At 59.4% G+C, this 55,714-nt stretch carries 56 protein-coding genes and 1 pseudogene (2 of these 57 only partly in view); 27 read left to right on the forward strand and 30 right to left on the reverse strand.

Annotated features, from left to right (window positions below; genetic code table 11):
• Window positions 1–1,527, reverse strand: partial view of a DEAD/DEAH box helicase gene (locus ASD70_RS10050; protein WP_056846339.1) — the start only. 2,721 nt of this gene lie to the left of the window's left edge; 1,527 of the gene's 4,248 nt are visible here — the first part of the coding sequence; its start codon is at window positions 1,525–1,527; the stop codon falls past the left edge of the window.
• Between the two features lie 167 nt (window positions 1,528–1,694).
• Here ASD70_RS10050 and ASD70_RS10055 point away from each other — a divergent pair, with 167 nt between their 5' ends.
• Complete coding sequence (locus tag ASD70_RS10055) at window positions 1,695–2,579, forward strand: sugar nucleotide-binding protein (protein ID WP_056846340.1); 885 nt, start codon at window positions 1,695–1,697, stop codon at window positions 2,577–2,579.
• Window positions 2,580–2,716: 137 nt separating this feature from the next.
• Here the strand turns inward: ASD70_RS10055 and ASD70_RS10060 are convergent, their stop codons facing one another.
• The 5 genes from ASD70_RS10060 to ASD70_RS10080 all read right to left on the reverse strand — a co-directional run bounded on the left by ASD70_RS10060 (window position 2,717) and on the right by ASD70_RS10080 (window position 6,625).
• The gene (locus ASD70_RS10060) at window positions 2,717–3,415 is read right to left on the reverse strand and encodes an OmpW/AlkL family protein (RefSeq protein ID WP_046069749.1); all 699 of its coding nucleotides are present in this window, start codon (window positions 3,413–3,415) and stop codon (window positions 2,717–2,719) included.
• A gap of 93 nt (window positions 3,416–3,508) precedes the next feature.
• Window positions 3,509–4,030, reverse strand: coding sequence for a DUF3299 domain-containing protein (locus ASD70_RS10065; RefSeq protein WP_043051134.1), 522 nt, complete (start codon window positions 4,028–4,030; stop codon window positions 3,509–3,511).
• An 11-nt stretch (window positions 4,031–4,041) separates the two neighbouring features.
• Window positions 4,042–5,307, reverse strand: a complete 1,266-nt coding sequence (locus ASD70_RS10070; protein ID WP_046069748.1) for an ABC transporter permease — start codon at window positions 5,305–5,307, stop codon at window positions 4,042–4,044.
• Window position 5,308: 1 nt separating this feature from the next.
• Window positions 5,309–6,019: an ABC transporter ATP-binding protein gene (locus tag ASD70_RS10075; protein WP_056846341.1), complete on the reverse strand. Its 711-nt coding sequence runs from the start codon at window positions 6,017–6,019 to the stop codon at window positions 5,309–5,311.
• Window positions 6,020–6,025: 6 nt separating this feature from the next.
• A complete protein-coding gene (locus tag ASD70_RS10080) occupies window positions 6,026–6,625 on the reverse strand; it encodes a DUF2796 domain-containing protein (protein ID WP_056846342.1) in 600 nt (199 codons plus the stop codon).
• Window positions 6,626–6,752: 127 nt separating this feature from the next.
• Between ASD70_RS10080 and ASD70_RS10085 the strand changes: the two genes are divergently transcribed.
• Entirely contained in the window at window positions 6,753–7,094 is a 342-nt protein-coding gene (locus tag ASD70_RS10085) for a hypothetical protein (RefSeq protein ID WP_046069745.1), read from the forward strand.
• On the opposite strand, the gene trxA is transcribed toward ASD70_RS10085, so the two are convergent.
• Genes trxA through ASD70_RS10100 form a run of 3 tightly spaced genes read right to left on the reverse strand, consistent with a single transcriptional unit; the run spans window position 7,091 to window position 9,111 of the window.
• Window positions 7,091–7,963: a thioredoxin gene (trxA, locus tag ASD70_RS10090; protein WP_056846343.1), complete on the reverse strand. Its 873-nt coding sequence runs from the start codon at window positions 7,961–7,963 to the stop codon at window positions 7,091–7,093. The genes ASD70_RS10085 and trxA overlap by 4 nt on opposite strands.
• 33 nt (window positions 7,964–7,996) lie before the next feature.
• Window positions 7,997–8,659 carry a class I SAM-dependent methyltransferase gene (locus tag ASD70_RS10095; RefSeq protein WP_056846344.1) on the reverse strand — a complete coding sequence of 221 codons (663 nt, stop codon included), beginning with the start codon at window positions 8,657–8,659 and terminating at the stop codon, window positions 7,997–7,999.
• Entirely contained in the window at window positions 8,656–9,111 is a 456-nt protein-coding gene (locus ASD70_RS10100; RefSeq protein ID WP_046069742.1) for a YbaY family lipoprotein, read from the reverse strand. Before ASD70_RS10100 ends, ASD70_RS10095 begins: the two co-directional genes overlap by 4 nt.
• A 139-nt stretch (window positions 9,112–9,250) precedes the next feature.
• Between ASD70_RS10100 and nrdR the strand changes: the two genes are divergently transcribed.
• The 11 genes from nrdR (at window position 9,251) to ASD70_RS10155 (ending at window position 17,534) form a co-directional block, all read left to right on the forward strand.
• Entirely contained in the window at window positions 9,251–9,715 is a 465-nt protein-coding gene (nrdR, locus tag ASD70_RS10105; protein WP_026082968.1) for a transcriptional regulator NrdR, read from the forward strand.
• Window positions 9,712–10,848 (forward strand): bifunctional diaminohydroxyphosphoribosylaminopyrimidine deaminase/5-amino-6-(5-phosphoribosylamino)uracil reductase RibD, encoded by a 1,137-nt coding sequence (ribD, locus tag ASD70_RS10110; RefSeq protein WP_046069741.1) that lies wholly within the window; start codon window positions 9,712–9,714, stop codon window positions 10,846–10,848. Before nrdR ends, ribD begins: the two co-directional genes overlap by 4 nt.
• A gap of 47 nt (window positions 10,849–10,895) precedes the next feature.
• Window positions 10,896–11,558, forward strand: coding sequence for a riboflavin synthase (locus tag ASD70_RS10115; protein ID WP_056846345.1), 663 nt, complete (start codon window positions 10,896–10,898; stop codon window positions 11,556–11,558).
• Between the two features lie 15 nt (window positions 11,559–11,573).
• Window positions 11,574–12,665 carry a bifunctional 3,4-dihydroxy-2-butanone-4-phosphate synthase/GTP cyclohydrolase II gene (gene ribBA / locus ASD70_RS10120; protein WP_046069739.1) on the forward strand — a complete coding sequence of 364 codons (1,092 nt, stop codon included), beginning with the start codon at window positions 11,574–11,576 and terminating at the stop codon, window positions 12,663–12,665.
• An 88-nt stretch (window positions 12,666–12,753) separates the two neighbouring features.
• On the forward strand, window positions 12,754–13,230 hold the full coding sequence (gene ribH / locus ASD70_RS10125; RefSeq protein WP_003194576.1) for a 6,7-dimethyl-8-ribityllumazine synthase: 477 nt from the start codon (window positions 12,754–12,756) through the stop codon (window positions 13,228–13,230).
• A complete protein-coding gene (gene nusB / locus ASD70_RS10130; RefSeq protein ID WP_046069738.1) occupies window positions 13,227–13,727 on the forward strand; it encodes a transcription antitermination factor NusB in 501 nt (166 codons plus the stop codon). Before ribH ends, nusB begins: the two co-directional genes overlap by 4 nt.
• A 19-nt stretch (window positions 13,728–13,746) precedes the next feature.
• The gene (gene thiL / locus ASD70_RS10135; RefSeq protein WP_056846346.1) at window positions 13,747–14,712 is read left to right on the forward strand and encodes a thiamine-phosphate kinase; all 966 of its coding nucleotides are present in this window, start codon (window positions 13,747–13,749) and stop codon (window positions 14,710–14,712) included.
• 50 nt (window positions 14,713–14,762) lie between these two features.
• Entirely contained in the window at window positions 14,763–15,488 is a 726-nt protein-coding gene (locus tag ASD70_RS10140; protein ID WP_046069736.1) for a substrate-binding periplasmic protein, read from the forward strand.
• Window positions 15,489–15,718: 230 nt separating this feature from the next.
• Window positions 15,719–16,336, forward strand: a complete 618-nt coding sequence (ribA, locus tag ASD70_RS10145; protein ID WP_046069735.1) for a GTP cyclohydrolase II — start codon at window positions 15,719–15,721, stop codon at window positions 16,334–16,336.
• Complete coding sequence (locus tag ASD70_RS10150; protein ID WP_043051120.1) at window positions 16,333–16,752, forward strand: nuclear FMR1 interacting 1 family protein; 420 nt, start codon at window positions 16,333–16,335, stop codon at window positions 16,750–16,752. Before ribA ends, ASD70_RS10150 begins: the two co-directional genes overlap by 4 nt.
• On the forward strand, window positions 16,749–17,534 hold the full coding sequence (locus ASD70_RS10155) for a cobalamin-binding protein (RefSeq protein ID WP_056846347.1): 786 nt from the start codon (window positions 16,749–16,751) through the stop codon (window positions 17,532–17,534). The genes ASD70_RS10150 and ASD70_RS10155 overlap by 4 nt, the downstream gene beginning before the upstream one ends.
• An 81-nt stretch (window positions 17,535–17,615) precedes the next feature.
• Here ASD70_RS10155 and ASD70_RS10160 read toward each other — a convergent pair whose 3' ends face one another.
• The 8 genes and pseudogenes from ASD70_RS10160 to ASD70_RS10195 all read right to left on the reverse strand — a co-directional run bounded on the left by ASD70_RS10160 (window position 17,616) and on the right by ASD70_RS10195 (window position 27,199).
• The gene (locus ASD70_RS10160) at window positions 17,616–19,502 is read right to left on the reverse strand and encodes a TonB-dependent receptor domain-containing protein (RefSeq protein ID WP_056846348.1); all 1,887 of its coding nucleotides are present in this window, start codon (window positions 19,500–19,502) and stop codon (window positions 17,616–17,618) included.
• A 141-nt stretch (window positions 19,503–19,643) separates the two neighbouring features.
• On the reverse strand, window positions 19,644–21,542 hold the full coding sequence (gene dxs / locus ASD70_RS10165) for a 1-deoxy-D-xylulose-5-phosphate synthase (protein WP_046069731.1): 1,899 nt from the start codon (window positions 21,540–21,542) through the stop codon (window positions 19,644–19,646).
• Between the two features lie 110 nt (window positions 21,543–21,652).
• The gene (gene ispA, locus ASD70_RS10170; protein WP_046069730.1) at window positions 21,653–22,540 is read right to left on the reverse strand and encodes a (2E,6E)-farnesyl diphosphate synthase; all 888 of its coding nucleotides are present in this window, start codon (window positions 22,538–22,540) and stop codon (window positions 21,653–21,655) included.
• Window positions 22,537–22,779 carry an exodeoxyribonuclease VII small subunit gene (locus tag ASD70_RS10175; protein ID WP_003176346.1) on the reverse strand — a complete coding sequence of 81 codons (243 nt, stop codon included), beginning with the start codon at window positions 22,777–22,779 and terminating at the stop codon, window positions 22,537–22,539. Before ASD70_RS10175 ends, ispA begins: the two co-directional genes overlap by 4 nt.
• Window positions 22,780–22,853: 74 nt before the next feature.
• Window positions 22,854–23,993: pseudogene (locus tag ASD70_RS10180) on the reverse strand (Fic family protein).
• Between the two features lie 580 nt (window positions 23,994–24,573).
• Window positions 24,574–26,100, reverse strand: coding sequence for an RHS repeat-associated core domain-containing protein (locus tag ASD70_RS10185; RefSeq protein WP_056846349.1), 1,527 nt, complete (start codon window positions 26,098–26,100; stop codon window positions 24,574–24,576).
• A gap of 135 nt (window positions 26,101–26,235) precedes the next feature.
• A complete protein-coding gene (locus ASD70_RS10190) occupies window positions 26,236–26,616 on the reverse strand; it encodes a MerR family transcriptional regulator (protein WP_082561422.1) in 381 nt (126 codons plus the stop codon).
• Window positions 26,555–27,199, reverse strand: a complete 645-nt coding sequence (locus tag ASD70_RS10195) for an NAD(P)H-dependent oxidoreductase (RefSeq protein WP_056846351.1) — start codon at window positions 27,197–27,199, stop codon at window positions 26,555–26,557. Before ASD70_RS10195 ends, ASD70_RS10190 begins: the two co-directional genes overlap by 62 nt.
• A gap of 182 nt (window positions 27,200–27,381) precedes the next feature.
• On the opposite strand from ASD70_RS10195, the gene ASD70_RS10200 reads away from it, so the two are divergent.
• On the forward strand, window positions 27,382–28,413 hold the full coding sequence (locus ASD70_RS10200; protein ID WP_046069723.1) for a PDDEXK nuclease domain-containing protein: 1,032 nt from the start codon (window positions 27,382–27,384) through the stop codon (window positions 28,411–28,413).
• Between the two features lie 61 nt (window positions 28,414–28,474).
• Here ASD70_RS10200 and ycaC (ASD70_RS10205) read toward each other — a convergent pair whose 3' ends face one another.
• Window positions 28,475–29,107: an isochorismate family cysteine hydrolase YcaC gene (ycaC, locus tag ASD70_RS10205; RefSeq protein WP_034117703.1), complete on the reverse strand. Its 633-nt coding sequence runs from the start codon at window positions 29,105–29,107 to the stop codon at window positions 28,475–28,477.
• Window positions 29,108–29,476: 369 nt separating this feature from the next.
• Between ycaC (ASD70_RS10205) and ASD70_RS10210 the strand changes: the two genes are divergently transcribed.
• The 10 genes from ASD70_RS10210 (at window position 29,477) to ASD70_RS10255 (ending at window position 37,372) form a co-directional block, all read left to right on the forward strand.
• A complete protein-coding gene (locus ASD70_RS10210; RefSeq protein ID WP_043048040.1) occupies window positions 29,477–30,058 on the forward strand; it encodes a YjfI family protein in 582 nt (193 codons plus the stop codon).
• A gap of 17 nt (window positions 30,059–30,075) precedes the next feature.
• On the forward strand, window positions 30,076–30,774 hold the full coding sequence (locus tag ASD70_RS10215) for a PspA/IM30 family protein (RefSeq protein WP_043048039.1): 699 nt from the start codon (window positions 30,076–30,078) through the stop codon (window positions 30,772–30,774).
• A 55-nt stretch (window positions 30,775–30,829) separates the two neighbouring features.
• On the forward strand, window positions 30,830–31,390 hold the full coding sequence (locus tag ASD70_RS10220; RefSeq protein WP_056846352.1) for a rhomboid family intramembrane serine protease: 561 nt from the start codon (window positions 30,830–30,832) through the stop codon (window positions 31,388–31,390).
• A 72-nt stretch (window positions 31,391–31,462) separates the two neighbouring features.
• On the forward strand, window positions 31,463–32,497 hold the full coding sequence (locus ASD70_RS10225) for an ion channel (RefSeq protein ID WP_046069721.1): 1,035 nt from the start codon (window positions 31,463–31,465) through the stop codon (window positions 32,495–32,497).
• Entirely contained in the window at window positions 32,484–33,158 is a 675-nt protein-coding gene (locus ASD70_RS10230) for a DUF2491 family protein (protein WP_056846353.1), read from the forward strand. Before ASD70_RS10225 ends, ASD70_RS10230 begins: the two co-directional genes overlap by 14 nt.
• A 15-nt stretch (window positions 33,159–33,173) precedes the next feature.
• Complete coding sequence (locus ASD70_RS10235; protein WP_046069719.1) at window positions 33,174–33,602, forward strand: DUF350 domain-containing protein; 429 nt, start codon at window positions 33,174–33,176, stop codon at window positions 33,600–33,602.
• 18 nt (window positions 33,603–33,620) lie between these two features.
• A complete protein-coding gene (locus tag ASD70_RS10240) occupies window positions 33,621–34,334 on the forward strand; it encodes a DUF1190 domain-containing protein (RefSeq protein WP_046069718.1) in 714 nt (237 codons plus the stop codon).
• A gap of 11 nt (window positions 34,335–34,345) precedes the next feature.
• Complete coding sequence (locus ASD70_RS10245; RefSeq protein WP_056846354.1) at window positions 34,346–35,503, forward strand: glutathionylspermidine synthase family protein; 1,158 nt, start codon at window positions 34,346–34,348, stop codon at window positions 35,501–35,503.
• Between the two features lie 191 nt (window positions 35,504–35,694).
• The gene (locus ASD70_RS10250) at window positions 35,695–36,459 is read left to right on the forward strand and encodes a type IV toxin-antitoxin system AbiEi family antitoxin (RefSeq protein WP_068965510.1); all 765 of its coding nucleotides are present in this window, start codon (window positions 35,695–35,697) and stop codon (window positions 36,457–36,459) included.
• Entirely contained in the window at window positions 36,449–37,372 is a 924-nt protein-coding gene (locus tag ASD70_RS10255) for a nucleotidyl transferase AbiEii/AbiGii toxin family protein (RefSeq protein ID WP_056846355.1), read from the forward strand. Before ASD70_RS10250 ends, ASD70_RS10255 begins: the two co-directional genes overlap by 11 nt.
• Before the next feature lie 57 nt (window positions 37,373–37,429).
• On the opposite strand, the gene ycaC (ASD70_RS10260) is transcribed toward ASD70_RS10255, so the two are convergent.
• Window positions 37,430–38,062, reverse strand: coding sequence for an isochorismate family cysteine hydrolase YcaC (gene ycaC / locus ASD70_RS10260; protein WP_046069715.1), 633 nt, complete (start codon window positions 38,060–38,062; stop codon window positions 37,430–37,432).
• Window positions 38,063–38,566: 504 nt separating this feature from the next.
• On the opposite strand from ycaC (ASD70_RS10260), the gene ASD70_RS10265 reads away from it, so the two are divergent.
• Entirely contained in the window at window positions 38,567–38,803 is a 237-nt protein-coding gene (locus tag ASD70_RS10265; RefSeq protein WP_056846356.1) for a hypothetical protein, read from the forward strand.
• A 45-nt stretch (window positions 38,804–38,848) separates the two neighbouring features.
• Here the strand turns inward: ASD70_RS10265 and ASD70_RS10270 are convergent, their stop codons facing one another.
• From ASD70_RS10270 to exaC, 11 genes are all read right to left on the reverse strand, one after another.
• The gene (locus tag ASD70_RS10270) at window positions 38,849–40,723 is read right to left on the reverse strand and encodes a DUF2075 domain-containing protein (protein ID WP_056846357.1); all 1,875 of its coding nucleotides are present in this window, start codon (window positions 40,721–40,723) and stop codon (window positions 38,849–38,851) included.
• Window positions 40,724–40,747: 24 nt separating this feature from the next.
• On the reverse strand, window positions 40,748–41,131 hold the full coding sequence (locus tag ASD70_RS10275; RefSeq protein ID WP_056846358.1) for a nucleotide pyrophosphohydrolase: 384 nt from the start codon (window positions 41,129–41,131) through the stop codon (window positions 40,748–40,750).
• A gap of 387 nt (window positions 41,132–41,518) precedes the next feature.
• Complete coding sequence (locus ASD70_RS10280; protein ID WP_082561423.1) at window positions 41,519–42,289, reverse strand: LexA family transcriptional regulator; 771 nt, start codon at window positions 42,287–42,289, stop codon at window positions 41,519–41,521.
• 213 nt (window positions 42,290–42,502) lie between these two features.
• Complete coding sequence (gene ppa / locus ASD70_RS10285) at window positions 42,503–43,030, reverse strand: inorganic diphosphatase (RefSeq protein ID WP_005791810.1); 528 nt, start codon at window positions 43,028–43,030, stop codon at window positions 42,503–42,505.
• Window positions 43,031–43,138: 108 nt separating this feature from the next.
• On the reverse strand, window positions 43,139–43,954 hold the full coding sequence (locus ASD70_RS10290; RefSeq protein WP_056846360.1) for a zinc-dependent peptidase: 816 nt from the start codon (window positions 43,952–43,954) through the stop codon (window positions 43,139–43,141).
• A 6-nt stretch (window positions 43,955–43,960) separates the two neighbouring features.
• Entirely contained in the window at window positions 43,961–44,617 is a 657-nt protein-coding gene (locus ASD70_RS10295) for a DedA family protein (protein WP_046069710.1), read from the reverse strand.
• 305 nt (window positions 44,618–44,922) lie between these two features.
• Window positions 44,923–45,381, reverse strand: coding sequence for a GNAT family N-acetyltransferase (locus tag ASD70_RS10300; RefSeq protein WP_056846361.1), 459 nt, complete (start codon window positions 45,379–45,381; stop codon window positions 44,923–44,925).
• A gap of 89 nt (window positions 45,382–45,470) precedes the next feature.
• Window positions 45,471–46,307 carry an ethanolamine ammonia-lyase subunit EutC gene (gene eutC / locus ASD70_RS10305; RefSeq protein WP_046069708.1) on the reverse strand — a complete coding sequence of 279 codons (837 nt, stop codon included), beginning with the start codon at window positions 46,305–46,307 and terminating at the stop codon, window positions 45,471–45,473.
• Entirely contained in the window at window positions 46,304–47,698 is a 1,395-nt protein-coding gene (locus ASD70_RS10310; protein ID WP_046069707.1) for an ethanolamine ammonia-lyase subunit EutB, read from the reverse strand. The genes eutC and ASD70_RS10310 overlap by 4 nt, the downstream gene beginning before the upstream one ends.
• A 64-nt stretch (window positions 47,699–47,762) precedes the next feature.
• A complete protein-coding gene (eat, locus tag ASD70_RS10315; RefSeq protein WP_046069706.1) occupies window positions 47,763–49,196 on the reverse strand; it encodes an ethanolamine permease in 1,434 nt (477 codons plus the stop codon).
• Window positions 49,197–49,404: 208 nt separating this feature from the next.
• Window positions 49,405–50,925, reverse strand: coding sequence for an acetaldehyde dehydrogenase ExaC (gene exaC, locus ASD70_RS10320; protein ID WP_046069705.1), 1,521 nt, complete (start codon window positions 50,923–50,925; stop codon window positions 49,405–49,407).
• A gap of 215 nt (window positions 50,926–51,140) precedes the next feature.
• Here exaC and ASD70_RS10325 point away from each other — a divergent pair, with 215 nt between their 5' ends.
• Both ASD70_RS10325 and ASD70_RS10330 read left to right on the forward strand, forming a co-directional pair.
• On the forward strand, window positions 51,141–53,093 hold the full coding sequence (locus tag ASD70_RS10325; protein WP_056846362.1) for a sigma-54-dependent Fis family transcriptional regulator: 1,953 nt from the start codon (window positions 51,141–51,143) through the stop codon (window positions 53,091–53,093).
• A 257-nt stretch (window positions 53,094–53,350) separates the two neighbouring features.
• Window positions 53,351–55,714 carry the 5' portion of a hypothetical protein gene (locus ASD70_RS10330; RefSeq protein WP_056846363.1) on the forward strand. The gene runs 867 nt beyond the window's last position, so 2,364 of the gene's 3,231 nt are visible here — the first part of the coding sequence; its start codon is at window positions 53,351–53,353; its stop codon lies beyond the right edge, outside the window.

A 55,714-nucleotide genomic window follows, 5' to 3' on the forward strand; every position in this document is an offset into this window, starting at 1 on the left:
GCTGTAGTCGGCGTTGTCGGGGATCGTGCCGCCGCTGGTTACTGCGGTGAGCCTGGCGCCACGGCGGCCGCGCAGGGTGTGGGTCACGGCGTCGCGGTGCAGGTAGGCGCTGCGCATGCCCTGGCGGCCGTTATAGCCCTCGCTGAGCATCTGCAAAAGGGCCTGGTAGTGGCGTACATCCAGTTCGGCGTAGGGTGCGGCGCGGTGGACAAGCGCCAGCAGCGCCTGTTCCGGCCATTCTTGGGCGCTGACCTCGGCGATGATCTGCTGGGCCAGTACATCGAGCGGCGCCACCGGAATATGCAAGGTATCCAGCTCGCCACGGCGCACGCAGTCGAGCAGCGCGGCGCATTCGATCAGGTCGTCGCGAGTGGTGGCAAACAGGCGCCCCTTGGGCGTGCCGCCGACCTGGTGCCCGGAACGGCCGACCCGTTGCAGAAAGCCGTTGATCGAACCCGGCGAGCCGATCTGGCAGACCAGGTCTACCTCGCCGATATCAATCCCCAGCTCCAGGGATGCCGTGGCGATCAACACTTGCAGTTCGCCGGCCTTGAGGCGCTGTTCGGCGTCCAGGCGCATCTCCTTGGCCAGGCTGCCATGGTGAGCGGCCACGGCGGTCTTGCCCAGGCGCTCGCTCAAGTGCCGGGCCAGGCGTTCGGCCAGGCGCCGGGTGTTGACGAATACCAGCGTGGTGCGGTGTTCGCGGGCCAATTGCGCGAGGCGGTCGTAGACTAACTCCCACACGTCGTTGGCCATTACCGCCGAGAGCGGCACCGGCGGTACTTCGATCGCCAGGTCGCGGGGACGGGCGTGGCCGATATCGACGATGGCGCAATCACGGTCGGTGCCGACTAAAAAGCGGGCGACGGCTTCGATGGGTTTTTGCGTGGCCGACAAGCCGATACGGGTCAATGGCTCGGCACACAGCCCTTGCAGGCGCTCCAGGCTCAAGGCCAAGTGGCTGCCACGCTTGCCGGCGGCGATCGCGTGGATCTCATCGACGATCACCGTGCGCGTGCTGGCGAGCATGTGTCGGCCGGAATCCGAGCCGAGCAACACGTAGAGCGATTCCGGAGTGGTGACCAGGATATGCGGTGCGCGTTTGCGCATCTGGGCGCGGTCTTTTTGCGGAGTGTCGCCGGTGCGCACAGCGGTGCGAATGACCAGGGGTGGCAGGCCTAGCTTTTCAAGGTGCTCGGTTATGCCTGCCAACGGGATTTGCAGGTTGATCTGGATGTCATTGGAAAGTGCCTTGAGCGGCGAGACGTAGACCACCAGTGTTTCATCCGGCAGTTGTCCACCGTTCGCCAAGCCTTGATGCACCAGATCGTCCAGCACTGCGAGAAAGGCGGTGAGGGTCTTGCCGGAACCGGTGGGCGCGGCGATCAACGTTGAGCGGCGCTGGCGAATTAATGGCCACGCCTGGGCCTGTGCGCCGGTCACCGAAGGGAACGTGTTACGGAACCAGGTGCTGACGGCGGGGTGGAATCCGTCCAGTGCGCTGTTCGTTGATTCGGGACTGTTCATGTAGTGATTGATGCCACCTGCTCCAACAAGTTGCAAACACGTACTTTATCCGTGACGGTTGCGCTACAAACCCGCAAAATGCAACGATTCTGGAATAAACCTACGGCAAGGCTCACGCGCCTGCCGACAACAACCATCGTTCCAAACAGACCGGGCCTGCTCAATCTATGCGAATGCGCCTTATGTTACTGGGCGGCGGGAATGCCCTCGGGCAGGCGCTGATTCGCCTCGGTGCAGAGGAAGACATCGGTTTCCTCGCACCCAAACCGCCCCAAGACGGCTGGGATGCCGCAAGCCTCACCCTATTGCTCGACGACACCCGTCCCGATGCGTTGATCAATCTCGCCTACTATTTCGACTGGTTCCAGGCCGAAGCCGTAAGCGAAACCCGCCTGGCCGGCCAGGAATTCGCCATCGAGCGCCTTGCCGAACTGTGTCAGCACCACAGCATCACGCTGCTGCAACCGTCCAGCTATCGTGTGTTCGATGGCTCCCGCGCCACCGCCTACAGCGAGAAAGACGAGCCGGTGCCCCTGGGCCTGCGCGGCCAGGCGCTGTGGCGTATCGAACAAAGCGTGCGCGCCACCTGCCCACAGCATGTGCTGCTGCGCTTTGGCTGGTTGCTGGATGACAGCGTTGACGGAACGCTCGGGCGTTTTCTGGCCCGTGCCGAGAAACCCGACGAGTTACTGATGGCGGACGACCGTCGCGGCAACCCGACGCCGGTAGACGATGCCGCACGGGTGATCATCTCGGTGCTCAAGCAACTCGATTGCGCGGCGCCGTTGTGGGGCACCTACCACTATGCCGGGCATGAAGCGACCACGCCGCTGGCGCTTGGCCAGGCGATCCTCACCGAGGCGCGCAATTTCCACGCGCTGGCCATTGAATCCCCCACCGCCCAGGCCCACGCGGCGCGGCCGGATGCGGCAGAAGAACCGCAGCACGCGGTGTTGGCGTGCAAGAAGATCCTCCACACCTTCGGCATCAAGCCCCGGGCGTGGCGGGCAGGGTTGCCGGCGTTGCTGGACCGCTTCTATCGCCATAGCTGACACCACACAAAACCAAAATGTGGGAGGGGGCTTGCTCCCGATAGCAGAGTGTCAGTCAACAGGTTCATGGACTGATCCACCGCTATCGGGAGCAAGCCCCCTCCCACATTGGTTGTGTGGTGTTCGTGAAATATCGCTTAGAACTTGTAGCCGATACCCACCATGTAAACCATTGGGTCCACGTCCACATTGACCTTGGCGCGAGTGCCTTGGCCCAGCGCGTTGTTATCCACAGTCGCCTTGGTGCTGATGTCGATGTAGCGCGCCTGGGCGTTGATCATCCATTTGTCGTTGATCATGTAGTCGGCGCCGATCTGTGCGGCCCAGCCCCAGGAGTTCTCGGCCTTGAAGTTGCTGAAACCGGCTTGTTCGGCACGGCCGCCAACGTGTTCGTCGTAGATCCAGGTGTAGTTGATACCGGCACCCACGTAGGGCTGGAACGCCGACTTGTTGTCCAGCGGGTAGTACACGACGCTCAGGGTCGGCGGCAGGTGTTTGAGCGAGCCGAGCTTGCCGTTGGCGGCGCCCAGGGCGGTGTTCTTGAGTTTCACGTCATGCTCGAACGGCGTGGCGGCCAGCAGTTCGATACCCACGTGGTCGGTGATCATGTAGGCGAAGTTCAAGCCCAACTGGGTGTCGCTGCTCATGGTCGCCTTGCCGCCCAAGTTGGTGCCGGCCAGTGGGCCCTGGTCAACCTTGACTTTGCCGCTGTCGGCGTCCGGGTTCACGGTGATTGCACCGGCACGCACCAGGATATCGCCCGCTTGGTGAGCGTGTGCGACCGGGGCGACGAGGGCGAGCGCGAAGAGGGACGCGCCGAGCAGAGACTTGTTCATGGGAGCTCCAGAGGACGTTAAAAGTTGTACGTCCAATGGTAAAGATCGTTCCGTTCAGTCTTTTGACTCAGCTCAATGAAAGGTTGATCAGCGCTACTCCTGCAGCTCGTACATGTAAATCTTCTCGGCATCCATCTGGTAACCGGCGTCGGCCAGTTCACTCGACGACGGCTTGACCTGCATCGCACCTTCGATCCAGTACGGCTGATACAGCTCATCGAGCTTCACGCCGACTTCGCTTTTGACATGCACGATCTGGTTCGACGGCGGTGGCGGCACATGAATGCACGCGCCGAAATACGGCACCAGCAGGAACTCGGTAGTACGACCTTCCTCACTGACTTCCAGCGGCACGATATACCCCGGCAGGCGAATGTGCTGGCCGTCGAGACCCTGCACCACCGGCGCGTTGGGCAGGTCCTGCTTGGCCGCGGGGGCAGCCTCGACGGACAAGGCATCGGCCATGTTCGACAGGTCGTGCAGCGGTTTCATATTGGGGATTTCCGGCGGTGCATCCGGTGGGATCATCTCCTGCCAGGACAAGTCCCTGGGCGGCTCATCCGCCCACACGGGCACGCTCACCAGCAGCAACAGGGCAAACAGGGCACGACGCATCGAAGCCTTCCTCATAAACGAATGGACAGGCCATCGGCCAAAGATTGTCGATAGGCACGCCACGCGGGCACGCTGCCCATCAACAGCGCTGCCGCGAGGATACCCGCCAGCAGGGTCCATTCATATTCGCTCGGCCAGGACATCGGCAGATCCAGGCCGTAGTTGGCCTGCAAGTAACCCCTTGACGCGGCGATGCACACATACAACAACCCTACGCCTGCCATCACGCCGGCCAAGGCCAGGGCGAAGGCTTCGAAGATCAACAGGGTTGCGATATGCCACGGGCGCGCGCCCACCGAACGCAGGATCGCCATCTCGCGGCGGCGTTCGTTGAGGCTGGTGAGAATAGCCGTGAGCATGCCGATCAAGCCGGTCAGCACCACGAACAGCGAGATCACGAACAAGGCTTTCTCGGCGGTGCCCATCATGCTCCACAGCTCTTGCAGGGCCACGCCCGGCAGGATCGCCAGCATCGGCTCGCCACGGAACTCATTGATCTCCCTTTGCAAGGCGAAGGTGGAAATCTTGTTGTTCAGGCCGAGCATGAACGCGGTGATGGCTTGTGGAGTCAGGTCCATATTGCGCGCCTGGTCGGCGCTGACGCGGCCTTTGCCCTGGGCCGGCACGCCGTTGTGCCAGTCGATATGGATCGCTTCCATGCCGCCCAGGCTGATATGCAGGGTGCGGTCCACCGGGGTGCCGGTGCGCTTGAGGATACCGACCACGGTGAAGGGTTTGTCATCATGCTTGACCAGGCTGACCACAGCCACGCCGTGGGCCAGCACCAGCTTGTCGCCGAGTTTGTAATGCAGGGCGTCGGCGACTTCGGCGCCGAGCACCACTTCGAACGGGTCGGTGGCGAAAGCGCGGCCGCTGGCCAGTTCGAGGTTTTGCTTGCGCCCGTACTGGTAGTGTTCGAAGTAGGATTCGTTGGTGCCCATCACCCGGTAACCGCGATGGGAGTCGCCGAGGGAAATCGGAATCGCCCATTTCACCTGGGGGTTGGCGGCGAAGTGTTCGTAGCTGTCCCAACGAATGTTGTTGGTGGCGTTGCCGATGCGAAACACCGAGTACAGCAGCAGGTTCACTGAGCCCGAACGTGCGCCGACGATCAGGTCGGTGCCGCTGATGGTGCTGGCGAAACTGTTGCGCGCTTCGACGCGCACCCGTTCCACCGCGAGCAACAAGCAAACGGAAAGCGCGATGGCGAAGGCGGTGAGGATCGCGGTAAAGCGGCGGTTAGCCAGGCTGGCCATGGCTAGACGGAACAGATACATCTCAAACCTCTGCGGGCGTTGCGGCGCGATTGAGTTCGGCCAGCGACAGGTTGCGGTCGAACAGCGACGCCAGGCTCTGGTCATGGCTGACAAACAACAGGCTGGCGCCAGCGTCGCGGCATTCAGCGAACAGCAACTGGATGAAGGCTTCGCGGGCGTCGTAGTCCAGGGCCGAGGTGGGTTCGTCGGCGATCACCAGCTCCGGTTGGCCGATCAACGCACGGGCCGCGGCGACCCGTTGTTGCTGGCCGATCGACAGCGAGTCGGAGCGCCGCTCAAGCAGATCCTTGTCCTTCAAACCCAGGTGCGCGAGCAAGGTCGCGGCCGCCTGGTCGACACTGCCGTGGCGCTGCCGGGCCCGCTGTGCGCGCAGCTTGGAAAAGTGGCAAGGCAGCTCGACGTTTTCACGCACCGACAGAAACGGCAGCAGGTTGAATTGCTGGAAGATGTAGCCGGTGTGGTTGACGCGGAAACGATCACGGGCGCCGGCCGAGAGTTCGGTCAATTCCTGGCCGAGCAGGCGGATGCTGCCCTGGCTGGGTTTCTGCACGCCACCCAAGAGCCCCAGCAGCGTGGTCTTGCCACTGCCGCTCGGGCCCTTGAGAAACAGGGTTTCCCCAGGCTCCAGGCGGAACGCGGGGATGTCCAGCAACTTTGGGTGACCGGGCCAGTTGAAGCTCAGGTTGGACAGTTCGATCAATGGGTGGGTCATGTGAACTCAGAACTTCAGGGTGGCTGCGGTGGCCGTCGCGTCAACACCTTGCTGACCGCTTGGGCCGATCAGTTGTACCTGAATTTTCGTGGTCGCAGGGAAGGTCTTGAACACTTGGTTCAGGTCGAGGTTGCCCAGGGCCGTCGGCGTGGCGCAGGTGAACTGATAGTGGGCGTGGATCTCGCTGTGGTCGTGATGATGCTCGTGGGCGGCAGCGCCTTTGCCGTCGGTGGCGTGGTCATCGTCGTCATGCTCGGCTTCGGGCTTGTCACCGAACAGCGGGCTGTTGAGTTCCTGGCTGCTGACCTTGCAGCCTGCGGCCTTGGGCAGGTTGAACAGTGCCTGTGGGTTCTCCAGCTGCTTGCGCGCGGCGGCGACCTTGGCTTTGTCGGCGGCGCTGGTCGCGGCATGCTCGAACCCCACCAAGTTCATGGCTGGGCTGTCCAGTTCAAGCTCCAGGGCCTGGCCGTCCAGAACCGCGTTGAGGCGAGCGACGCCGTGTTCGTGGGCGCCAAGACTGCCATGCTCGTGTTCATGATCTTCGTGAGCATGTGCGACAGCCAGTGGCAGCAGGGCAAACGGCAAAGCGAGCAGCAAACGGCGCATGGGACGGCTCCAAGATGAAAGTTATGTTATGTGATCTTATAACAATAAGTTTGAGTTTGACCGCCCGCTTGGCGTTGCGCAAGCGGCATGGGAGCATGCCCATCAGAAAAATGCAGGAGTAAGGACGATGTTGCGAATTCGTGGAACCGTCGGCGACCTGCCGGTGGACTTGACCCTGGAACTGGATGACGGCGATTGGGCGCGGCTGGGCGCACAGTTACAGGCTGCTCCAACGCCCAGTGCGTCGATGACGACGCCAGTCAAACAGAGCGAGGATCTGTGGCAGCACGCCCAGGATTTGCTGCGCAACGCCGGGCAGCTCAATGGTCTGGAATTGCTCGATCAACTGGAAGGGTTGGCTGGCGATGCCGGGGCAGGCAAGCGCCTGCTGGTCCGTCTGCGCCACAGCGCCAAGGTCAAAGTGAGCAGCGGCGGTGATACGCCGCTGTACAGCTGGATCGCTGATTAGTACAACGCAGCAAACAACTTGCGACGGTACACCGTGACCAGCGGGTGATCATTGCCCAACAGTTCGAACACCTGCAGCAAGGTCTTGTGGGGCAAGCCTTCGCTGTAGCTGCGGTTGCGGATAAACAGCTTGAGCAGACCTTCCAGCGCCCCATCGTATTGCTGGCGCGCCAGTTGCTGGATCGCCAACTGATAGGCCGCTTCATCGTCCTGCGGGTTTTGCGCCAGGCGGCTTTTCAGGTCGGCAGCATCCGGCAAGTCCGCAGCCTGGCGCAGGAAGGTGATTTGCGCCTTGGCCCCGGCCAGGGCGGCCTTGTGGTCGTCGCCCTTCACTGCGTCGAGCACGGCCTGGGCTTCGCCCAACTCACCGCGTTCGGCCAGGCAGCGTGCGTACAGGATCAGTGCCGGGGCGTTGGTATTGTCCTCGCCCAACAGCGCCACCAGCAGCGCTTCGGCCTCGCTGATACGCCCTTCGCTGAACAACGCCTGGGCCTGTTCCAGCGGATCCGCCGCAGCTGGTGGTGGCATCTGCACATGGGGTTCCAACATGGCCCGCACTGCCGACTCCGGTTGTGCACCGGCAAACCCGTCCACCGGCTGGCCATCCTTGAACAACACCACCGTAGGCAGGCTTTGAATGCCAAAGCGCGCGACGATGTCCTGCTCGGCCTCGCAGTCAACCTTGGCCAGCAGCAACTCGCCCTGATAACTCTCGGCAATCTGCGCCAGCATCGGCATCAGTGCCTTGCAGGGCGCACACCACTCGGCCCAGAAGTCCACCAGCACGGGTTTTTCGAAAGAATTCTGAATCACCGCCTGGTCGAAGTTGGCGGTGGTGACGTCGAAGATGTACGGCGTGGGCTCACTCATGGGGCGTCTCGAATAAAGCGGGAATGGGGGCAACTATAAGGGCTGGCGCCGGGAATGGTACAGGCTCACCTTGCGAAACTCCCAAGGCTCGGCCAAGTCAGGCAGGGTCAGCGCGTCCAGGATCTCCAGCCGTTGATAATGCGGGTGACGGAAGTCCCGTACCCGCGAATCCGCCACCAGCGCTTCGCGGCCACGGCTGAGGAATTGATCCAGCAGCGGCAGGTTGGCGCGGTCGTAAAGCACGTCGGCGACCAGGATCAGGTCGAAGCGGTCGGCTTCGGCGAAAAAGTCTGCCGAATAGCCCAGTTCCACCTGGTTGAGTTCGGCGTTTGCGCGGCAAGAGGCCAGGGCCAGCGGGTCGAGATCACAGGCCACCACTTCCAGGGCGCCGGCTTTTACCGCGGCAATCCCGGCCACGCCAGAGCCGGCGCCGAAGTCCAGCACGCGTTTGCCCGCGACCCACTCGGGATGCGCCGCCAGGTAGCGTGTCAACGCCAGGCCGCTGGCCCAGCAAAAACTCCAGTAGGGCGGCTCATGCAGGATGCGCCGGGTTTCTTCCTGGCTGAAGGCGCGGTCCATGTTGTCGGCGTCGAGCAGCCACAGCGACAGGTCGGTGCCCGGCAGCGGGCAGGGCACCAATTGGGCGTCGCCGATCAACTCGCTCAGGGCACGCTGCAGGTGCTGCGGTGGTGTCATGGCGCCTTGACGAGTTGCAGGGGGCCGGTGCTCTGGGTGATCGCCTGGGTGATGCGTACCGCAGGCAGGTGCAGGATCAACTGGCCAGACTGGCTGGCGCGGCCACGCAATTCAACCCGCGCACCGGCCGGGAAGGCTTCAGGGTTGAAGCGCAGGCGGAAGGCCAGCGGCTTGCCATTGCCGCTCAGCACGCTGCTGGCGAGCAGTTGTTGCGGGCGCGAACGGTCGTCGATCACCAGCAGCGCCATTTCGACTTCGGCGCCGGCGGGCACGTTGGTCAGGCTGCCGCTGATTTCCCGTTGATAGGCGGGCAGGGGGCCGAGGTCTTCAATGCCCGGGACTTTTTTCTCTTGCGCCGGTGTCGGTTGAGGCGCGGCCGGCTTGGGGGCTTCGCTGCTGCAGGCGACCAGAAAACTGAACAGGGTGAGTAGAACAAATGGTCGTAACTGCATGTACGGCTCCAGAAAGGACAAAATCCGTGGCTTAAAAATATGAAACATATAGGCCTGCCTATATACCGTAAAGGCTATGGCTTGTCTTGCCACGGGGATGCGCTACCATGGCCCTCCCATTTTTTGTTGCCTGCCAACCATGCACTGTCCCTTCTGCGGTGCCAACGACACCAAGGTCATTGATTCGCGTCTGGTCGCCGAGGGCGATCAAGTGCGTCGTCGGCGCGAATGCCTGGCCTGTGGTGAACGTTTCACCACCTTCGAAACCGCCGAACTGGTATTGCCCCGTCTGATCAAGTCCGACGGCAGCCGCCAGCCTTTCGACGAAGAAAAACTGCGCGCCGGTATGCAGCGCGCCCTGGAAAAACGCCCGGTAAGTGTCGAGCGCCTGGAAGCGGCGCTGGTGCACATCAAGCACAAGCTGCGTGCGACCGGCGAGCGCGAGGTCAAGAGCCTGGTCGTCGGCGAGCTGGTGATGGGCGAGCTGCAAAAGCTCGACGAAGTCGCCTATATTCGTTTTGCCTCGGTGTATCGACGCTTTCAGGACCTCAATGAGTTCCGCGAAGAAATCGACCGCCTGGCCCGTGAGCCGGTGAAGAAATGAACTCTCCCAGCGCTGAACAGACGGTCCTCGACGCCCATTACATGGCCCGCGCCCTCGAATTGGCGCGCAAGGGCCTGTACACCACTCACCCCAACCCGCGGGTAGGCTGCGTGATTGTGCGTGACGGGCAGATTGTCGGCGAAGGCTGGCACGAGCGCACCGGCGAGCCCCACGCCGAGCCGAATGCCTTGCGCGCCGCCGGTGACAAGGCCCGTGGCGCGACGGTGTACGTCACCCTTGAACCGTGCAGCCACCATGGCCATACGCCGCCCTGCGCCGATGCGCTGGTGACGGCTGGCGTGGCGCGGGTGGTCGCAGGCATGCAGGACCCCAACCCGGAAGTGGCCGGGCGCGGTATGCAGCGTCTGGCCCAGGCCGGTATCGAGGTGCGCAGCGGCGTATTGGAAGCTGAGGCGCGGGCGCTAAACCCGGGCTTTCTCAAGCGCATGGAGCACAGCCTGCCGTTTGTGCGGGTCAAGTTGGCCATGAGCCTGGACGGCCGCACCGCGATGGCCAGCGGCGAAAGCCAATGGATCACCGGCCCCGCTGCCCGCGCCGCCGTCCAGCGCCTGCGTGCCGAGGCCAGTGTGGTGTTGACCGGTGCCGACACGGTGCTGGCCGATGATGCCCGCTTGACCGTACGTGCCGCTGAGCTGGGTCTGGATGAAGCCACCACGGCCCTGGCCATGTCGCGCCCACCGTTGCGCGTGTTGATCGATGGCCGGCTGCGGGTGCCGCTCAACGCCCCCTTTTTCAAAGCCGGACCGGCATTGGTCATCACCTGCGTCACCGCGCAAAACCAGTACCCCCGCGGCCCCGAGTGCCTGGTGGTGCCGGGCGTGGACGGTCAGGTTGACCTGCGTTCTGCTCTGGTGGCGTTGGCCGCACGTGGCGTCAACGAGGTGCTGGTGGAAGCCGGCCCGAGCCTGGCGGGTGCGTTTGCCCAACAGGGCCTGGTGGACGAATACGTGATTTTCATCGCCGGCAAATTCCTCGGATCCGCCGCCCGGCCGCTGCTGGACTGGCCGCTTGAAAAGCTGGCCGACGCCCCTCGACTCAAGATCACTGAAATGCGTGCTGTAGGCGACGACTGGCGAGTCACTGCCATTCCCGTCCCGGCAGCGAGCGTATAATTCCCGGCCTGCGCTTGAGCGCCCGCCCTCGTTTTCAGGAGAACGACATGTTCACCGGCATTATCGAAGCCATTGGCAGCATCCGTGCAATGACCCCCAAAGGTGGCGACGTCCGCCTGCTGGTTGAAACCGGCAAGCTGGACCTGGGCGACGTCAAGCTGGGCGACAGCATTGCCGTCAGCGGCGTGTGCCTGACCGTCGTCGAGCTGCCGGGCAAAGGCTTTGCCGCCGACGTCAGCCGGGAAACCCTGGACTGCACCGCGATGAACGACCTCAAGGCCGGCAGCCCGGTCAACCTGGAAAAAGCCCTGACGCCTACCACGCGCCTGGGCGGTCACCTGGTCAGCGGCCATGTCGACGGTGTCGGCGAAGTAGTGGCCCGCAGCGAAAATGCGCGTGCCGTGGAATTCCGTATCCGCGCGCCCAAAGAGCTGGCCAAGTACATCGCCCACAAAGGCTCGATCACCGTCGACGGCACCAGCCTGACCGTGAACGCCGTCAATGGCGCCGAATTTGAACTGACCATCATTCCCCACACCTTGAGCGAAACCATCATGGCGTCATACCAGCCAGGTCGCCGGGTGAATCTCGAAGTCGACTTGCTTGCCCGTTACCTGGAGCGCCTGCTGATGGGCGAAAAGGCCGCAGAGCCTGCATCCGGGAACATCACTGAAAGTTTTCTGGCCGCTAACGGCTACCTGAAATCCTGACCAAGGGGGTGCCGCGTGGCGCTCAATAGCATCGAAGAACTGGTTGAAGACATCCGCCAAGGCAAGATGGTCATCCTCATGGATGACGAAGACCGCGAGAACGAAGGCGATATCATCATGGCCGCCGAGGCGTGCCTGCCTGAGCACATCAACTTCATGGCCAAGCATGCTCGCGGGCTGATCTGCATGCCCATGAGCCGCGAACGCTGCGAATTGCTCAAGCTGCCACTGATGGCGCCGCGCAATGGCTCGGGTTTCGGCACCAAGTTCACCGTATCGATTGAAGCCACCACGGGCGTCACCACCGGCATTTCCGCCGCTGACCGTGCGCGCACCGTGCAAGCTGCTGCCGCCAAAGACGCCAAGGCCGAAGACATCGTCAGCCCGGGCCATATCTTCCCGTTGATGGCCCAGCCGGGCGGCACCCTGGCACGCGCCGGCCACACCGAAGCCGCCTGCGACCTGGCGCGCATGGCCGGTTTCGAGCCGAGCGGGGTGATCTGCGAAGTGATGAACGACGACGGCACCATGGCCCGTCGTACTGAGCTTGAAGCCTTTGCCGCCGAACACAACCTCAAGATCGGCACCATCGCCGACCTGATTCACTACCGCATGATCCACGAACGTACCGTTCAGCGGATTGCCGAGCAGCCGCTGGACAGCGAACTGGGCCAATTCAATTTGGTGACCTACCGTGATTCAGTGGAAGGCGACGTACACATGGCCCTGACCCTGGGCAATATTTGCGCCGAAGAACCGACCCTGGTGCGGGTGCACAATATGGATCCCCTGCGCGACCTGCTGATGGTCAAGCAACCGGGTCGTTGGAGCCTGCGCGCCGCCATGGCTGCGGTCTCCGAGGCGGGCAGCGGTGTGGTGTTGTTGCTCGGTCACCCATTGGACGGCGATGTCTTGCTGGCGCATATCCGCGAAACCGCTGACGCCGTACCAGTGAAAAAACCGACCACCTACAGCATCGTCGGTGCCGGTTCGCAGATCTTGCGCGACCTCGGTGTACGCAAAATGCGCCTGATGAGCGCACCGATGAAATTTAATGCGATATCCGGATTCGACCTGGAAGTTGTAGAATACGTGCCCTCCGAATAAAGGCTGGCGATTTCTGCCCCTTGTTCGCGGTTAAATCATCACTGAGGGACGCACTTTTCGCGTCCCGGCTCTTTAAGAGATTTGTCGAATGACCCTGAAGACCATCGAAGGTACCTTCATCGCCCCCAAAGGCCGCTATGCCCTGGTGGTTGGCCGCTTCAACAGCTTCGTGGTTGAAAGCCTGGTAAGCGGTGCCGTTGACGCCCTGGTTCGCCACGGTGTGAGCGAGAGCGACATCACCCTTATCCGTGCCCCTGGCGCCTTCGAAATTCCACTGGTTGCGCAAAAAGTTGCTCAACAGGGCGAGTACGCGGCGATCATCGCCCTGGGCGCGGTCATTCGTGGCGGTACCCCGCATTTCGAATACGTGGCTGGCGAATGCACCAAGGGCCTGGCCCAGGTGTCCATGGAGTTCGGCGTGCCGGTTGCCTTTGGCGTGCTGACCGTTGACTCCATCGAACAAGCCATCGAGCGCTCCGGCACCAAGGCCGGTAACAAAGGCGCTGAAGCTGCCTTGTCCGCGCTGGAAATGGTCAGCCTGCTGTCGCAGTTGGAGGCCAAGTGATTTCCGACGAGAGCGATCGTTTCAACCCGCGCGACGAGCGTCCGGCCGATGCCGGCAAGCCCTCGAAAAGTGAAAAGCGCCGTGCGGCCCGTCAGCTCGCCACCCAGGCGCTGTACCAGCGTCACATGGCCGGCACTTCGCTGAACGAGATCGAAGCGCAATTTCGCGTCGATAACGACTTCACCTTTGCTGACCAGAGCTACTTCCACGATATCCTGCACGGTGTTCCGGCCAACCAGGCCGAGATCGATGCTGCGCTGTCGCCATGCCTGGACCTGACCCTCGAAGAGCTGGACCCGGTTGAGCTGGCGGTACTGCGCCTGTCTACCTGGGAGCTGCTCAAGCGCGTTGACGTACCGTACCGCGTGGTAATCAACGAAGGCATCGAACTGGCGAAAGTCTACGGTTCGACCGACGGCCACAAGTTCGTCAATGGCGTGCTCGACAAACTGGCCCCGCGCTTGCGCGAAGCCGAAGTGAAGGAGCACAAGCGCTAACCTGCGCTTGAGTTCCCGAATGGGCGAGTTCGAGCTGATCAGCAGGTTCTTCGCCGCTGCGCCCTGTGCGCAAGGCGGCGAAGGCATTGCCCTGGGGATCGGCGACGACTGCGCCTTGCTGGCGCTCCCCGCCGGGGAGCAGTTGGCTGTCTCTACCGATACGCTGGTGGCCGGTGTGCATTTTGCCGACCCGTGTGATCCCTTCCTGCTCGGCCAGCGCTCGCTGGCCGTGGCAGTGAGCGACCTGGCTGCCATGGGCGCCAACCCCCTCGCATTCACCCTTGCCCTGACCACACCGACCGTCGATATCGACTGGCTGCAACGCTATGCCCAAGGCTTGAACGCCATGGCGCAAAGCTGCGGCGTGGGCTTGGTGGGCGGCGATACCACCCGCGGGCCGTTGAGCCTGACCCTGACCGTGTTTGGCAGTGTGCCGGCCGGGCAGGCGTTGACGCGCAGCGGTGCACGGCCGGGTGACCTGCTATGTGTCGGCGGTGAGCTTGGCAATGCCGCCGGCGCTTTGCCGCTGGTATTGGGCCAGCGCACGGCGGATGCGGCAATCACCGAGCCGCTGCTGGCCCATTACTGGTCGCCGCAACCGCAGTTGGCCCTGGGGCTGGCGCTGCGGGGCAAGGCGACTGCGGCCATGGACATCTCCGACGGGCTTCTGGCCGATTGTGGGCATATCGCCAAGGCCTCGGCGGTCCGCCTGGTGGTCGAACGTCACAGGTTGCCGTTATCCACGGCCTTGCTGGCATTTGTCGGCGAAGACCAGGCCCGTGTGGCGGCATTGAGCGGCGGCGATGACTACGTGCTGGCGTTCACTTTGCCAGCGTCTCAATTGGTGCCGTTGCAGGCGGGCAACTGGCCAGTGCATGTGATCGGTCGGGTCGAAGCCGGGCAGGGCGTGACGCTGCTCGATGCCAACGGCCAGGACGTCACCCCGGCGGTGCGCGGCTACCAGCATTTTCGCCGGGCGCCCTAAGCTGGCGTCCTGCTACCCTTAATAGGTTTACTCCAGGAGAGGCCGTCACTATGGCTGTGCGCCGCTGGCTGCTGACCGTGCTGTGTGCCTTTGCCTTCGTGGCCGAGGCGGAACAGATGCCTGTGCCTGGTAAGATCGTGCTGGCCAGTGAGCAGTGGAACGACTACACCAACCAAGATGGCAGCGGCCTGGCCTGGGACCTGTTGCGTCAGATTTTCGAGCCCGCTGGTATCACCTTGCAAACTCGCAGCGTGCCCTATACCCGCTCGGTCGGCCTGACTCAGCGCGGCGAGGTGGATGGTTATGTCGGCAGCTATCGCAATGAAGCCAGCGCAGTGTTGTATCCCCGGTGGAACTTCGACGCCGACCACATTTACGCCCTCGGGCTGGCAACAGCGCCAACGCCGACGTTGGCGACGCTGGGCGACTACCGCCTCGCCTGGGTGCGGGGCTACAAGTACGAGCAATACATGCCCAGCGTGCGTCGCTTCAACCAGATCGAGCGGCGCAGCGGCATCCTGCCGATGCTGCAACACGGCCGCGCCGATTTTTATATCGACGCCCTCACTGAAGCCAAGTATGTGCTCAGCCAATCCCACGAGCCGGCGCTGTTCAAACTCACGCATATCGCCGAGTTGCCGCTTTACATCGGCTTTGCCGATTCCGAGCGCGGGCGGGCGTTGATGGCGGTGTATGACCAGCGCCTGACCAGTCTGGTCAAGACGGGCGAGTTGAAAGGGATTTTCGCACGCTGGAACCAGCCCTATCCGTTCTAGTTCACTGTAGGCGCGAGCTTGCTCGCGAAAAAAAACCATAGGCGCCGCGTTGCTTCAGAATGGCCGCATTAACGTTGACAACTTTCGCGAGCAAGCTCGCGCCTACATAGAATCAATCCGAAGGCCAATCGAACCTATTGATCTTTATCAGCGATAATTCAGCTTAAGCGTCTGTAGGAACGTACTGTTACAATGGCCGCCTCTGTGAAATCTGAAATCAGGAGCACACGGTGCCCGTCGTTTTCGTCGCTGCTTCCAAGCTGCCTACCCCTTTTGCCACGTTCACCATGAACGGCTTTCTCGAAGAAGCCACCGGGCGCGAGCACGTTGTGCTCAGCCTCGGCGACATCACCGATGGTGCGCCGGTGCTGGGGCGTGTGCATTCCGAGTGCCTGACCGGCGATGCGCTGTTCAGCCAGCGCTGTGACTGCGGCTCGCAACTGGAAGCGGCAATGCAAGCCATCGCCCGTGAAGGCCGTGGCGTGCTGCTGTACCTGCGTCAGGAGGGCCGCGGTATTGGCCTGCTGAACAAGATCCGTGCCTACGAACTGCAAGATGGCGGCGCCGACACCGTGGAAGCCAACGAACGCCTGGGCTTCGCCGCTGACCAGCGTGACTACGCGATCTGTCTGCCGATGCTTGAGCACCTGGGTGTCAAATCCCTGCGCTTGATGACCAACAACCCGCGCAAGGTCAAGGCCTTGACCGAGATGGGCATCACCGTGGCCGAGCGCGTGCCGCTGCATACCGGGCACAACCCGCACAACAAGCTCTACCTGGCCACCAAGGCCAGCAAGCTCGACCACATGATGGGCAACGAGCACCAGGGCGAGGTCGACCGCGCGTGACCCGAGGCCAGGTAAAGCGGCGACTGTCTTTCAACTGGTGGCAGTACCTGGCCCTGGCGTTGCTCCCATTGTTTGTGATCAACCTGGTATTTGGCCGCGCCGAATCCCTGCTTCCCGTGCTGGCCATGCCGTTTTTCATTGCTGGCGTGGGGTCGATGTTTCTCAGCCTGCGTTATTTCCACGGTTATAAACATGCGCTGATCGCTACCTCCAAAGCCCTCGATACCCCTGAGGAACCCGCTGCCTGGATCACCCTGGCGGCGCGTCGGCGCACGGCCTTGCTGGTGGCCGCGCTGCCGGCCTGGATCGGTGCGCTGGCGGTGTTTGTCGGGCTGGAAGCAGTGCCGCTGTTTCTGCTGGCAATGTCGACCATGGTGCTGTTTTACCTCTACCGCATTCCGCGTCAACTGGGATGAGCCGTTACTGGCTGGCACTGCTGCTGGTATTCAGTGTCCAGGCGATGGCGGCCGAGAGAGTGGTCAGCCTGGCGCCGTCACTGTCTGAAATCGTGGTTGAACTGGGCGCCGCCGACCAGCTGGTGGGCGTACTCGATGGCGGCGAACGCCCAGCAGCGTTGGCGAAAGTGCCGTCGGTCGGGCATTACGGCCAGTTGGACATGGAGCGCCTGCTCAGCCTCAAGCCTGACTTGATTCTGCTGTGGCCTGGCAGTGTTGGCCCGGCCCAGCGCGAGCAATTGCAGCGCCTGAATATCCCGGTGTACGTCGCCGAACCCCATAGTCTTGAACAGCTGACCACCCAGGTCCAGGCCATTGCCGAGCAATTGGGCCGCGCGCAGGCCGGCCAGGTGTTGGCCGATAAGCTGCGCCAACGCCTCGCCGAACTGCGCCAGCGCTATCGGCGTGCCGAGCCCTTGCAGGTGTTTTATCAAGTATGGAACCAGCCGCTGTATACCGTGGGCGGTGGGCAGATCATCAGCGATGCGCTGGGGGTGTGCGGGGCGCGCAATGTGTTCGATGATCTTGAGCTGCCGGCCCCGCAGGTCAGTCTGGAATCGGTACTGCGGCGTGATCCCGAGTTGATTCTGGTGGGTGACCAGGCGCAGATGGATGCGTGGAAAGCATGGCCGACGATGGCGGCACGCGTCTTGTTAGTGCCAGACAAGGGGTTGGAGCGGCCCAGTGGGCAGATGTTGGAGGCGGTGGCGCGGTTGTGTCAGGTGATTGCGCCGGACCTGTGAGGCCGCTTTCGCGAGCAAGCCCGCTCCCACAGGGGAATGCATTTCAAATGTGGGAGCTGGCTTGCCTGCAATGACGTCGGTTCAGATCTCCGGTGTCCAAGTCACCCCAAACATCCACACCCGGCCTTCTTCGCGATAGTCACGATTGTTCTCATAATTGGGCTCGTCATAGCTGTACCTCGCCCGCGCATAAGTCTTGTCCAGCACGTTATCAACCTTGACCGATAACAACACGCCCCGCGTCAATGCCCAACTGCTGCGCAGCCCCAGCAAGCCATAGCCCGACAGGCGCTTGGTGTTCTCTGCGTCGTCATAGCTGCTGCTGACGGCTTGCCAACTGCCCCCCACGCCCAAACGATCAAACTGACGATCCAGATCCAGGCTCAAGGTGCGGCGTGCGCGACGTTCCAGCGTGTGGCCGCTGTCCCGATCGCGTGGGTCGATGATCGACAGCCCAAGGTTACCTTGCCAGCCAAACAACTCCTGCTTGAGCGCAGCTTCAAAACCATTGATCCGGGCTGACGCCACATTGCGCGGCATATAGAAATCTATCTGCTGCGCAACGATGGCGTCCTTGAGGTCGGTGCGATACAGCGAAGCCTCCAGGCGCGTTGTGTCGCTCAGTTGGCTACGCCATTGCAATTCATAGCTTTTCGAATGTTCGGGCTTGAGGTTGGGGTTGCTGCTGAACGGGTAATACAGGTCATTGAAGCTCGGCGCGCGGAAGCCTTCGCTGTAGGACAGTAATAGATCGTTATTCGGGTTGAGCGGCAGGGTTAGGGTGCCGCTCCAAGTGTTCTGGCTACCGAATTGCTGGTTGGTGTCGTGGCGCAGGCCCAACTCAGTGGAAAACGCCTCGGCCTTGAATCGATGCTGGATAAACACGGCACGGTTCCAGCGGCTATCGGCTTTCAGGTTTTCACTGGTGTGGACGCGGTCTTCATACCAGTCGCCGCCCAGGATCAGACTGTTACGCTCAGTCAGGCTCAAGTCGTTCTGCCAGTTAACCGAATCGCGATAGGTATTGAAGGCGCTGTTGTAGTCGCTCAAGCGGTCACGCTTTTTGTCGCGGTTCTCGCTGTGGCCCATTTCTACGCGGGTTTGCCAGGCATCGTTGAGCTTGGCATCGACATAACTGCTGGCGCTGCTCACGGTGTAGTGAGTGTAGGGCCTCATACCCACGGCCTCAGTCAAACTGATATTGCGGCCGAAGGGGTTGTCATACTCGGCCTTGCCTCGGCCATCCAACAGGTTAAATCCGACTTCCACGTCGTCATTCAGCGAGTGGCTGAGGTTGAGGCTGATGGACTTGTTGCGATAAGCATCGTGATCACCGTCGCTTGCAAAGGATTCTCGGGTCCAGTCGATGCCCTGGGTTTCATCCAGGCTGGCGCCGAGGTTGAAGCGCGTGCGCCCATCACCGCCCGACAAGCCAAGGCTGCGTTCCCAGGTCTGGTGGCTACCAAAACCCAGGTGCAGGCGCGGGTAGATGCCGGCTTCGGCATTGCGTCGCGTGAAAATCTGGATGACCCCGCCAATTGCATCGCTGCCATAGACCACCGAGCGTGAGCCGCGCAGCACTTCCACCCGCTCAATCTGATCCACACTCAAGAACTGCAGGCCGCTGTCACCCGATGTGGCATTGGCAATGCGTTGGCCGTCCACCAGCACCAAACTTTGAGCCGTCTTGGTACCGCGAATGAAGATCCCCGGCAAACTGCCACGCCCACCTGTCGGCGCAACCTGCACACCCGGCACGCGGCTGAGCAGGTCGGTGACGCTACCGGGCTGCAGGCGGTCGATGTCGGCGCGGGTGAACACTGTGTTGGCAGCGCTGCTGTCGTTGCGCGCCTGCACCTGGCGGTTGGCGCTGATAACCACGTCGGAGAGCTTAAGCGCCTGGTCGCGGGTGTCGGCGAGCAGGTCGGCGCAAGGTAGAAGCAGTAGGGCAAGGCACAGGCGGTTCATGGGCTGTCCATAGCGTTTGAAGGTGACACAAAATAAATGTGGGAGGGGGCTTGCCCCCGATAGCGGTCTGTCAGTCTCAGTATTTTTAACTGATCCACCACTATCGGGAGCAAGCCCCCTCCCACATTTTAGTCCCGGTTTCTACAGGGCCAGCAATGCCATGCGCTCGCGGACCGAGGCTTCGATGCCGGCCTCATCCAACCCGCACTCGGCCAGCATCTGCGCCGGCTTGGCATGCTCGACGTACAGATCCGGCAGGCCCAGGTGCAGCACCGACTTGAGGATATTCTCCCGCGCCAGGAATTCGCTGACCGCCGCGCCGGCGCCGCCCATGATCGCGTTCTCTTCAACCGTCACCAGCAGCTCATGGCTAGCTGCGATCTCGCGCACCAGTGCTTCATCCAGCGGTTTGACGAAACGCATGTCGACCACAGTGGCGTCGATTTTCTCGGCGACTTTCAGCGCTTCGGCCAGTTGCACGCCAAATACCAGGAATGCGGTTTTGCTGCCTTGGCGACGCACGATGCCTTTACCGATCTCAATCGGTTCCAGGTCTTTCTCGATGACCGCGTTCGGGCCATTGCCCCGCGGGTAACGTACGGCGGCCGGGCCGTTGTACAGGTGGCCGGTGCTGAGCATCTTGCGCAGTTCGTTCTCGTCGCTCGGCGTCATCACCAGCATGCCGGGGATGCAGCGCAGGTAGGACAGGTCGAAACTACCGGCGTGGGTGGGGCCGTCTTCGCCCACCAGGCCGGCGCGGTCGATGGCGAACAGCACATCGAGGTTCTGCACCGCTACATCGTGAACAAGCTGGTCATAACCGCGTTGCAGGAAGGTGGAGTAAATCGCCACCACCGGCTTGGCGCCTTCGCAGGCCATGCCGGCGGCGAAGGTGACGGCGTGCTGCTCGGCAATCGCCACGTCGAAGTAACGCAGCGGGAAACGCTCGCTGAACGCCACCAGGTCGGAGCCTTCCTTCATTGCCGGGGTAATGCCCACCAGGCGCGGGTCGGCGGCGGCCATGTCGCACAGCCATTCGCCGAACACACCGGAATACTTCGGCCCGCTGGCTTTTTTAGGCGCAGCGGCGGGGGCGTCGAGGGGTTCAAGCTTGGTGATCGCGTGGTAGCCAATCGGGTCGACTTCCGCCGGGGCGAAGCCTTTGCCTTTCTTGGTGACGATATGCAGGAACTGCGGGCCCTTGAGGTCACGCATGTTGCGCAAGGTGGCGATCAGGGTCGGCAGGTCGTGGCCGTCGATAGGGCCGATGTAGTTCCAGCCCAGCTCTTCGAACAGGGTGCCGGGCACCAGCATGCCCTTGGCGTATTCTTCGGTGCGACGGGCAATTTCCCACGCGCCAGGCAGGCGCGAGAGCACTTTCTTGCTGCCTTCGCGCATGCTGGCGTAGGTGCGGCTGGAAAGGATCTTCGCCAGGTAATTGGACAGGCCCCCGACATTGCGCGAGATCGACATGTCGTTGTCGTTGAGGATCACCAACATGTTGGCGTCCACTTCCGGCGCGTGGTTGAGCGCTTCAAAGGCCATGCCGGCGGTCAGCGCGCCATCGCCGATCACGGCAATGGCTTTGCGCTCGCTGCCTTGCAGGCGGGCGGCAATCGCCATGCCCAGCGCTGCACTGATGGAAGTGCTGGAGTGGCCGACGCCAAAGGTGTCGTACTCGCTCTCCGAACGTCGCGGGAAGGCGGCCAGGCCGTCCTTCTGGCGCAGGCTGCCCATGCGCTCGCGACGGCCGGTGAGGATCTTGTGCGGATACGCCTGATGGCCCACGTCCCACACCAACCGGTCATCCGGGGTGTCGAACACGTAATGCAGGGCGATGGTCAGCTCGATCACGCCCAGCCCGGCACCGAAATGCCCACCGGTCTGGCCGACCGTATAGAGCAATTCCAGGCGCAACTCATCGGCCAGGGTTTCCAGCTCGGCTTCACCCAGTCGACGCAGGCCGTCCGGCGTGGCAGCGCGGTCGAGCAAGGGCGTGGACGGGCGTTTGCGGGGAATCTCTTGAAACGTCGTGGGCATCAGGCGAATCGTTATAGGTATAGAAGAGGCGGCAGTTTACCTCAAGCCGTGCAAACTGCCCACGCAGAGCGCCGAACTTGGCCGATATGCGGCGCAAATGGCCGGGGTTGTCAGTGGCGGCGCTCGACGATATACCGCGCCAGGTCCCGCAGGGGCTCGGCCGCCGCGTCGAAAGGTCGCAGTGCATCCAGGGCTTGGTCACGCAGTTCAATGGCATATGCCTTGGCAGCTTCCAGCCCAAGTAATGCAGGGTATGTCGGCTTGTCCCTTGCGATATCGGCGCCTTGGCGTTTGCCCAGGGTGGCAGTGTCACTTTCTACGTCGAGAATGTCGTCCTGTACCTGGAACGCCAGGCCGATAGCCCGGGAATAGGTTTGCAGAGCCGCCAACTGCGCGGCTTGGGCACGGCCACTGGCCAAGGCGCCCAGGTGCACAGCGGCTTCAATCAGCGCGCCGGTCTTATGGCGATGCATGTGTTCGAGGGCTTTTTGATCCAGCTTGAGGCTGACCGAACCCATGTCGATGGCTTGCCCGCCGACCATGCCGGCTGGGCCTGCGGCCTGGGCCAATGCGGTTACCATGCGCAGGCGGATCTCGGCGTCGACGCTGCTCAAGCGCGGGTCCAGCAATGCGCTGAACGCCAGGCTCTGCAAGCCGTCACCGGCCAGGATCGCATAGGCTTCATCAAAGGCTTTATGGGTGGTGGGCTGGCCGCGACGCAAATCGTCGTCGTCCATAGCCGGCAAATCGTCATGCACCAGGGAATAGGCGTGGATCAACTCCACCGCGCAGGCGGCACCATTAGCTTCTTCGGCAGGTGCACCCAGGGCTTCACATGCTGCATAGGCCAGCAACGGGCGTACACGCTTGCCGCCATTCATGACGCTGTAGCGCATTGCTTCATAGAGGCGCGCCATTTCCGGGCTTGGCGCTATAAACAAGGGCTCCAGCGCCGCATTCACCCGGGCTTGGCTACTGGCCTGGTACGCGTCGATCATTCCGGCTGTTCCGCATCGAAAGGCTCTTCGGCCAACTCCCCATCACGCTCCAGCAACACCTGGACCTTCTGCTCCGCTTGCGCCAACGCGCTCTGGCAGTCGCGGGTCAGGCCGATGCCCTGCTCAAACGCCGTCAACGAGTCCTCCAGCGACAACTCGCCGTTCTCCAGCCGCTCGACCAGGGTTTGCAGGTCGGCGAGGGATTGTTCGAAATCCAGTGCAACTTTTTTGCGGGCCATGGCGGCAATTCCGGTAGACGGTAAACCGGCGCGACACTAGCAGACATGGGGGATGGGGGCAAATGAGTAGGGGGCTACTCGTGGGTGGGATTGATCTGATAACGCGTGCTGCGGCCGCCTCCGGGGAGGCGTGTCAGGCATTTTTTTTCCAGTAGGTCGGCCAAGTGTCTTGTGGCTGTCGCCTTGGACACTTTTGCCACCGCTTGGTACTGCGCGGCGCTGATGCTCTGTTCGAAGCCCCGCTCACCCCCCATCGAGCAGGCGGTTGAGTACCTTAACCTGTTCGACAGACAAAGGAACGCCATGGTGTTTTTGCCAGAACCGGCTCTTGTTCAGCACCCGGTCAATCCGCGCCATCGCCTGCTGCAGACTACCCAGCAGCGTTTTCAAGAACCATTCCAGCCAGTCGGTAATATCCAGCGTGGCCTTTTGGCTGGATTCCAATGCCTTGTAGTAACCGGCGCGATCTTCGAGGATGCTGGCCGACATTGCATAAAATCGAATGGCTTGGTGCTCACCCTGGGCCAGGGCCAAGTCAGTGATAGCACGCGTCAGCCGTCCATTGCCGTCATCGAACGGATGCAAGGTGATGAACCAGAAGTGCGCTACGCCAGCGCGTACAATGGATCCAGCTCAGGTTGATCGCGGCTTGTTTCGAACCACTCGAGGAAATCATCCAGAGCCTGCTCCAGGCCTTTACGTGGTGGTGCTTCGAAATGGACGGTCGGCCGATCAAGTCGCCCTGACACGACCTGCATAGGCTCATCGCCTCGCAATTCACCGACCTTGACTGCGCGCGCGGCGTAGCCTGCTTCGGGAGCAGGGAACAATAAATGATGCCAATTCAATAACCGAGCGCGGGTGAAGGGTTGGTCGAATTGCTGGGTGGCATCCATCATCAAATCCGCCAGCCCTTCACTGCGGCGGCTTACCTGACCGTCCTTCGTGGCTTCCAAGCCCATTCGTCGCGCCAGTGATGAACGCACCGAGCCGACGTTCAATTGCTCACCTTCTATGGCCGAGGAGGTCAGGATAATTTGCAGCAGTGCATCCAATTCATTTTGCGCACTGACCGCTTGGCTGACAGAACCGAGCATGCCCAGAAGCTTGCCTTGGGCTTGCCCGCACTCCCGTAGCAAGGCCGCCAGACGCCCGGGCTGCCAGTGGAAGTGGGGCCAGTCGGTGTGTTGCCAGATCCAGTGCGGGTGATTCATGGGAAAGCGCCTGGGTGCGTGAGCCGAATAGGGGATGTATTCGGCTCATTTGGTGAGCCGATTGTGCGGCGAATTTGGCTCATGGTCTAGAGGGCTGGCCTCTTGTCCGGAGTACGCGGCGAAGTGGTTGAGGTCGTACTTAGACGTTTGTTTGTTTTTTATAAAGAATTCGCGGTTCGGGCGTTCTAAAGTTTTACAAAGTCAACATCGCCCTCAAATGAAATGCAGGCAATCCAGTCTAGCTGTTTTTGAAGTATGTACGTATGTTGAGGTACTTTCGAAAAAAAATGTAGTGAGTGCATAAGATCGTTGATAGTGATTGAATATGCTTTATCGGTTGCATCACCGATGAAAGTTATATTCCGCTCCGTAGCGGACTTTATTTTTTTCTAGTTTCTCTAACGTAGTGTACGAAGAGGAAGGACCAATGTAAGTGATTTCTTTGAATGAGCTCCAAGCTATTTGGCTTCCTGAAAAAGGAGTGGTCTCATTTATTAAGTCAACCATTGAATCGTGTTCAGCTTCTGAGTGAACGCTGAATTGGACGTTCATTTGCTTGAAGTCGTTGATTATTTCATCGTCAAGATAGCTCATTTCTTTGCGAACCTCTTGGTGAGCTGAAACACAGTTTTTGATGTGCCTTCAAACGTGTAATGAGGGCCATTTTTCTGTGGGTCCATACGTTAATGTGAGCGCCATGCCTATCGTCGTATTCAATACGATAACCAGTCCTCGCGTCAGCTGTTTGCATTCCGATGGGCTGATCTTTACGTTCACCGAACTTTCCTAGTTTTGGTTTTTCTGCCCGAAAGTCGTTTTCCAGTAACCATTCAAGTGCCTTGTTCAACGCTTGCTCATAAGTGAAGGAATGAGTTGAGCTACCTACCGTTGGCGTTTCCTCTTCATGTCGATGAGACGCTTGGCTTTTTTGTCCCGGACACTTGCCACGAGTACACGCTAATCCTAGCGGATCCACCCATCCCGTAGGATTGAGAGCGTACTGGTATCCATTGATCCCACCGGCCAACTTCACCGGATCCGGCGTCAGGTAGCGACCAACATCCGGATTGTAGTAGCGATGGCGGTTGTAGTGCAGGCCGCTTTCCTGATCGAAGTATTGACCCTGGAAACGCAGCGGGTTGTCGATTTTGCCTACGTCGAGGCGGGCAATCTGGCCGTARGCKCGRTAGTGGGCGGACCAGACGATTTCGCCTTCGGGCGTGGTGAGTTCTTGCGGTGTGCCGAGGTGGTCGAGTTGGTAGTGGTAGGGCGTTGTGGCTTTTGGGCCGAAGCCTTCCAGCAGTGCCAGGGGGCGGAAGCTGCCGGGCTCGTAGATGTAGCTGCGGTGTCGGTCCGCATGATGCTCGGCAATCAGCTTGTCGCCTTGCCAGAAAAACTCGGTGGTCTTGCCGTCCACGGTCTTGCTGATGCGCCGCCCAAACGGATCATAACGATAACTGGCGGTTTCGCCGTTGGGCTTCGTCACGCTGATCAGCCGGTGCTGGCAGTCGTAGCGGTATTCAGTGACGAGCTGATGGCCCTTGCCGCGTCGTTCGCGGATGAGGTTGCCGAAGGCGTCGTAGTCGTAGTGACGGTCACCCTGGATCACCAGGCGGTTCGCCGCGACGATGTCCTGCGGTGTGCCGAGGTGGTCGAGTTGGTAGTGGTAGGGCGTTGTGGCTTTTGGGCCGAAGCCTTCCAGCACCTGATAGCGCCCGCCGGCGGCGCAGTAGTGCGAACCCTTGCCGTGCTTATCGAGCATCACCCGCGTGGAACTGCCGTCATCCAGGCCAATCACCTCGACAGGGATATCGCCAATCGGCACGTCATACGCTGATTCGAATTTGCTCTCGATCTTCAGCACGCCACCCACCGGGCAGCGGGCCACGGTAGAAAAATCCGCGTCGCTAAGGCTTACCGAACGCTGGGAATCCCCAACCCGCAACACCCGGTCCATGCCCAGCAACGACGGCATATCCGCTGTATGACTGACCGAATCCAGAGCACGTGCATACCAGGCGCCCATCTGCTGGCGGTACTCCACCAGGCTCTGATGGAAACCATCCAGCTCGTGTTCGATAGCGGCGATGAGGGTGGCGTGGGTCATCCATGACGTCTCGACAGAAGGCAAGGCGTCGGAGTCTGCCGCAGCGAAAAGCGGCTGGATGAACGGTTTGGAAAATCAGATTGCCCTTACAAGGGGCTCGTAAAAGTCAGCGCCAACTCATGCGTAAAGGCTGCGTCAAATGGCGACGCTGCTGATTGACGAGCAGTGCCCTTGGGCGTCTTTCAGTTGGGTTTCAAACGCAATCAAGCCCGCCTGCATTCGTTGCAGCACGGCGATTTGTGTAGATAACGCGTGCTTCTTGTTGGCGATTGCTTGCTCCGCCCGGTCCCAGGGAAGGGCGTCACCGTCGTATCCCAGCAAAATCTCCTGCAACTCCTTGAGTTTGAACCCCAGCTGCTGGGCGCATTTGATAAAGGTCAATCGCTCCACGCTCTGCGCCGTGTAAACGCGGTAGCCGCATTGGCGTTGAGGCTCGGGCATCAATCCAATCGCCTCATAGTGACGAATCGCCTTGATGGTCGTGCCGGACAACTGCGCGGCTTTGCCGATGTACATGAAAATTCCCTTTCTCAAATAATGCGCCGGCCTGTTTCAGCCACCGGGCCCGCTGCGTCAATGTAGAGCCCAGCACCGGCCCGAACAGCAGCGTCTTGCTCGGTGTGATGCCGCACAACGCCAGCGTGGTGCGACGCATCTGGTGGATGGCCGGCATGCGGTAGACCCAGCGGTAATACCACGCCGGCGTGTCCAGGGTCACTAACAAGTGCGCGCTTCGGCCCTTGAGCAGCTTGTCAGGGAATGCCTTGCCTGCGCGGTATTTGAAGGCGAAGCCGGGTAGGAAAACTCGGTCGATAAAGCCTTTCATCAGTGCCGGGATACCGCCCCACCAAACAGGGAAAACCCATGTCAGGTGCTCGGCCCAAAGGATGTTGGCTTGGGCGCTGAGCAGGTCGGGCTCCAGCGCTTGGACCTGGGTATAACCGTGGTGAAGGATGGGGTCGAACCTTAGGTCACCCAGGCGTAGGACGCGTACGTCGTGGCCTGCCGTTTTCGCGGAGTGGATATAAGTCTGTGCTAGGGCTGAACAAAAACTATCGGTGGACGGGTGGCCGAGAATGACCAGGATGCGCTGACTCATGCTGAAGGCTCCTGAAATGAGCATTCAGGGTAGGGGGTGCCGTATAGGGGAGAGTCAAGGGCCGCAACCAGTGCCAGCAGGACCGTTCCGTAAGGTGTGCAGGACCCTTCCTGGAGTATTCATGAGCCCTTGTGACGGCACGATGGCCTGACTAGCCTGCTGAAAACACAAGAGTAAAAGGCATGAGCGAAACCGCTATCGGCCTGGCCGAGCCTCCCGAGGGCTACAGCGATTGGCTGACAGATCTCAAAGGTCGTATCCATAACGCACAACAGCGCGCCTCAATCGCGGTCAATCGTGAACTGGTGCTGCTCTATTGGCAGATCGGCCGCGATATTCTGACCCGTCAGAATGATCAAGGCTGGGGGAGCAAAGTGATCGAACGCCTTGCACAGGATCTGCGGGCGGCCTTTCCCGACATCAAGGGTTTTTCGCCGCGCAATCTCAAGTACATGCGCGCTTTTGCCGAAGCGTGGCCGGATGCGGAATTTGTGCAAGGGGTGCTTGCACAATTGCCTTGGTACCATCAGATCGCATTGTTGGACAAACTTCCCGGTCCTGAAACCCGTCGTTGGTACATCACCCAAACGATCAAATACAGCTGGTCGCGCAACACGCTGGTGATGCACATTGAAAATCGCCTGCTGGAGCGCAGTGGCAAAGCAGTCAGCAACTTCGAAAGTCATCTGCCCAAAGCTCAATCCGACCTGGCTCGCGAATCCCTCAAGGACCCTTACCGCTTTGACTTCCTCAGCCTGGGCCTGAATGCACAAGAGCGTGATATCGAAAACGCCTTGATCAAGCATGTCACTGACTTTTTATTGGAGTTGGGCGCAGGCTTTGCCTTCGTTGGCCGCCAAGTGTTGCTCAAGGTCGGCGGTGATGAGTTCTTCGTCGACCTGTTGTTCTATCACCTGAAGCTGCGTTGCTACGTGGTGATCGAGCTCAAGGCGGGCAAGTTCAAGCCCGAGCATCTGGGCAAGTTGAGTTTCTATCTCGCCGCTGTGGATGCCGAGCTGAAGCACCCACAGGATGGCCCGACCATTGGCCTGTTGTTGTGCAAGGGTAAAAATGAGGTGGTGGCAGAATATGCACTGCGCGATAACAACCGGCCTATCGGCGTGGCGGAATATCAACTGGTGGAGTCTTTGCCGGCAGAGTTGCAATCCAGCTTGCCCAGCATTGAACAAATTGAGCGAGAGTTGGCGGGGTAGGTCCGGCTCAAACACCGCAAGCCTGCTTTTCAGGGCAGGCTTATCGTCACACTCGGCTGGCTTACTTCTGCTGTGCAGTCAGCGCCGCATAGCCATTCATCAAGTTGCGATAGTTAGGAATGCGCTGGGACAACAGATTCCCCAGGCCTTCAATATCGTTGCGCCAGTCGCGGTGCAGCTCACAGGCCACCGAGAACCAGTTCATCAACTGTGCACCGGCCTGGGTCATCCGGCTCCATGCCGCCTGCTGCACCGTGGTGTTGAAAGTGCCCGATGCATCCGTCACCACAAACACTTCAAAGCCTTCCGCCAGCGCCGACAAGGTCGGGAACGCCACGCACACATCCGTCACCACCCCGGCAATGATGATCTGCTTGCGACCGGTGGCCTTGATCGCCTTGACGAAGTCTTCATTGTCCCAGGCGTTGATCTGGCCGGGGCGGGCGATGTACGGCGCGTCTGGGAACATCTCCTTCAACTCAGGCACCAGCGGGCCATTGGGGCCTTGCTCGAAGCTGGTGGTGAGGATGGTCGGCAGGTTGAAGAACTTGGCCAGGTCCGCCAGGGCCAGCACGTTGTTCTTGAACTCGTTGGGGGAGAAGTCCTGCACCAAGGAGATCAGGCCGGTCTGGTGGTCGACCAGCAGTACGATGGCGTCGTCTTTGTTCAAGCGGTTGTAGGTTGCAGTGCTCATGGTTGAATCCTTTTTTGTTTAGGTTGGTTGGGCGTTGCGTTCAACATGGGCACAGATTAATGGGTGAGTGGTGGGGGATAAATCGGCTGGAATGGGTAATACCGTCAACTCAGAAGAGACAATGCCTGGTCACTCACAAGATATGGTCTTTCACATGGGCGGAATCAGCTTCGGAAAAATCTCACGCGTGAGCTATTGAGTGCAATGAACATTGCCTGTAGATTTTCTCACGCGTGAGTTTTTCACAGCGAGGTCAGTACGATGAATAGCAGCTCTCCATCGAGCCCTGCTGCAGGGCCCGATACCGATTCAGCCAGCCTTCAGGGAGAGCGCTTGAAACAGTCTGCAAAAAAGCCATCGAGCTTTTACATGAAGCAGATGCGCGCGGGCCTGGCGGCCGCCGGTTATGTGAAACACGAGGCTTGGGTGCTTCCCGAAAACCGAAGCTTGCTCAAGCAGATGGAGAAACAGCTTCGCCAACCGATTCTGGCTGGCTCATTCATGTCGGAGAATTTCATGAGCGCAGGTACCAACTGGAACATCGATCGCCTCTTCAGTGCGCTGCAGGCCCTGGATGAAGTGACGTCCAAAGACATTACGCTTTCCCTCGTCCAAGGCTCCGAGTCCAGCATCAAGCTGGAAATGAACGACTTCGGGGGCCTGCCGATTTACATCGCAGTGGTGGGCGAGCAGATCATCGTGGACACCGTGCTGGTCGACGTCGAGTCCATAAACGATGTCGCCAAGTTCAACGACGCGGTGCTGCGCAGCCGGGAGATGTTCCCGTTGTCTTCCATCGGCATCGAGTCCATGCCCAACGGGCAGGTGGTCTACAACATGTTCGGCGCGCTCAGCTCCGACTCCAGCCTGACCAACATCGTGACCGAGGTGAAAACCCTGGTCGACAACGTGCAGCGCGCCAGCGAAGCCTTCGAACGTTTCTTCAACTAATTATTCGGGAAAACCTAATGACTCAGTCCATCTGGAGCAAATTGTTCACCGCGCTGCGTGGCGGTGCCAATGAAGTCGGCGAATCGATCGTCGACCAACAGGCCCTGCGCATCCTGGACCAGGAAATCCGCGATGCTGACAGCGCCCTGGCCAATGCCAAGCGTGAGCTGGTCAGCATCATGGCCAAGCACAAACTGGCCGCTGACCGTGTTGGCGAGTACGACGCCAAGATCAAAGACCTGGAAACCAAGGCGATGGCCGCGATCCAGGCCAATCGTGAAGATCTGGCCCTGGAAGTCGCCGAAGCCATTTCGACCTTGACCAACGAGCGGGACGTCGAGCAAAAACAAACCGCCGAGTTCGGTGGCTACGCCGAGAGCATGCGCAAGGACATCACCAAGGCCGAGAGCCGGATCAAAAGCTTGCGCCAGCAAGTGGACATGGCCAAGGCTCGCGACAGCGTGCAGAAGGCCCAGGTCAGCGCATCCATTGCCAGCGGCGGTGCCAACGGCAAGCTGGAAACCGCCGTCGGTACGCTGAATCGCTTGCAGGCCAAACAGCAGCAACGCGCCGCGGAACTGCAAGCCCAGGATGAACTGGCTGAGGCGTCGACGGGCACCGACCTGGAGCGCAAACTGCGCGACGCTGGCATAACGCCGAACGAAGGCAGTGCCAATGCGATTCTTGAGCGTCTGAAGCAAAAGTCGGCTGAATAAGCGACGCAGCTGAAAGAAGGGCATTTGTGCCCTTCTTTTTTATGCCGAGGTGAGAATGGACGCCTTCAAGGGTTTCAAGACAATCGCAGGCCTGGCCCTCTTGATGGTCGCGCTGCAACTGCTCAATGTAGCGACCGGTTACAGCCTGATGGCATTCGGGCTGGTCCCGAGAACGCTGCACGGCCTGTTTGGCATCCTCACATCACCGTTTCTGCACGCGTCCTTTGCCCACCTGAGCGCAAACCTGATTGCCTTTATGGTCCTGGGCACCCTGGTTATCCTCGACGGACTCCACCGCTTTATTGCCGTCAGCGCAATCGTGATTGTGCTGGGTGGCGCGTTGGTCTGGCTGTTCGGTTTTGCAGGCGTTCACGTCGGTGCCAGCGGCTGGGTATTCGGGCTATGGGCCTACCTGCTCGCACGCGCCTGGTTCCACAGAAGCTGGAGCAACCTGATAACCGCTGGTGTGGCGGCGGTACTGTATGGCGGCCTGATCTTTGGCTTCCTGCCTCGGCAGGGTGTTTCCTTTGAAGGTCATCTCTTCGGTGCGTTCGCCGGGTTTATTGCCGCCAAGGTGCTTCTCTCTGTACCGCGCAGCAGGTTTAATGCCGGGTGAGCGCACTCAAGCATCCAAATGCCGAGGTGAGCGCCTCGTCAGGAACCCAGTACCCACGGAACCAGGGATGAAATGTCGATCTTTCTTTTATTGCGCCGGTACGCTTCGTCCCTCTTTCACCGCTTCGGCTGGGCAGGCCTGGTCGTTGCCTTGGGCGTACACCTGGGCGTGGCATATCTGGGCATGGTGTTCCTGGGCGAGCAACACCTCACCGCCCCCGCAACCTTTGTTTACTTCTATCTGACCACCACACTGACCGTCGGCTATGGCGATCTCGCCCCGCAGACCGCGGCGGGGCGCATTTTCGTGGCGACCTGGGTCATGCTCGGCGGCATTGCGCTGCTTACGGCCGCCATCGGCAAAACCACCAGCAGTGTCATCGATGCATGGAGAAAAGGCATGAAGGGCAAAGGCGATTTCACCGGCAAGGCCGGCCATACCGTGCTGATCGGCTGGGAGGGCGCATCCAGTGAGCGGGTCATCGAGTTGTTGCTGCAAGATGAAACCTCCAACGACAACCTGATCGTGATTTGCGACTGCACCCTCGAAGAAAACCCGATGCCGGGCAAAGCGGCGTTCATCCGCGGTGAGAGCCTGTCCTCCACCGCGTTTCTGCTGCGTGCCGGTGTTCCCGGTGCTGAACGTGTGTTGGTGCGAACCCCATCTGACGACCTGACCCTGGCCACAGTGCTGGCGGTCAATCAATTGAGCCCCGTCGGGCATGTGGTCGCCCACTTCAACGAAAGTGAAATCGCCGCACTCGCCAGCTCCTACGCACCTCGCCTGGAATGCACCTCAAGCATGGCGATTGAAATGCTGGTGCGTGCCTCCCAGGACCCAGGCTCGTCCGTGGTTATCAATGAGCTGCTGTGCGTGGGGCAGGGTGCCACCCAATACCTGATGAAATTGCCCGAGGCCTTTGAGGCCACGTTCGGCGAGCTGTACACCCGGCTGAAAGAACAGCACAACGCCACCCTTATCGGCTATCGCGCCAAAGGTGCCCAGCAACCCGCGATCAACCCGCCGAGCGCCACACGCGTCGAGGGCGGTGAACTCTTCTATATCGCCTCCACCCGGCTCAAGGAAATCTCCCATGGGATGGTTTAAACAACTGATGGGGCTCGAAGCTCCGAACGCCACTACTGACTCGAAAGCGCCGACCAGCCAGGCACTGCCGGTCACCGGGCCATTGGGCCTGGCACCGGGCAAAGGCCTGATGTTCGACACGAGCCTGAAACTGTTGCTCGATGAGAAAACCTCGGTGGTAATACCCGGTTCCCAGGAAATCTGGGCCAACGGCACCGTTGACCTCGGGCAGTCGACCTGGCTGTCGCGCTATTACATGAACGACGAAGACTATTGGCTGCAGGTGCACACCACGGGTGACATCGCCGGGCAGGTCGAGTCGGTGATCCTGTTCAACTACCTCAGTAACGTCACCGTCAGCAGTGAAGCGGAACTGCGCCGGCTGGCGGGCCCACAGAGCCTGATCGGGTTGCCGACCTACACCCACGACGGCGTCGAGTTCTTCCGTGAGTGGGGCAGCGAAGACGGCCAGACCGAATTGGTAGCAATGAACGAACAAATCGTCAGCCCGGAGGCGGCCTACAGCGTTGAGCACCGTTCGATGCTATACGCACGCGACACCGGCCTGACCGACCGCCGCGAGTTTTTGCTGTTTTCCGTCGAAGAAGACGCCGAAGGCACCATCAGCTTGAGCACGTCGCTGGGCATTTCGCTGTACACAACCGATCTGACTGCGCTCTAAAAAAGGAAGCATCCCATGCTAGAAGCTCTCTCCATTTCCCTGAACAAAGCTGCCGTGTTCGGCTTTGTCCTCTACATCCTGGGGGCTGCGGTACTGTTCGCGCTGTTCCAGTTCATCTACACCCGCATCACCCCGCACAAGGAATTCGAGCTGATCCGGGCGGGCAACACATCCGCAGCGGTCGCCCTGGGCGGTGCCATCGTCGGCTTCGCCATTCCGGCCAGCAACGTGATTGCCTACTCCGTCAGCCTCGTCGACTTCGTGGTCTGGGCGGTGATTGCAGCCGTCGTCCAACTGTTGGCGTTTTTGCTGACCAGCCTGGTGCTCAAAGGCACGTCCGAGCGCATCAAAAAGGGCGAACTCGCGGCCGGCATCTACGTGGCCGCCGTGGCCATCAGCGTCGGCATGTTGAATGCCGCGTGCATGACGCCCACCTCGAACTGATTGCGCACGGAGCTCTCGATGAAACGAAGCAAGTACGTCCAGCTGTCGCTGGCCGCGTCGGTCGCCATGGCGATATCCGGCTGCGGGCCAACGGAAAAAACCTACGATTTGCAGAAGAAGTACAACTTCCAGTCGGTGCAGCAATGCGCCGATGAAAAACTCCCGGTAGACGTCTGCTCGGACGCCTACATGACCGCCATGGCCGAGCATCGCCGCATTGCGCCGGTGTACGACAGCCAGGCCGATTGCGATGCTGACTTCGTCGCCGACTGGTGCCAGCAAGACTCCACCGGCAAGTTCATCCCAAGGCTCGGCGGCTTTGAGCTGACCGCCGAAGGCCAGGTGACTCAATCCCAGGTCGACGCCGCCAATGCCCAAGCGACCAACGCCCAAGCAAGCGGCGGTGGCTCGGGTTTCTCCACCAGCAGCCTGCTCACCGGCCTGCTGATCGGCAACATGCTGAGCAGCAATCGCAACAGCTACCGTTCCGAGCCGGTGTACCGCTACCGCGATGATCGCGGCAACTACGGCAACTCCACGCTCAACCAGCGCGTCTCCAATGGGGCCACCTTCGGCCGCTCCAACCAGGCCCGGTACGGCAGCAGCAATTACACCAACACGCTGCGCTCCACCAACAAGTCCAGCTCGGTGTCCTCGGCCACCTCCCGTGGCGGCTTCGGCAGCAAGGCCAGCGCCCGCAGCGGCTGGGGCGGCGGCGGGTCGAGCAGTTAAGGAAGGCAGGCATGAAGAAGATCCACTGCGCAGAGCGTCATGATTGGAAACAGACCGCCGACAGCCTCGGCTTTCTGTTCCACACCATCGACGGCGAACCCTACTGGGACGAGCGCGCGTATTACCAGTTCACGCTCCAGCAAATCGAGCGCGACCTTGAAGACCCCACCACCGAGATCCATGACATGTGCATGGACCTCGTGGCCCGCGTGGTCCACAGTGAAGAACTGCTCGAACGCCTGAGCATCCCCGCGCCTTTCTACGACATGATCCGCACCTCATGGCTTGAAGGCCACCCGCACCTGTACGGGCGCATGGACTTCTCCTACAACGGCACCGGCCCCGCCAAACTGCTCGAGCTCAACTACGACACCCCCACCAGCCTCTACGAGGCCGCGGCATTCCAGTGGGGCTGGCTCGAGCAATGCATCGAACGCGGCCTGCTGCCCAAACACGCCGACCAATTCAACAGCATCGACACCAAACTGCACCAGGCCTTCGCCCAGCTGCAGGTCAACCAGCCGTTCTACTTCGCCTCGATGAAAAACTCGATCGAAGACAAAGGCACCACCGACTACCTGCGCCTCGTCGCGGAAAAAGTCGGCATCGAATCCCGCCACATCGACATCGAAGACATCGGCCTGACCAACGAAGGCCGCTTCGTCGACCTTGAAGATCGCTGGATCCCCCACCTGTTCAAACTGCACGCCTGGGAGTTCATCTTCCACGAACCCTTCGGCGCCGCCATTGCCGAGAGCGATACGCAGTTTTTCGAGCCGGCGTGGAAGTCTATCCTCTCCAACAAAGGCATCCTGCCGTTGTTGTGGGAGTTCAACAAAGGCCACCCGAATTTGCTCGCGTCGCACCTGGATACTGACCCAGGCAAGGCCGTGCCGAAGGGCTGGGTGCGCAAGCCGTTCTTCTCGCGGGAAGGGGCGAACATCGAGCTGCAAACGGCTGATGGGCTGATTGTGAAAGAGGGCGGGCCCTACACGGATGCGCCTTTCATCCTTCAAGAGTTTGCACCACTACCGAAATTTGGGGACAGCTACACGCTGATCGGCTCTTGGGTAATTGGCGACCAGGCCGCTGGCATCGGTGTACGCGAGGACAATAGCTTGATCACCAAGGACTCAAGCCGGTTTCTACCACACCTGATCCTGGACTAAATAACCCACTCGGCCACTTGATCGTTGCCACACGCGTGGTAACGCATCCAGTGACGCTGCGCGTCACTGCACCCTGGTATTGAACGTACCCATTCACAGTTGCAATCAAAAGCTTCGCAAGGATAGTCACATCCAACTTTCTCGTGGTTTAATATTTTTAATATAAATATACTTATAGGGTGATATTTATCATGAAAATAAACCACCTTCTCGCGAAATGGCCATCGGGCTCCATTGCTACTCAAGTGTGGCTGCACGAGAACGGTGTTGGGCCGAGCCTCATCCAAAAGTATCAGCACACGGGCTGGGTAGAGCGTGTGGGGCATGGTGCGTGGAAACGCAGCGGCGACGATCTTGGCTGGCACGGCGGTGTCTTCGCATTGCAACAAGACGCAACGGTGCAGATTTGGCCGGGTGGTGCGACGGCGTTGAGCCTGGCCGGTTACAGCCACTACCTGACCTTCGGAAAGCAGACAGTCGATCTATTCGGCACACCAGAAGCCCTTCTACCAGGCTGGTTCCGCAAGCACGAATGGGAGGCCCAAGTAAATTTCTACCGAGGCGCACTCTTTGCGGAACTGGAAGATATGGCGTTACAAGTTTTCCAAGTGCCTTACCGTCAATTTGCGCTAAAAATCTCCACCCCGGAGCGTGCGGTGCTTGAGCTTATCCATCAAAGCGACGATGAAATGCTGTTCAGCGGTGTGGCCGATGTATTGAGCGGTCTGGCCACACTCAGTCCCAAACGCCTGCAAAAGCTGCTTGAAGCGTGCAACTCGATCCGCGTCAAACGCGTGTTCCTTTTGCTGGCACGTAATGCGAACCATGCGTGGTATGGGCGTATAGATCGTTCCAGCATCGACATGGGTAAGGGCAAGCGGCAAATCATCCGGGGCGGTCGACTCGATAAAGAGTTCCTCATTACCGTTCCGGAGCGTTTTGCCAATGCCACTTGAACCACGTTATGCCGCTCAGGTTCGTCTGCTCGTGCAGGTCATTCCTTACGTAGCGGCAGAACGATGTTTCGCACTGAAAGGGGGGACCGCCATTAACCTGTTTGTGCGGGACTTGCCTCGGTTGTCGGTAGATATAGACCTGGCGTATCTGCCCAACTCTGCCCGCAAGCAGGCATTGGCCGACGTTCGTCAGGCGTTGGAGCGCATTGCCGGTGCCATAGCACGAGGCCTCCCTTTGGGCATTGCGACCGTTCAAGCAAATCGAGAGGATGAGCTTCGGATTCTCGTAAGAAACGCTCAGGCCCAAATTAAAATTGAGGTTTCGCCTGTGCTGCGCGGGACTGCCCTGCAGCCCCTGGAGCGTGACGTAGTGCCGTTGGTCGAGGATGAGTTTGGGTTCGCCTCGATAGCGGTGGTGTCCTTGCCCGACCTCTACGGCGGTAAAATTTGCGCTGCACTGGATCGGCAACATCCAAGAGACCTTTTCGACGTGATGGTGATGCTTCGAGAAGAAGGGCTGACACGCGAAATTTTTGAAGGCTTCTTGGTATATTTGATCAGTCATGGGCGGCCCATGGCTGAGCTGCTTGCTCCACGGTGGAAGCCACTGGCGGATATGTTTCAGGCTGAATTTGCTGGCATGACGCGAGCACCGGTCACTCTTGAAGAATTAGAGGTGACTAGAGAGGCTTTGCTGGCTGCGATCCAGCAACAATTCTGCGAGCAGGATGCCGCCTTTCTGATCTCGCTAAAACAAGGAGAGCCTGATTGGGCGAAGTTGAATTTGCCTGGGATCGAAGAGTTGCCTGCGGTGCAATGGAAGCTGCATAACGTCAGGCGGATATCTACTGCGAAGCGAGTAGAAGCAGTGGCGAAACTGGAGGCGGTGGTTGGGCAATTGCTGGCTGGGTAAGCCGTGGTATGAAAAAGCCTGCTTCTCACAAGCAGGCTTGTTATACAGCATGATTACTTACTTAGACTGGGCAGTCAGCGCCGCATACCCATTCATCAAATTGCGATAGTTAGGAATCCGCTGGGACAACAGATTCCCCAGCCCTTCGATATCGTTGCGCCAGTCGCGGTGCAACTCACACGCCACCGAGAACCAGTTCATCAACTGCGCACCGGCCTGCGTCATCCGGCTCCACGCCGCCTGCTGCACCGTGGTATTGAAGGTGCCAGACGCATCCGTCACCACAAACACCTCAAACCCTTCCGCCAGCGCCGACAAGGTCGGGAACGCCACGCACACATCGGTTACCACACCGGCAATGATGATCTGCTTACGCCCCGTGGCCTTGATCGCCTTGACGAAATCCTCGTTGTCCCACGCGTTGATCTGACCAGGGCGAGCGATATACGGCGCGTCCGGAAACATTTCCTTCAACTCTGGCACCAGCGGCCCGTTAGGGCCTTGCTCGAAACTGGTGGTGAGGATGGTTGGCAAGTTGAAGAACTTGGCCAGGTCCGCCAGGGCCAGCACGTTGTTCTTGAACTCGTTGGGGGAGAAGTCCTGCACCAGGGAGATCAGGCCGGTCTGGTGGTCGACCAGCAGAACAATGGCGTCGTCTTTGTTCAAGCGGTTGTAGGTTGGAGCGCTCATGATTGAATCCTTTTTTGTTAGGTTGGTTGGGCGTTGCGTTCAACATGGGCACAGATTAATGGGTGGGTGACCGGGGATAAATCGGGTGGTAGGAGTCTTACTGTCAACTTAAAGCAGACAATAATGAACGAGCGATTGGGGGCCCCGTACTGCTGCGCATAACGCGAATGAATTGCCTGATTTTGAGTAGCCAGCAGGTTTGATCCCTTTCATTTGCGGGACATTTCCTAGAGAATTCCAGCCGCTTGCGCCGGCGAAACTCTGTGACTAAGCTGCGGATCGTCACTGCTAATTCAGTGATCGGGTTTAGTCGCCCAGCTTCGATTGGCGCATAAGCAACTCATGAGTCAGGCACCCCTTCGCCTGCATCTTATGGTGGCTGTGCGCAGGGCACCTTCGGGTGCGCCGGGTTACCAATCGACCGGTCGACTAACCTGCGTACAGCTGCCGCCTTTCGTTTAGTCGCGTAGATGGCAGCTTCAAATCATCGATTGGAGTTTTGCTATGGATAACGTTGTTTCCGATTCGTCATCATCGAGTGTGACCTACCCATTTGTCGTTAATGAAGATCTGAGCTTTGAGGATGCTTGGGTGCGTGTGGCGGAGTTGCTGCACTGTGCGGTGGCGACGTCGAAGGTGCATGGGGAGCCGCTGGCCGCGCCACAGAGAGCGGTGATGCATTTGGTGGAGATGGCGAAGATGGTGACGGACCGGGCTGTGGACTGTTTGCAGTCCAAGTAATGTGAGGGTGCTTGTCTCAACCTTATTGAGGCAAGCACCAGCAGGTCATTTAGCGTTCGCGTGATCGTCAAGCCGGCTCGCAAAGTACTGCGCGGTTTCTGGGTCGGTGCAGTAGAGGTAGCAACCCTTCATTCCCCTGGTCATCAGCGTTCGATAGGTGTTCTTGATGATCAAGTCCGTTTCCTGCTTTGCCAGATCGGGTTGCTCCTTCATCATTTTCTTCCAGCCGCGAATGGACTTGTCGTTTTTATCTCGCTCAAGGGCAGAGGTAAGAACGCGCCCATTCCGCACGATGAGATCGGGCCCGATGATGACGCCGATATAATCGACTTCCAGGCCTTGGCATGTATGAATACACCCGACCTGATCAACTGAATTCTCCGCGATGATCCACAAACTGCCGTCCTGATCAAGGTTCCATTGGCGTTCGTAGTCGTCGCCGATGACGATGTCGGATTCTCGAGCATCTTTCTTGCTGCGCCACGGCCAGCAGTAACCGGCAACAACCCGGGCTTTGTTACCTTGGTTTTTTTGTTCGATAGCCATATGCATGGCTTGAGGGCTGTCAAAGATTTTGAACTCGTATTCGCTATTGTCGAGCAGCGGATTGGCGGTTGCGCGTATCTCCAGTACGTCATCGAGCCAAGCCAGATAACCGTCAGACCCGCTGCAACGGAACTGCGAGGACAACGTATATTCCTCTACCTCCGCGCCTTTGGCTTTCGCAAAAGCACGTACGGCTTGCTTGCTGCCTATGTCATTCAACGTGACGCGCTGATCTTCGTCGATAAAGAAGATTGAACATTTGGCCGACTCGATCAGTTCCTTGATTTGGTTCTCACCCAAATTGCCGTAAAGCCCGCTTTTTTCGTTAAGACGGTGAGCTTCGTCTACGATGAGCGCATCAAAGGTGTTGGGTTCGGTATCAATGAAAGCGCCTGAGCCAGAAAAAAGATTGGAGAAGTGGCTACGCTTGACCGTTCCCACCAATTTGCTCTCATACACCTTTCGCGGCGCGGCATTTTTTGAGACGTACTTGCTCAATAATCCCTGGCTCGTAAGCTTCACGAGCAAGTTGATCGCCAGCACGGTTTTACCCGTACCAGGGCCGCCCTCAATGATAATCACCTTCGGCGCCGCTTCCGAGGCAGCGCTCGCCGCCGCCAGTGCGGATTCAAACGTCGCCTTTTGATCGTCGATCAGTATGAATTCCGGCTGGCCCTTCAGAAGTCCTTTAAGTGCATCAGCTAGTGCTTTCGACGGGCGAATTTTTCCATTGGAAAGCTCATAGAGAATTTCTTTGTTATCGCCATGAAGGATGTGGGTCTTGAGAAACGTACGCAGTTTTTCAAGCTCATCCGGCCCTTTGAGGAACAGTGGAGCTTTGCTGATATATGCATGGTAATGCGCAGAATTTATAACCCCATCGCTGACATAGTTGTGAAGATAAGCGCAGGGTCGAACCTCGATGCTTTTGTCATAGACGGCTTCGTTAAAGCCTTCGAGCAATGCGGCGTATGACCAGACTTGGTAGGACGGATGGATAGTTTCCACTAGCCCGCCGCCTAGCGCAGTTTTGACTATCGCGTCCTTGGACGTTGCAGTTGATTTGCTCCATTGCTTCAACTCGATCAGGACAGCATTTTTACCCTGATTCGCATCCCTCCCAGTCAGCAAGAAATCAATACGCTTCGAAGACTGTGGGATATGCAACTCGATAGCCAAGCCGGCGTCATTCGGCAGCCCTTCATCTCGGAGCACCTTTGCCATGTACGTCAGCGAGCCCTGCCAGGATTTGATCTCCGACGCCCCAACTCTTTTCCCCGTGGCTTCCTTGTAGTGCCTGAGAATGACTTCTTCGATATCGTCGTTATCGTTGTCTTTGAGGAATTGCTGTTTGGTCGCAGCGTAAACGATCACGAGAAGTCCTTAGCGCGTGGGGTATCAGAGTTGGTCGTATTTTTTGCTGGTGCTTCTGGCTTTATCGACGGGGTACTTCGAAGCGTTAAGGGCAAGCTTGTCCCGGGTAGCTTCGTCGAGGTCGACGCCTAACACGCTGGCTAAACGGACCAGGTACATCAGGACATCAGCCAGTTCATCTTTCACCGCTTGGGCAGTTTCCGGACGCTTCGCTGCTGCAATCGAGTCGGTCTCGCTCATCCATTGAAAGACTTCGCAAAGCTCGCCAACCTCGCCGGTGAGGGCCAAAAGCAAATTCTTGGGCGAATGGAACTGGTGCCAGTCGCGATCATCAGCAAAACGTTGCAGGCGAATGGACAGGTTTTCGACGTTCACCAGTTGTTCGGGTGTGCTGTCTGTTTTGATCACAGGCCCGCCTCTCGATTGGTGGTTAACGGATCTGACGCATGTTGGAAAATTGAGAGAGGGATTGTAAGAGGTTTCTTTGCGGGGGGTGGGCTTTTTGCGCTTAAGGCTGGAGGCGGTGCGTGGGAAGGAAAGGTCCAATGAGCTTGAGGGGGAGTAGGCCAACAGGGGATTTATTGACAGATATTAAAAAGCCGGCTTGTGGCCGGCTTCTCGGGGACTGCCTCAGCTTGTTTTTGACAAACCTCAGCAGCCTTCAAATCGCTCAGCCCACATTGCGTCGGGCTGAATAGTAGGGGCATCAGCGGGAACTCCTCCGCATCGCCAAGCAGGTCAAATAGCTAAGCCATCCCCCTGCCAAATGTGCGGCGCATTCTACCCACATTCACCTCAATTGCCCACCTCCGGTTCCGATTTAGAGCCTTCCCAACCCAGCAGGTGTTCATCCAGCGGCACGGGTGGGCGGCGGTTGTTGAGGGTGGACCACCAGAATACCCAGCCGACGATCTTGAAGCATTGTTCGAAGCGTTCTTCGTGGTTCAGATATTCGTCCGGGTGTTCGGCGGCGTTGTGGCTGCGCATGCGCAGGCCGCCCCCGGGGCGGTTGTAGAGGTATTTGATGCGTAGCATGCCGTCGTGTTCGACGGCGTAGATTTCGCCGTCGATGATTTGGGTGCGGCCTCGGTCGATACCGAGGGTGGCGCCTTGTTGGATGATGTCGATCATGCTGTTGTCGACCATGTAGGCACCTACCGCGCGGTCGGGTTTGACGTTGAGGGTTTCGAGGGTGTGCAGCGAGATTCGGATGCATTCGGTTGAGGTGAATGTGGGGTGGAGGGCGATCTCCACGTCGGTTTTTTCCGGGCGGCAGGCGGGGCCTGTGAGGTATTTGCCAGTGTCTTCGCGGGTGGCTGCAATCCTTGCGGTGGGGCCTTCCAACAGGTAGTTGGCAGGCGGATGTTTGGGGCCTCGGCCGTCGTGCAGCCAGCGACTGGAGACGCAGAGCAGTTCTGCGATCTCGTTGAGTCGGCCCATGGGAACTCCGCGCTTGAACCAGTTGTTCACGTGTTGAGGCGTGACGCCGCGGTTCTTGGCAAAGTCGGAGGCGGAAAGATGAACTTCCCGAAGTAGCGCTTTTAAACGATCACCTGATGTATTCATAAACGCAGAGTTTACTGGCCGGAAAAACTAATCAAATAAACCATGCGTTGAATTGCATATGTAGGATTTGGCTTAGTTGTGGCTTGGTTTTTCAGGTGGGGCGCTTAGTTAAACACGATTAAATAAACATTGAACTTGATGTTTAATCTTGCCCATAAAAAAGCCCCGAATTAACGGGGCTTTTTTATTTGCCGTGGCAATGAAGCGCGGGTATCAGCCTTTGTAGGCGGCAACCGACTTCATGATCTCGGCGCGGGCGGCTTCTGCGTTGCCCCAACCGTCGATCTTCACCCATTTGCCTTTTTCGAGGTCTTTGTAGTTCTCGAAGAAGTGCTTGATCTGTTCCAGCAGCAGTGGCGGCAGGTCGGTGTATTCCTTCACGTCCACGTACAACTGGGACAGCTTGTCGTGTGGCACTGCGATGACTTTGGCATCGCCGCCGCCGTCGTCGGTCATGTTCAGGATGCCGACTGGGCGTGCGCGGATGACCGAGCCTGGGGTAACCGGGTAAGGGGTCACTACCAGCACGTCGAGGGGGTCGCCGTCGTCAGCCAGGGTGTTGGGGATGAAACCGTAGTTGGCCGGGTAGAACATCGGGGTGGCCATGAAACGGTCAACGAACAGGCAGTCGCTGTCTTTGTCGATTTCGTATTTGATCGGCGCGTGGTTGGCCGGAATTTCGATCGCGACGTAGATGTCGTTCGGCAGGTCTTTGCCAGCCGGAATCTTGCTGTAGCTCATTGGGCGTTGCCCCCGTAGTTGGCCATATGACATGGCCGGATTGGCCTAAAAGTGGCGGCGATTATAGGCATATTCTGACGCCGATGCCATGCGCCAAGCGTCGTACGGTCATTCGCCGTGTGGCTGGTAGCGCGGGTCGTGGGCTTGCAGTTGGGTCAGGCGCGCCAGGGGATCCTGGCGGTAAAAGCGGCTGAGTTGGGCGTACACCTGTGGATAACTGTCGGCCAGCAAATCCGGGGCACTGAAGAAATACTCGCTGGTAACGGCAAAGAATTCCGCCGGGTTTTCCGCGGCGTAGGGGTCTATTTCTGTCTCGGCGTCCGGGTTGGCGTCGAGTTGGCGGTTGAGGTCATCGAAGGCGCTTTGCATCACGCTGGCCCATTCCTGCACGCGCATGTCGTGGTGCAGGGGCGGCAGGCCGTTGGCGTCGCCGTTGAGCATGTCCAGCTTGTGGGCCAGTTCGTGGATGACCAGGTTGTAGCCTTCCCATTGACCGCTGGCGAGTACGCCGGGCCAGGCCAGGATGACCGGGCCTTGTTGCCAGGCTTCGCCGCTGTGTTCACCGTCCCACTCGTGCTCGACGCCGCTGGCGTCGCGATGGCGTTGCGGGCTGAGGAAGTCGTCGGGGTATAGCACGATTTCATGAAAGCCCTGGTACCAGTCGAGATCGCCGAGGTTCATCAGTGGCAGCTGTGCCTGGGCGGCGAGCAGCAGGCGTTGTTCCTGGTGCAGTTCGACGCCGGGCAGGGCGGTGAGGTGTTTTTCGGCGAGGAAGACCACGCAGGCTTCGCGCAGCCACTGGTCTTGCTCGGCGCTGATGCCGTCGAGGAAGGTCAGGTGCTGGCGCACCCGCTGCCAGGTGTCATCGGCAATCGGGTGCTTGGCCAGCAGGCGCCGGCGACGCCAGGCGCTGAGGGACCACATTGCCGGTCAGTGCGGGTTGGCTTCGGAGGAGGTGCGGCCAAAGCGGCTGCGCACCACGCCAATGATCATCGGCACCAGCGACAGCAGGATGATGAACACCACCAGCAGCGAGAGGTTTTTCTTGATAAACGGCACGTTGCCGAAGAAGTAGCCCAGAGTCACCAGGCCGCCGACCCAGAGGATGGTGCCCAGTACGCTGAAACCGAAGAAGCGCGGATAGGGCATTTTGGCGATGCCGGCGACGAACGGTGCGAAGGTCCGCAGGATCGGCAGGAAGCGCGCCAGGGTTACGGTCTTGCCGCCGTGCTTATCGTAGAAATCGTGGGTTTTTTGCAGGTAGTCGCGACGGAAGATCTTGGAGTTCGGGTTGCTGAACAAGCGCTCGCCGACCGTTCGGCCTATGACGTAGTTGGTGCTGTCACCGAGGATCGCCGCCAGCATCAACAGGCCGGCCAGCAGTACTGGGTCCATGCCGCCACCGGCTGCTACGGCACCGGCGATAAACAGCAGGGAATCACCCGGCAGGAAGGGCATGACCACCAGGCCGGTTTCGCAAAAAATAACCAGGAACAGAATGGCGTAGATCCACGGACCGTAATTGGTTACCAGCATGTCGAGGTAGACGTCGAGATGCAGGATAAGGTCGAGCGGGTTGAAATCCATGGATGGCACCTGTGTGAACGGCCCGGCTCAGCAGGCCTGTGCGGAAGCTCGGGCAATAAGGCTACAAATAGTTGTCGCGGTTCTTACGGCCCTGAAAGGTCGGCATTATACGGATTGAATGGTGAAAAGCGTGTGGCTTTTGTAGCGGGGAGTGTCGTGAAAGTGTGAAGCGGTTGGGCTTGGTTTTTTGTGGGAGGGGGCTTGCTCCCGATGGCGGGGTGTCAGGTAACCAATCTGCGCCTGACCCACTGTAATCGGGGGCAAGCCCCCTCCCACAGTGGATCTGAGGTGTTTTGGGGGGGGGATCAGTCTTCGTTGATCGGCAGTACGTAGTTCTTGAATTCGGTGTCTTCACGAAAACCGATGGATTCATAGGTCTTCTGCGCCACGTCATTGTCGCTGCTGGTGGAGACCCGCAAGCGTACGGCATGGGTTTCCTTGGCCATCTTTTTGGCGGTGCGCATCAGGTTGTCGGCCACCAGTTGCCGACGCGCATCCTCGGCCACGTAGATGTCGTTGAGGATCCACACTCGTTTGAGCGATAACGAGGAAAAGCTCGGATACAACTGGCAGAACCCCAGCAGCCGCTTGTCATCATCATCAGCCAGGGCGAGGTAGATGACTGACTCCTTGCGTCGCAGGCGCTTTTCCAGGAAGGCCCGGGATGAGTCCGGGAACGGCAAGGCACCATAGAACTCGCGGTATTTGACGAATAGCGGGGTCAACAGGTCCAGGTGTTCCAGGGTCGCTTGAGTAATCCGCATGCCAGGCCTCAACTTCCTAATGGGGTATGATCACGCGAGCGGCCGTGGCTTGATGCTGCCTAATGCGACAAAAAAGCGCAATCGTGCTGCTATCGATCAGCCGGTGGGCTGAGCAGGAAATTGCCCTTCATCAGGTCCGGATCGTCGGATTCGAGGGTCTGAACCTGCGCCTCGTCCTTGAGATTGACCCCCGACAACTGCCGGCGACACGCCTCGCGCATCAGGTACAGCAGACGATGGGCCGCCATGCCATAACTCAAGCCTTCCAGCCGCACATTGGAGATGCAGTTGCGATAGGCGTCGGTGAGGCCGACCTTGGGGTTGTAGGTGAAATACAGGCCCAGGCTGTCCGGCGAGCTGAGCCCCGGGCGTTCGCCGATGAGGATCACCACCATCTTGGCCCCGAGCAGTTGCCCGATCTCGTCGGCCACCGCCACGCGGCCTTGTTCCACCAGAATTACCGGTGACAAGGACCAGCCTTCGGCGTGGGTCTGTTCTTCCAGGCGTGCCAGAAATGGCGCGGTATGTTTATGCACCGCCAGCGCCGACAGACCATCGGCCACCACAATCGCCAAGTCCACCCCACCGGGATGTGCCAAGGCGTAGTCGCGCAAGGTCTGGGCCGACTCATCGCTCAAGCGCCGCCCAAGGTCCGGGCGTTGCAGGTAGATGTGCCGGTCGGGGGCGGCGCTGTGCAGCAGCAGGCTGTCGCGGCCGCGTTCGGCAAACTGGCTGCTGAGCCCGGCGTGATCGAAGGGCAGGTGAACCGCATCCCGCGCCTGGGCGTGGGCGAACTGGAAATCCAGCTGGGCGCTGGTAGGAATACTGGTGCCAGTGCGGCCCAATGCGATGCGCGCCGGCGTCAAGCGGCGCAGTTCCAGCCAGGGGTTGTCAGGCAGTTCTGGTTGCACGGTCGGCTCCTTCATCCCAATTGCGCCAAGGCGTGGCGAAACGCCGGTGGCAGGCTGTTGCCAAAGTGCACCTTGCCGCCTTCTTGCGTGAAGATGCCCATTTTTGCCAGCCACTGTTCAAATTCCGGCGCCGGCTTTAAACCCAAGGTCTGGCGGGCGTACAGGGCGTCGTGGAACGAGGTGGTCTGGTAGTTGAGCATGATGTCGTCGGAGCCGGGAATGCCCATGATGAAGTTGATACCGGCCACACCCAGCAGGGTCAGCAGGGTGTCCATGTCGTCCTGGTCGGCTTCTGCGTGGTTGGTGTAGCAGATATCGCAACCCATGGGCACGCCGAGCAGCTTGCCGCAAAAGTGGTCTTCGAGGCCGGCACGGATGATCTGCTTGCCGTTGTACAGGTACTCCGGGCCGATAAAGCCGACCACGGTGTTCACCAAAAATGGCTTGAAGTGCCGCGCCACGGCGTAGGCGCGGGTTTCACAGGTTTGCTGGTCGACGCCAAAATGCGCATTGGCCGACAAGGCGCTGCCCTGGCCGGTTTCGAAGTACATCAGGTTCTGCCCCAGGGTGCCGCGCTTGAGGCTCAGGCCGGCGTCGTAACCTTCCTGCAGCACGCTCAGGCTGATGCCGAAACTGGCGTTGGCCGCCTCGGTGCCGGCAATCGACTGGAACACCAGGTCCAGGGGCACGCCACGGTTGATCGCCTCGATGGAGGTGGTGACGTGAGTCAGCACGCAAGCCTGGGTGGGAATTTCGTAGCGCTGGATGATCGCGTCAAGCATCTCCAGCATGGCGCAGATCGAGGCGATGCTGTCGGTGGCCGGGTTGATGCCGATCATGGCGTCGCCGTTGCCGTAGAGCAGGCCGTCGAGAATACTCGCGGCGATGCCTGCCGGTTCATCGGTGGGGTGGTTGGGCTGCAAGCGTGTGGACAGGCGCCCGCGCAATCCCATGGTGCCGCGAAACTGGGTAACCACGCGGATCTTTTGCGCCACCAGCACCAGGTCCTGCACACGCATGATCTTGGACACGGCGGCGGCCATTTCCGGGGTCAGCCCTGGCGCCAATGCACGCAGGGCGTGTTCATCGGCGGCATCACTAAGTAGCCAGTCGCGCAGGCCGCCGACGGTGAGGTGGCTGACCGGCGCAAACGCCTGTTTATCGTGGGTGTCGATGATCAGCCGGGTGACTTCATCGCTTTCATAGGGGATCAGCACCTCCTGCAGGAAGTGCTTGAGCGGGATATTCGCCAGCGCCATCTGCGCTGCCACCCGTTCGCCGTCGTTTTGGGCGGCGACACCAGCGAGGAAGTCCCCGGAGCGGGCGGGGCTGGCCTTGGCCATCACGTCCTTGAGGTCGTCGAAGCGGTAGGTGAGGGCACCCACCGCGTGGGAAAAGCTTGCCATACAGTGTCTCCTGAATGACGCGGGCAAAACCTAGAGAAAGCGCCCGCGTCGAGGTTTTCGGCAATCAGTGCAAGGCGGCCTCTGCGGCCTGGATCGCCGCGAATTCCTCTTCCGGCGTGCCTGCTACCAAGTGATGCCGGCTGTAGAAAGCAAAGTAAGCAATTAATACTCCATAGATGACCGCGGCGCCAATCACCACTCGTGGATCTACCAGGAAGCCCGCCACCACGGCCACGCAGGCCAGTACCAGCGCCACGCCCGAAGTGAAGATGCCGCCCGGCGTGCGGTACGGTCGGTCCATTTTGGGGCGACGGATGCGCAGGGTGATGTGCGCGGCCATCATCAGCACGTAGGAAATCGTCGCGCCAAACACCGCCACCAAAATCAGCAAGTCACCCTGGCCGGTTAGCGACAGGCCAAAACCGATAATCCCGGGGATCACCAACGCCAGCACCGGCGCCTTGCTCTTGTTGGTCTCGGACAGTTTGCGCGGCAGGTAGCCAGCGCGAGACAAGGCAAAGATCTGCCGCGAATAGGCGTAGATGATCGAGAAAAAGCTCGCGATCAAGCCGGCCAAACCTACCAGGTTGACGAAGCTGCCCATCCAGGTCGAACCGCCGTAGGACAACGCCAGCGCTTCAACCAGCGGGTTGCCGGATTTGATCAGCGCGTAAGTGCCCGCACCGCCCGGCGCGATCACCAGAATCAGCAGGGCAAAACTGGTCAGCACCACAATGGCGCCGATCAGGCCGCGGGGCAGGTCGCGTTTCGGGTTCTTGGTTTCTTCGGCGGCCAATGGAACGCCTTCCACCGCGAGGAAAAACCAGATGGCATAAGGGATCGCCGCCCACACGCCGACGTAGCCGAACGGTAGGAAGCTGCTGGCGCCCTTGGCTTCGGTCACCGGAATGTCCAGCAGGTTGGCGACGTTGAAGTGCGGCACCATCGACACCAGGAATACGCCCAGGGCAATTGCGGCGACGGCGGTGATCACGAACATCAGTTTCAAGGCTTCGCCCACACCAAAGATGTGGATGCCGATAAAGATGATGTAGAACGCCAGGTAGATCATCCAGCCGCCAATGCCGAACAGTGACTCGCAATAGGCGCCGATAAATACCGCGATGGCCGCAGGGGCGATGGCGTATTCGATGAGGATCGCGGTGCCCGTGAGAAACCCACCCCAAGGGCCAAAGGCGCTGCGGGCAAAACCGTAGCCACCGCCAGCGGTGGGGATCATGGACGACAGTTCTGCAAGCGAAAAGCACATGCACAGGTACATCGTCGCCATCAGCAAGGTGGCGAGGAACATGCCGCCCCAGCCACCCTGGGCCAGGCCGAAGTTCCAGCCGGCGTAATCGCCGGAGATAACGTAGGCGACACCGAGACCGACTAACAGTACCCAGCCGGCGGCGCCTTTTTTCAGTTCGCGTTGTTGGAAGTATTCGGTGCCGACTTTTTCGAAGTCGACGGAAGAGCCAGTGGGTTCGCTAGGCATGGGGAAGTACCTTTCATTCTTATTGTTTTAACTCGGCCTCTGTATGCCGAATGCGCATCGCAAATACTTATGAAGATCCAAATGTGGGAGGGGGGCTTGCTCCCGATTGCAGTGGGTCAGTCACCTAGATGTCGACTGACACTCTGCTATTGGGAACAAGCCCCCTCCCACCTTTGATTGCGTTTCAAAGGTGAGAGGGTGTTGCGGGTTAGAAGAACCCGAGTGGATTAATGTCGTAGCTCACCAGCAGGTTCTTGGTCTGCTGGTAGTGATCCAACATCATCTTGTGGGTCTCGCGGCCTACGCCGGACTTCTTGTAACCGCCAAACGCGGCATGCGCCGGGTACAGGTGGTAGCAGTTGGTCCACACACGGCCGGCCTTGATCGCCCGGCCCATGCGGTAGGCGCGGTTGATGTCGCGGGTCCACAGGCCGGCACCCAGGCCGAACTCGGTGTCGTTGGCAATTGCCAGGGCTTCGGCTTCGTCCTTGAAGGTGGTGATGCTCACCACCGGGCCGAAGATTTCTTCCTGGAACACGCGCATTTCGTTGGTGCCCTTGAGCAGGGTCGGCTGGATGTAGTAGCCGGTGGCGAGGTCGCCCGTCAGCTTCTCGACCTTGCCGCCGGTCAGCAGTTGTGCGCCTTCGCCCTTGGCGATTTCCAGGTAGGAGAGGATCTTGTCGAACTGCTGCTCGGACGCCTGGGCGCCGACCATGGTGTCGGTGTCCAGCGGGTCTCCACGCTTGATCGACTCGACTTTTTTCATCACCACTTTCATGAAGTCGTCGTAGATCGATTCTTCCACCAGTGCGCGAGATGGGCAGGTGCACACTTCGCCCTGATTGAAGAACGCCAGCACCAGGCCTTCAGCGGCTTTTTCGATGAATTGCGGTTCGGCTTTCATGATGTCGGCGAAGAAGATGTTCGGCGACTTGCCGCCCAGCTCGACGGTGGACGGAATGATGTTCTCGGCCGCCGCATGCATGATGTGCGAGCCCACTGGCGTGGAACCGGTGAAGGCGATCTTGGCGATGCGCTTGCTGGTGGCCAGTGCTTCGCCGGCTTCCTTGCCGAAACCGTGAACCACGTTCAGCACGCCCGGCGGCAGCAGGTCTCCGATCAGTTCCATCAGCACGTTGATGCCCAGCGGTGTTTGCTCGGCGGGCTTGAGCACCACGCAGTTGCCGGCGGCCAGGGCTGGGGCGAGTTTCCATGCGGCCATCAGCAGCGGGAAGTTCCACGGGATGATCTGGCCGACCACGCCCAGCGGCTCGTGGAAGTGATAGGCGGCGGTGTGTTCGTTGATTTCGGCGCTGCTGCCTTCCTGGGCGCGGATGCAGCCGGCGAAGTAGCGGAAGTGGTCGGCGGCCAGGGGGATGTCGGCGTTGAGGGTTTCGCGTACGGCCTTGCCGTTGTCCCAGGTTTCGGTGATGGCCAGCAGCTCGAGGTTCTGTTCGATGCGGTCGGCGATTTTCAGCAGCACCAGCGAGCGGTCCTGGGCCGAGGTCTTGCCCCAGGCATCGGCGGCGGCGTGGGCGGCGTCCAGGGCTTTATCGATGTCTTTGGCCGTGGAGCGCGGGAATTCGGCGATAGGCTTGCCGTTGACCGGCGAGGTGTTGGTGAAATAGTTGCCATCGACCGGCGCAACGAATTCGCCGCCGATGTAGTTACCGTACTTGGCCTTGAACGAAACGATCGCGCCTTCAGTACCGGGGTGTGCGTAACGCATGGTGGCATCTCCTGCTTTTATGTTTATTGGAGTACATCGCGACAAGCGCGTGATAAAGCGTAGAGCAAAGGTTGGGCCACTGCAGCGCTGGCCAGCCAAATCAACGGGTTGGGCGTTGGCGCCATGCGTCGCTGTCACCCTTGCGGTACAGGTGGTGTGACAGTTTGTGCCATAAACGGTACAGCCTGTGACCGGTGGGTCGTCCCGGGATTGCAATGGGCAGAGGGCTGGGGGATGCTGGGCGCTCTCACGCAGGGAGAATAATAAGAACATTCAGTCGCCATGCCCAGCAAGTCTTGACCGTCACCCGCGGACAGGAGCTGTCCCAGGGGCCGGGCAGCGATCCATCCATCGCTCGTTCCTGGCTGCGTTGCGTGGAGGATTATCACCTCGACCCTGCGCAGACCATCGCCCCCACGGTGCTTGAACACGGCCGCCTGCTGGAAAGCCGCGAGCGCTTGCGCCAAGTGCTGCATATCGCCGGCAGCGAGATGAACAGCCTGCATCAACAACTGTCCGGCGCCGGTCATGCGGTGCTGCTCACCGACGCGCGCGGGGTGATCCTCAACTGTGTCACCGCGCCCTCTGAGCGCAAGATCTTCGAGCGCGCCGGGTTGTGGCTGGGCGCGGACTGGAGTGAAGCCTGCGAAGGCACTAACGGCATTGGCACCTGCCTGGTGGAGCGCCAGTCCTTGACCATTCACCGCGATGAACACTTCCGTGGCCGCCATACCGGGCTGACCTGCTCGGCAAGTCCGGTGTTCGACCCCCACGGTGAGCTGCTGGCGGTACTCGATGTGTCCTCGGCACGCGAAGCGGTATCGCGCCAGAGCCAATTCCACACCATGGCGCTGGTGAACCTGTCGGCGAAGATGATCGAGAGTTGCTACTTTCTACGCCATTTTGAGCACCACTGGCTGCTGCGCTTTCACCTGCAGGCCGAGTCGGTGGGCCTGTTCAGTGAGGGGCTGTTGGCGTTCGATGGTGAAGGGCGCATTTGCGCGGTCAACCAGAGCGCGTTGAACCTGCTGGGGCAGCTGCGCGGTGGTTTGTTGGGGCAACCCGTGGAAGCATTTTTCGACTGCTCCCTGGACCAATTGCTCGGTCGAGCCAGTGCCAATGCCAGCGCCAGCTGGCCCCTGCGTACGCGAGAAGGGCGGCATTTATTCGCCGCGTTGCGCGGCCAACCGCGTAGCGTGACAGCGCCCGTGGTCAAATCACCTGAGGCACCACGACTGCCCGGCATCTGTCTGGGCGATCCGGCCTTGCAAAATGACTTTCGCAGGGCCGTGCGAGTGTTCGAGCGTGACGTTCCGCTGTTGATCAACGGAGAAACCGGTTCCGGCAAAGAAGCCTTTGCCAAGGCTGTGCATCAGGCCAGCCAACGTGCTGATAAGCCTTTTATCGCACTTAACTGCGCCGCGATTCCGGAAAGCCTGATCGAAAGCGAACTGTTTGGTTACCGTGCTGGCAGTTTTACCGGGGCTCTCAAGGAGGGCATGCGCGGCAAGTTGCAACAGGCCGATGGCGGCACGCTCTTTCTTGACGAGATTGGCGACATGCCACTGGCTTTGCAGACTCGCCTGTTGCGAGTGCTTGAGGATCGCCTGGTGGTGCCCATCGGTGGCGAGGCTCAAGCCGTGAACGTGCGGATTATCAGCGCTACACACCGTAACTTGCTGGAGCGCATGCAGGACGGCAGTTTTCGCGAAGACTTGTACTATCGGTTGAACGGTCTGGAGATTGGGTTGCCGCCCCTGCGCGAACGCAGTGACAAGGCGCAACTGCTCGACTTTTTGCTGGCGCAGGAAGCCGGTAGGCTAGCGGTGGTACTGGACGCGCGAGCTCGCCAAGCCCTGCTGGGATACGCCTGGCCTGGAAATGTGCGCCAGTTGCGCACAGTGTTGCGCACATTGGTGGCACTGAATGAGAGTGGCAACGTCAGTCTTGAGGAGCTTCCCAGGGAGGTTCGCCAGGCTCGGCCTGAACCGGTCAGTGAGGCGTACCAAGGGGCCATTCTGGATGACGCAGAGCGACGTGTACTGCTTGATACGTTGGAGCAACAGTGTTGGCATATGACCCAAACGGCTAGCTGCCTGGGTTTAAGTCGCAATACACTTTACAGGAAGTTGCGTAAACACCGGATCTCGCGAGGTAGTGTTGTTTAGGCTACACCTGGTTTTTTCGATTTTTTTAAAAGGTAATAAATAAGTATGCTGGCAGGTTATAACGCGTCGGTATTATTTTGTTTGGAAATCACTGAGGCTATAAAAGTCGCGGGGTGTAAGTGCTTTCAGCGGTGCTTTTAAAGCATGCTTTATTTTTTGTTAAAGTTTAGGGGGGGCGATTTTTTCCTGGTGATCCACTAAGTGCATATAGAAAGGTTTCTTGTCAGGAAGCCTAACCTTTGCACCGAGGTGAACCCATGAATATCTCGCAGCTGACCACACCTCTGCTTGCGCCTGCTTTAACTTCTATTTTGGCACCCGCTGCAGACCCTATCCTCGCGTCTCACGATAAAGCGGCTACCGAGCAACCTAACGTTGGCCCCCGAGTCGATTACCCCGAGGGCGCCGCTGGGTCCACAGCCGTTTCAAGTACAGCCGCTGACGCTGAGGTGGCGAGGTCTTATGCCAAGACCTTGGCTGCCGGCGTCGACAAGACGCTTGGTCGCCCACCGTTGGTTGACGTACCTCAGCAATCCACGCTGGGGCGCTGGCGTTCACAATTAAATAGTGCATTTCAGAGCCCAAGCTTCCTCGCGTGGGCGAAACAGCAAAATATCAACACAGGTTATTTAAAGGTAAATCCATCTCGAGGAGAGATTTCTGGTTATGTAGGCAGCTCGATTAAAACGTTTTCGCTTACAGATGACTCTGGATGGTCTGATATTTCTCGAACCCTTTTGTCTATTTCCAAGGTGTTTGCACCAGAGCCCGGGCAAGAGTTTGTATACCCCTTTTACGGGCGTGATGGCCAAGTTCCGCTTAATCTAGTGGCGCAATTTTATGGCGAACCCACCCCGTCTACCTCTGCACAGGTGACGACTCGGGTCAGGCAACTGATCGGTAACCCGAGCTTCGAACTACCTGATTGGTATGTACCGGCGCGTTCTGATGAAGCGCTGTCTATTCACCAGCAGGCCTTGGGGGATGACGCTGACCGTCATGCCCTTATTACGGCACTGCGCTCCCAGGCAGGCGATGCCAGCGTGCGCGTTGATCTGGAAGCAGTCAGGCTCCCCATTGACCCTCGTTCGAGCCTGTTCGCCAGCGAGCAGCGCAGTGAGATGACTGTTGCGCAAATGCTCACGCTGCAAGGCAACCGGGTCCCTGTCAATGCCAAGGAGGCCGGTGAGACGGCGCAGGCGCTGTCTTTCGATCTTGCTCACCGGGCGCCGGGTGTTGAATCAGGTGGTGTAAAGCAGTGGGACATAAAGTTGGGCCGCACCTTGCTGCGCAAGAGGCAGGGCTTGGTAGATGAGTGGAAAAGGCAGCAACTTATCCAAGTCTCCGATACGCAGGCGGGACTTGGTGCGGGGAGTTTACTTAGCCTGCTGTTCAATGCGCTTCCCCAAACCACACAGAAGATGATTGGGGATAACCCTGCATGGGTCATGGACCAACTCATTCGCTCGCCCAAGGCGCTGGCGCTGGGTGACGACATTCAGACCTTACTCAAGTCGATCAAGACCCCGACCAGCGCGATTGAGAGCGTAAACGCGGCACTCGTACATGAACTTGATCCCAGTGCAGATAAATCACGTTTCAATGTGGCGGGCTATGACCTGTATCACAAAGATAATGTCGGCTTGCCCCCGGATGTAATCGTCAAGCGCTTTGTCGCTTACCTTGAAACGAAGGTTGGGGTTGTGTTGGCTCCTTTGGTTGCGCGCTTATTATTAGCAGCGGTAGCGCCTGAATTTCTGGTAAAAAACATACCGTTCGGCATTGTCTTCGGCTCTGCTGCCTGGATGAATTTCTGCATAAGCGTGATGCGTATTGAGCTGCAAGTACCTGGCGCAACGGCAAACATGACCTATAACCAAGTGATGGATTATGGCGCTGTACCTTCTGTTTCGTTCGAGGGCGAGAGTGAGTTGCTCGCGGCAATGCACGACTCTATTCTCGCTTGGGGTTTTGCAAACAGAATGACAGGGAACAGTTCGAAGTTCACTGTCGCAACGGATGAGTTAGAGCGGATAAGAAAAGCATCGATCAAGCAGCAAACAGAAATTTTATGGGCGCATGAAGTGTTGAAAACGCTCCCCATAACTCGAGAGGCGCTGGCCCTGGAGGAGATCAAGCGCGTTTTTCCCGATATCGACCCGACACTCAAAGTATTGCAGGATAGGGAGGTCAGACACACCCCGCTGTCCCTGCTTGATATTTACATGAGTGGCCCAATCAAGGTGGATAAATGGAAGTCGCTTGACGAAAAGAACTTTCCATACAGCAAAATCAAGTCGCGTATTGGGGAGCTTAAGCCTGATATCAATAAAGTGTTTTCAGAAGCGTTCCTGGAGTTCAGGAAAACTCACGAAAGTGCATGGGCTATTCAATTCAAATATCTGTTTTCGTTGTTGCCCATTGCCGATCGAGAGAAGATCAGTCAATCGGATGTGAGCTTTTTCGAAGTGTCTCGACCTTTCCTGAATGGGTTTCCCTCTGTACTTGACGTGCTGACCACTAAAGTTTTTTGGCCTAGGGAACCCACTGATCAGGAACTCAAGGAGCTCAAGGGCACGCAAGGTTTAATGATGAAAGTGGTGGGCAGCGAGGGCGAAGTT

Source organism: Pseudomonas sp. Root569, assembly GCF_001427465.1.
GTDB classification, from domain to species: domain Bacteria; phylum Pseudomonadota; class Gammaproteobacteria; order Pseudomonadales; family Pseudomonadaceae; genus Aquipseudomonas; species Aquipseudomonas synxantha.

What these genes read in the sequence shown, in the direction of transcription:
- ASD70_RS10055 (WP_056846340.1), top strand. Translation starts at nt 1,695, where the DNA reads ATGCGAATGCGCCTTATGTTACTGGGCGGCGGGAATGCCCTCGGGCAG.
- ASD70_RS10060 (WP_046069749.1), bottom strand. Translation starts at nt 3,415, where the DNA reads ATGAACAAGTCTCTGCTCGGCGCGTCCCTCTTCGCGCTCGCCCTCGTC.
- ASD70_RS10065 (WP_043051134.1), bottom strand. Translation starts at nt 4,030, where the DNA reads ATGCGTCGTGCCCTGTTTGCCCTGTTGCTGCTGGTGAGCGTGCCCGTG.
- ASD70_RS10070 (WP_046069748.1), bottom strand. Translation starts at nt 5,307, where the DNA reads ATGTATCTGTTCCGTCTAGCCATGGCCAGCCTGGCTAACCGCCGCTTT.
- ASD70_RS10075 (WP_056846341.1), bottom strand. Translation starts at nt 6,019, where the DNA reads ATGACCCACCCATTGATCGAACTGTCCAACCTGAGCTTCAACTGGCCC.
- ASD70_RS10080 (WP_056846342.1), bottom strand. Translation starts at nt 6,625, where the DNA reads ATGCGCCGTTTGCTGCTCGCTTTGCCGTTTGCCCTGCTGCCACTGGCT.
- ASD70_RS10085 (WP_046069745.1), top strand. Translation starts at nt 6,753, where the DNA reads ATGTTGCGAATTCGTGGAACCGTCGGCGACCTGCCGGTGGACTTGACC.
- trxA (WP_056846343.1), bottom strand. Translation starts at nt 7,963, where the DNA reads ATGAGTGAGCCCACGCCGTACATCTTCGACGTCACCACCGCCAACTTC.
- ASD70_RS10095 (WP_056846344.1), bottom strand. Translation starts at nt 8,659, where the DNA reads ATGACACCACCGCAGCACCTGCAGCGTGCCCTGAGCGAGTTGATCGGC.
- ASD70_RS10100 (WP_046069742.1), bottom strand. Translation starts at nt 9,111, where the DNA reads ATGCAGTTACGACCATTTGTTCTACTCACCCTGTTCAGTTTTCTGGTC.
- nrdR (WP_026082968.1), top strand. Translation starts at nt 9,251, where the DNA reads ATGCACTGTCCCTTCTGCGGTGCCAACGACACCAAGGTCATTGATTCG.
- ribD (WP_046069741.1), top strand. Translation starts at nt 9,712, where the DNA reads ATGAACTCTCCCAGCGCTGAACAGACGGTCCTCGACGCCCATTACATG.
- ASD70_RS10115 (WP_056846345.1), top strand. Translation starts at nt 10,896, where the DNA reads ATGTTCACCGGCATTATCGAAGCCATTGGCAGCATCCGTGCAATGACC.
- ribH (WP_003194576.1), top strand. Translation starts at nt 12,754, where the DNA reads ATGACCCTGAAGACCATCGAAGGTACCTTCATCGCCCCCAAAGGCCGC.
- thiL (WP_056846346.1), top strand. Translation starts at nt 13,747, where the DNA reads ATGGGCGAGTTCGAGCTGATCAGCAGGTTCTTCGCCGCTGCGCCCTGT.
- ASD70_RS10140 (WP_046069736.1), top strand. Translation starts at nt 14,763, where the DNA reads ATGGCTGTGCGCCGCTGGCTGCTGACCGTGCTGTGTGCCTTTGCCTTC.
- ASD70_RS10155 (WP_056846347.1), top strand. Translation starts at nt 16,749, where the DNA reads ATGAGCCGTTACTGGCTGGCACTGCTGCTGGTATTCAGTGTCCAGGCG.
- ASD70_RS10160 (WP_056846348.1), bottom strand. Translation starts at nt 19,502, where the DNA reads ATGAACCGCCTGTGCCTTGCCCTACTGCTTCTACCTTGCGCCGACCTG.
- dxs (WP_046069731.1), bottom strand. Translation starts at nt 21,542, where the DNA reads ATGCCCACGACGTTTCAAGAGATTCCCCGCAAACGCCCGTCCACGCCC.
- ispA (WP_046069730.1), bottom strand. Translation starts at nt 22,540, where the DNA reads ATGATCGACGCGTACCAGGCCAGTAGCCAAGCCCGGGTGAATGCGGCG.
- ASD70_RS10175 (WP_003176346.1), bottom strand. Translation starts at nt 22,779, where the DNA reads ATGGCCCGCAAAAAAGTTGCACTGGATTTCGAACAATCCCTCGCCGAC.
- ASD70_RS10190 (WP_082561422.1), bottom strand. Translation starts at nt 26,616, where the DNA reads ATGTACATCGGCAAAGCCGCGCAGTTGTCCGGCACGACCATCAAGGCG.
- ASD70_RS10195 (WP_056846351.1), bottom strand. Translation starts at nt 27,199, where the DNA reads ATGAGTCAGCGCATCCTGGTCATTCTCGGCCACCCGTCCACCGATAGT.
- ASD70_RS10200 (WP_046069723.1), top strand. Translation starts at nt 27,382, where the DNA reads ATGAGCGAAACCGCTATCGGCCTGGCCGAGCCTCCCGAGGGCTACAGC.
- ycaC (WP_034117703.1), bottom strand. Translation starts at nt 29,107, where the DNA reads ATGAGCACTGCAACCTACAACCGCTTGAACAAAGACGACGCCATCGTA.
- ASD70_RS10210 (WP_043048040.1), top strand. Translation starts at nt 29,477, where the DNA reads ATGAAGCAGATGCGCGCGGGCCTGGCGGCCGCCGGTTATGTGAAACAC.
- ASD70_RS10215 (WP_043048039.1), top strand. Translation starts at nt 30,076, where the DNA reads ATGACTCAGTCCATCTGGAGCAAATTGTTCACCGCGCTGCGTGGCGGT.
- ASD70_RS10220 (WP_056846352.1), top strand. Translation starts at nt 30,830, where the DNA reads ATGGACGCCTTCAAGGGTTTCAAGACAATCGCAGGCCTGGCCCTCTTG.
- ASD70_RS10225 (WP_046069721.1), top strand. Translation starts at nt 31,463, where the DNA reads ATGTCGATCTTTCTTTTATTGCGCCGGTACGCTTCGTCCCTCTTTCAC.
- ASD70_RS10230 (WP_056846353.1), top strand. Translation starts at nt 32,484, where the DNA reads ATGGGATGGTTTAAACAACTGATGGGGCTCGAAGCTCCGAACGCCACT.
- ASD70_RS10235 (WP_046069719.1), top strand. Translation starts at nt 33,174, where the DNA reads ATGCTAGAAGCTCTCTCCATTTCCCTGAACAAAGCTGCCGTGTTCGGC.
- ASD70_RS10240 (WP_046069718.1), top strand. Translation starts at nt 33,621, where the DNA reads ATGAAACGAAGCAAGTACGTCCAGCTGTCGCTGGCCGCGTCGGTCGCC.
- ASD70_RS10245 (WP_056846354.1), top strand. Translation starts at nt 34,346, where the DNA reads ATGAAGAAGATCCACTGCGCAGAGCGTCATGATTGGAAACAGACCGCC.
- ASD70_RS10250 (WP_068965510.1), top strand. Translation starts at nt 35,695, where the DNA reads ATGAAAATAAACCACCTTCTCGCGAAATGGCCATCGGGCTCCATTGCT.
- ASD70_RS10255 (WP_056846355.1), top strand. Translation starts at nt 36,449, where the DNA reads ATGCCACTTGAACCACGTTATGCCGCTCAGGTTCGTCTGCTCGTGCAG.
- ycaC (WP_046069715.1), bottom strand. Translation starts at nt 38,062, where the DNA reads ATGAGCGCTCCAACCTACAACCGCTTGAACAAAGACGACGCCATTGTT.
- ASD70_RS10265 (WP_056846356.1), top strand. Translation starts at nt 38,567, where the DNA reads ATGGATAACGTTGTTTCCGATTCGTCATCATCGAGTGTGACCTACCCA.
- ASD70_RS10280 (WP_082561423.1), bottom strand. Translation starts at nt 42,289, where the DNA reads ATGAATACATCAGGTGATCGTTTAAAAGCGCTACTTCGGGAAGTTCAT.
- ppa (WP_005791810.1), bottom strand. Translation starts at nt 43,030, where the DNA reads ATGAGCTACAGCAAGATTCCGGCTGGCAAAGACCTGCCGAACGACATC.
- ASD70_RS10290 (WP_056846360.1), bottom strand. Translation starts at nt 43,954, where the DNA reads ATGTGGTCCCTCAGCGCCTGGCGTCGCCGGCGCCTGCTGGCCAAGCAC.
- ASD70_RS10295 (WP_046069710.1), bottom strand. Translation starts at nt 44,617, where the DNA reads ATGGATTTCAACCCGCTCGACCTTATCCTGCATCTCGACGTCTACCTC.
- ASD70_RS10300 (WP_056846361.1), bottom strand. Translation starts at nt 45,381, where the DNA reads ATGCGGATTACTCAAGCGACCCTGGAACACCTGGACCTGTTGACCCCG.
- eutC (WP_046069708.1), bottom strand. Translation starts at nt 46,307, where the DNA reads ATGAAGGAGCCGACCGTGCAACCAGAACTGCCTGACAACCCCTGGCTG.
- ASD70_RS10310 (WP_046069707.1), bottom strand. Translation starts at nt 47,698, where the DNA reads ATGGCAAGCTTTTCCCACGCGGTGGGTGCCCTCACCTACCGCTTCGAC.
- eat (WP_046069706.1), bottom strand. Translation starts at nt 49,196, where the DNA reads ATGCCTAGCGAACCCACTGGCTCTTCCGTCGACTTCGAAAAAGTCGGC.
- exaC (WP_046069705.1), bottom strand. Translation starts at nt 50,925, where the DNA reads ATGCGTTACGCACACCCCGGTACTGAAGGCGCGATCGTTTCGTTCAAG.
- ASD70_RS10325 (WP_056846362.1), top strand. Translation starts at nt 51,141, where the DNA reads ATGGGCAGAGGGCTGGGGGATGCTGGGCGCTCTCACGCAGGGAGAATA.